Below are 53529 nucleotides of genomic sequence, written 5' to 3'. Positions count from 1 at the left end.
CACGCTCAGCCGATCCTCGGCGAACCGCACCGGCACGTCGAAATCGAAGCGCGCGGTCACCGCCGCTCCCGCGTCCGGCGGCGCGTCGAGCGTCACCACCCCGCCCGGCCCGAGCGTAAATCCCGTGGTCTCCAGCCCGTCCACCGCCACCCGCACGCTGCCATTCACCGGCCGGGTGATCCGCCGCACCACCTCGCCATAGCGCTTGACCAACTGGAAGCGCGCCTCGGTCCCGTCGCCCACCCCGAGCACTTCGTCCTCGCCCGAGGCGTCGAACGGATCGCGCAGCCGGAATCCCCGCGCCGGCCCCATCCGCGCCCGGAAAAAGCCGATCAGCGCGGCGATGTCCGCCTCGGATCGCACCCCGGGGCCGACATCGTAGCGCAACCGCGCCTCGGCCCATTCGGCATTGCGGCTCTCGCGCCCGCCCGCGCTGGTCACGATCGCCGTCGAGACCTCGGGCGCCACTTCGGCCTCGCGCCCCAGCGCGAGCGGGAACAGCACGTCGTCGAACGCGTCCATCTCGTCCTCCTGCTCGAAATGCACGAAGCCGTCGCGCAACACTTGGGGCAGCGCCCAGACGAAGGTCGCCGCCACGCCCCGCGCGCGTCCCCGCGCCGCTGCCGCGGCGATCGGCGCCCATTGCGCTTTGTCCTCGGGCTTGAGCACGAACCCCGCGAGATAATGCTGATCCGCGGGGTCATAGCCGAGCCGCGCCTCGGCAAGCGCCACGCCCTTGGCGCTCGCCGCCGCGTTGCCCGCCGCTGCCCAGTCATAATCTTCGAGCTGGAGTATATCGAACGCCGGCGCCGCCCAGCCGATCGGCAGGTTGGCGCGCTGAAGCTCGGGCATTGCGCGATCGAGCACCGTCGGCAGATAGGCGAGCAGCAACACCTGGGCCCCCGGCGCCCAACGCACCACGTCGCGCAGCGCCAGTGTCGAGGCGGCGAGCAACGCGCCGGCGGCATCGAGTACCGCAGCGTCGACCGCGCCCCGGACATTCTGCTCCGCCGGATCGTCGAGCTCGGCCTTCGCGGCGGCGTCGTGGATGCACAGCCGCCCGTCGGGCATCACCCACCACCATGGCTCGCCGATCTGGAACTTGACCGCGAGTCCTGCGGTCTGCGCGATCCCGACGAACGCCAGCGCCACCACCCGCAGATAATACATTGCCCCCGCATGCGCCGGCGACAGCAAGGCCGAAGGTGGGCTCCACCCGGTCAGGCCGGGCGAACCGTCGGCCGCGCGTTGCTTCCAGTCGTTCCAGCAATGCTGATCGAGCAGCTCGTAGGAGAGCGACCAGATCACGTCATAGTCGAGCGCTTTCGCACGCGCCGCGAAATCCGCATGCCATGCCGCGCACGCCACGTTGAGCGTGCCCCCGGTCAGGCTGGCATAATAGCCGCCCGAATTGGGCTCGAGCCGGAAATAATGGCTCATCCCGACATAATGCAGGATGTTCCCGCGATAGCCGAGATGGAGCGCGTTGCGGAGCACGCGCGCCGGAGTCAGATGATAGCAATCGTCATAGCCGTTGGCGATCTGCAGGCAATGTTCGGGCACCACCACGTCGCCGGTCGTCAGCACCGATCCGGGTCCCTCACAGGCGATCTGGCTCAGCTCGACCCATGCCTCGGCCGGCACCGCCAGCGCTGCGTCCTCGCCCGAATAACCCTTGGCGACCAGCGACACGAACATCCGGTCGACATCGCCCGCGAACACCGGATCGGCCTCGCCGGGCAGCAGATAGCCGCCCTGCACGGTGGCGAAGTCGATCGAGACGATCGCGTCCTCGGCCGTGCCGCTGGCATAGTTCCACAGCCGCACATACCAGGCGCGCGGGATCCCCGCCGCGTCGCGCCCCTCGATCGTGAGCACCGGCCCGCTGACCTGATCGAGCGCGAGCACCCCCGACGAGCGCCAGCGAAACCGCAGTCGGCATCCGCGGAAGTCGCGATCGGTGTCGTAGCGCAACAGCGGGTGGTCGTGCCGGTCCTCGGCCTCCCAGATCAGCCCCGCGAGATCGTCCTGGCGATAGAACACCGCGTCCACACGCAGCGCATCGGACGCGATGGTCACGACGCTCGCCATCATCGGCCGCGGAAAATTGACCGTCCAGAACACGGGATCGAACCGCGAGATCACGCCCACCGCCTGCCCGCGCCGTCCGGAAGCCAGCCAATGCGCCATGATTCCCTCTCCCTGTTCGGCGGAACTCCCCTCCCTGCAAGGGATGGGGGGCTTTTGCGGCTATTCCATCCCCGCCAGAGCCGCTTTCACCGCGCGCGCCACTTGCCGGCTCGACTGCGCGAGCGCCCGCGGCGCCTCGCCCCCACCGGCGTTGATCGTGATCGCCACCCGCACCTCGCGCGACACGCCCGCGACGGGTGCCGCCACCGCGCCTGCGCTCGCCGGCACGAACAATTCGGGTCCGCGCTCACCGACCCAATAAGGCCGGCCGGGGCTCACCGGGCCGCCGGTCGCACGCCCCGGCGCCCCGCCGAGCAGCCCGACGAGCGCGCCCAGCAATCCCCCGCCGCCCGAACCGCCACCGCCGCCCAATGCCGCCAGTCCCTGGCGCAGCGCCGCCGCGGCGATCTCGTCCATCGCGGCCAGTGCGATCCTGCGCAGGTCCTCGAAGCCGAATTTGCCGGTGCGCACCGCGCGCAACAGCGCATTTTCGATCGCGCGTCCGGCACGCTCGGCGCCGGCCTCGAGCGGGCCCTCGATCTGCCCGCGCATCTCGGCGACGTCGCGCGCAAAGCCGCGGGTGTCGGCGCGCACGCCGATGATCAAGCGTTCGATCTCTTCATCCATCGGGAAATAGCTCCTTGAGCCGCGCGATCTCGCCCGCGCCGGGCGGCGGCACCGCGTCCCCCGCCAACGCCCGCACCAGCGCCGCCAGTTCGGCCGGAGTCGCGTTCCAGAAAATTTCGGGCGTCCAGCCGAACAAGACCCCCGCCATTCCGGCGAGCCGGACCGCGGCCTCCATAAATTCCTCCCCGGAACGGGGAGGGGGAGCAGCCGCAGGCTGGTGGAGGGGGCCCGCCATCCGCGAGCGCGAAGCCGGGCGGAAAGCGGGGTCCCCTCCACCATCGCCTTCGGCGACGGTCCCCCTCCCCGCTCCGGGGAGGAATTGCCCGCCCATCACCGCCCCGCCAATATCTGCCCGAGCAGGACCTTCAGCACCGGCGTGTTCGCCGCCAGCCCACACCCGGTCACCGCCTCGGCAAAACCGTCGCGGGTCAGCGCCTCGGGCCGTTCGCGCAGGCAATGCCAGAACAGCCCGACCATCTCGCTTAGCCCCAGCCGCCCTTCGGCGGCGCGCTCGACCAGGGCGAACAACGGCCCCAGCTCGCTCTCGGCCGCCACCAGCGCCGCAAAGCTCGGCCGCAGCACCAGCATCTCCCCGCCGACGCGCAACGCCGCCTCGCCCCGCGCCGGGTTAGAACTCCCCTCCCTTCCAGGGAGGGGTTGGGGGTGGGTCGGTGTCGCACCGAGACCATCCATCCCGCTCATGCCGAAACCACCGCGCCCGAGCTCTCGAGGCTCAGCGTGTAGCTGCGCTCGCCGTTGAAATCCCCGGCATAATCGAGCCGCGTCACCAGGAAGCGCCCGATCAGGCTCTCGCCACTCTCGAAGCTCAGCCGGTAATCGTCGATCACCCCGGCCAGCGCGTTGGCCTTCACCCGGTTCTCCGCCGCCGATCCGGTGAACACGCCGGCGCCCGACACGCTCACCGATCGCACCCCGGCGCCCGACAGCAATTCGCGCCAGCCGCCCGAGTCTTTCGAAGTGATCACCACCGCCTCGCCATTGACGCTCAGCTGCGTGGTCCTGAGCCCCGCCACCGTGATGAAGCTCACCGGCGATCCGCCATTGCCCACCTTGAGCAGGAACGCGCTACCCTTCTCCGCCGCCATCTTCTCTCTCCTAATTCGCCTGCAGCATCCGCACCCGGAACTCGATCACCGCCGCGCACAGCCCGGGGCCTTCCTCGAATATCCGGCTGCGCAAAAAGGCGAGGCTGGCGATCCGCCACCCCTCGCCCAGCTCGCGCGGCAATCCCGCGATCGCCGCGCCGATCTGGTCGGCGAGCGCGCGCAGCCGCTTGCGGTCCTCGCCGGCGAACAGCCCGACCGTCAGCCGGCCCTCGCGACCGATCATGTCCTTGGTGCTCCAGTCCACGAGCAACGCATCCTCGACCACGGCATAGGGCCGCACCGCGCGCCGCGGCACGCTGTCGAACACGCCGTTGAGGGCGATCCCCAGCCCGGGATGCGTGCCGAGCGCCGCTTCCACTGCCTCGGTCAGCACAGCATGCGCGCTCATCGGAGCCACCCTCCCGGCCAGCGGAGCACGGCGTCGCGCAGCCATCGCCGCCGCAATTCGCGCCCCGAAATCACCACCCGCCCGGCCTCGGCTTCCACCGAAAGTCCGGGCAATGCCGCGCGCGCGGCGTCGCGCAATCGCAACGCCGCCTGCGTCGCGGCATGTTCGCCGGCCTCTTCGGCGCGCGCCTGCAGGCCTTTCATGCCGATCGCCTTGCGGCCTCGAGCCGCACCCGCCGCCACGGCCGCCACAAGGCCGCCACCGCGGCCGGCGGCGCGCCGCCGCTCGCGCGCGCCTCGAACAGATGCGTCGCGAGCAACACCATGCCCTGCGCCAGCGGCGCCGGCAGCGCGGCCCAGTCCGCGGCGAGCCCGGCCGAATAGCCGATGCGGATGCGTCCGGCGGCGATCGCGGGGCTGCCGCGCACCCACCCGTCGCCCACCGCATCGATATCGATCGCATAGGCGTCGACCGGCAGCGCGAAGGCATTGCCCGACATGCCGAGTCCCTCGACGCTGTCGATCGTCGTCACCGGCGCGGCGGGAAGCCGTTGCCATGCGCCGTGCGCGGGCAGCACCGTCTGCCACGCGCGGACGATCAGCGCCCGGCCGGTGAACGCCTCGCACAGAGCGAGCGCCGTCGCGGCATGGGTTTCGAGCGACGCATCCTCGGCCGCGCCCGCGATCCGCAAATAAAGCCTGGCAGCATCGCGCGCAGCCGCGATCGCCGCCGCCGGAAAGGGCGGAGCAAGCATCGAAATCTCCTCGTCTGGGATCCTCCCTCGCGCAGCGGGGGAGAGGGATCACGAAGGGGTGGAGGGGCATTTCCACGCGCGAACGCTTGCGACCACGCCCCTTCCGTCACGCCTGGCGTGCCACCTCCCCCGCTTCGCGAGGGAGGATCGGCCAGGCTCAGGAAACCGCGAACTTGAGCAGCTTGATCGCCTCCGAATTGCTCACCATGCCCCCCACCCGCTTGGTCGCATAGAAATGCACGAACGGCTTGTTGCTGTACGGATCGCGCAGCACCTGCGTCTCGCCCCGCTCGGCGATCAGATAGCCCGCCTTGAAGTTGCCGAAGGCGATCGCCAGCGCATTGGCGGCGATGTCGGGCATGTCCTCGGCCTCGACCACCGGATAGCCGAGCAGGGTCGCCGGCTGCCCCGCGGCGAGGCTCGGCACCCACAGGAACGCCCCGTCGCTGGTCTTGAACTTGCGGATCCGCGCCAGCGTCGCGCTGTTCATCACCCAGCTCGCGCCCTGCCGGTACGGCGCGCGCAGGCTCTGGACCAGGTCGATCAGTTTCTCCTCGGGATTGGCCGCGAACGCTCCCGCCGCGCCGGTCGCCACGGTTTGCAGCGTCCCGAACGCGCGCGTCGCATCCCCGGTCGAGGCGGTCGGCGTGGCGAGGAAGCCCCTGGGCTTGTTGGTGCCGTTGCCGCTGACGAACGCCGCCCCCTCGGCCGCGGCGAACTCGCGCGCGACTTCGGCGGCCAGCCATTCCTCGACGTCGAACGCGGCGTCGTCGAGCATCGCCTGGCTCGCCGCCGGATTGGCATAGAGGTCGCCCATCGGCGGCGCGACTTCGTTGAACACCGGCGTGTCGGTTTCGGGCCGGGCCGCGGTCTCGGCCGCCTAGCCGCTCTCGAATCCGCCGCTGGTCACCAATTTGCGATACCCGCTCGATCCAACCTTCACGACATTGGCGATCGCGCGGATCGGCGAGACCGCCTTGAGCGTCGCGTCGATCCGGCCGTCGATCTCCTCGGGCACCGCATAGCCGCCCGCGGCGTCGCTGGCGCCCGACAGCGCCTTCATCTCGAACCCGCCGCCGGTGCGCAGGAAACCCTCGAACGCGGCGCTGCCCAGAGGCCGCCCGCCCGCCAGCATCGGCCGCACCGGCGGCAGCCCCGCCCTTTCCACTGCCTCGAAGCTCGCCTCGAGCGCGTCCGTCGTCACTTCGTCCATGCTTGTTCTCCCACAGAAAGGATCTCCCCGAGCACCGCTCCGGGAATGGTCGAAAACCCCTCGGCATTTTCACAAAGGCGATGCTATCGACGCGCGATGCCCGCCCATCCGATCCACTTCGCCGATCTCGGCCTCTCGCCGGTCGCGCTCGACCTTGGCGGCCCGTTCGTGCTGCGCTGGTACGCGCTCAGCTATCTCGCGATGCTGGCGCTCGGCTGGTGGTATCTCCGCCGCCTCGTCGCCCGGCCCGGCGCGCCGATGACTCCCGCGCAGGTCGACGATGCGCTGACCTGGGTCGGGCTCGGCGTGATCCTCGGCGGGCGGCTGGGCTATTGCCTGTTCTACCAGCCTGGCATCTGGCTCCGCCCCTGGAAGGTGCTCGAGCTCTGGCACGGCGGCATGTCGTTCCATGGCGGGCTGATCGGCGTACTCGTCGCCTTGTGGTGGTTCGCCCGCCGCAACCGCCTCGATCTCGTCCGCATCTATGATTATGTCGCCTGCGCCGCACCGTTCGGCATGATCCTCGTCCGTCTCGCCAATTTCGTGAACGGCGAGCTCTGGGGCCGCCCGTCGAGCCTCCCCTGGGCGATGATCTTCCCGGGCAGCCATGACGGCGTCCCGCGCCACCCCAGCCAGCTCTACGAGGCCGCACTCGAAGGCGGACTGATGATGCTCGTCCTGGTGTGGATGTTCTGGCGCACCGATGCGCGCAACCGCCCCGGCCGCCTCGCCGGCACCGCGCTGCTCCTCTACGGCACGGCCCGTTTCTTCCTCGAATTCACGCGCCAGCCCGATGCCGGGCTCGAACATCTCGCCTGGGGCCTGACCATGGGCCAGACCTTGTGCGTCCCGATGATCGCCGCAGGCGTCTGGCTGCTCATGCGTTCGGCGTCACTGCATGTACCCGCGCCAGCGGCTGCATCGGGCTCGCCACGAGGCTGATCTCGAGCAATTCGAGCCCCTTGATCTCGCGCCGTGTCGCGCCGCGCGCCTCGGTCACCCGATAGCCGAACGACAATCCGGTCACTGCGCCCTTCGCCACCGCCGCGGCGAGTTCGGGCGTCTCGACCCGCCCGATCACCCGCAGCCCGCGCCGATCCTCGGCCAAAGCCTCGATCATGCCGACCGCCGTCCCGCCATGCTGCCACAGCAGGGGCACCGGCCCCGCCGACCGGAAAGCCCCGCGCCGCACCACGTCGCCGCCGCGATCGGGCACGTCGAACACTGCGGCATAGCCGGCGAAGCGCACGCTCATTTGAGCCACCCCGGGAACCCGAGTTTCACGGCCAGCCCGACCAGCACGAGCGCGGCGAGCATCCGCCCCGCCCATGAGAAGGCCGCCTTGAACGCCGAGCGCTTGGCATCGCGCCATGCCCCCAGCAGCTCGCGCAACTCGGCCATGTCCTTCGCCGCGCCGACATCCTCGAGCCCCAGCCGCGCCAGCGCCCGCTGCGCGCTCAGCTCGCCCGATTCCTCGGCGATCGCGCGCAGCGTCGCCACGTCGGCACCATCCTCCTTCGCCTGCTCGATCAGTTGCGCGAGCACCGTTTCGTTACGCATCACACTCTCCTGAAAACCCCGCCCGAACCCCCGTCCGAACTTCGATTTGCCCGCCCGCGCGGCAGCGCCTAGTCAGCGTACATGCGCCCCCGGCTCTTTCCGCTGCTCGTTCTGCTCGTCGTCATGCTCGGCGCATTGCTCGTCTGGGCATGGTCGACCGACGCCGTGCTCAAGGCCAAATGCAGCAATGCCCGCGGCACCTGGAATGCCGGGGAACGCAGCTGCATGCTCGCCGTCACGCCAGCCCGACCATAGCTCGTTTCTCGTCGTCGCTCAGAAAGCTCGCCGCGCTCGCCTGCAGCCATAGCCGCTCGCGATCTTCCGCCAGCGCCGGCACCCGATCGAGATCGATCGACAGCGCCGCCTCGGGAAACCAGCCCCGCAGCGCTTGCGAAAGCCCCGCAAGGATGGTGTCCGCAATCGGCAGGATCGCCAGCCGCCACAGCGCCCGATTGGCCTCGCGGTAATTGGCGTAGGCGGTGTCGCCCGGCAGTCCCATCAGCATCGGCGGCACCCCGAAGGCGAGCGCGATCTCGCGCGCCGCCGCCGCCTTCAGCCCGACGAAATCCATATCGGCCGGCGTCATGCTCATCGCCTGCCATTTGAGCCCGCCTTCGAGCAGCATCGGCCGCCCCGCATTGGCGGCGCCGGCAAACCCCGCCTCGAGCTCGCCTTTGACCCGCGCGAACTGGTCGGGGCTCAGCACCCCGCCGTCGCCGACGTCATAGACCAAAGCTCCCGAGGGCCGCGCCGCATTGTCGAGCAGCGCCTTGTTCCAGCGCGTCGCGGCATTGTGGATCGCCACCGCCCCCGCCGCGGCGCCGAGGCAGCCGAGCCCATAATGATCGTCGACCGGGTTGAACGTCCGGATATGCGCAACCGCCGGCCGCCCCGCCGCGTCTTCGGCCGCCAGCCGGCTGACATTCGCGCCGACCCGATAGCGATACGCCACCGGCCAGCCGCCGGCATCGGCCTCGACCGTCATCCGCTCGGGCCGGAGCGCGAACAATTCGCGCACCGCGCCATGGCTGTCGGTCAGGATCTGCACCCAGGCATTGCCGTGGAGCAGCAATTGCGCCGCCAGCGTCTCGATCAGCACCTGTCCGCTCGATCGCGCGATCGCCAGCGCCGCCAATGCGGGGTCGCTCGCCTTGAGCGGCGCCGATCCGACACTCTCGCTGATCAGTTTGACGGCGCGCTGCGCCACCGGATTGTGGCAATAGCCTTCGCGCACCTGCGCCTCGTAGCTGCGCGGCCAGTCGCCGAAGCCGGCGATGCCGCCGCCGCCCGCCAGCGCCGGCCGCGCGCCCTCGCGCCCGGCCGACTTACGTCCGAACCATTTCATGCCTGTCTCCTGAAACATCTCCCTCTCCCATCGGGAGAGGGAAGGGGCCCACCGCCGAAGGCGGAGGGAAGGGTGAGGGCGAGAGGACCACCCTCACCCTTCCGCCGACTGGGTCGGCTCCCTCCTCTCCCAAAGGGAGAGGGACTCAATCTACCGCCGCGTCGCGAACCAGATCACGTGGCGCGGCCCCTTGCCGTTGCTGCGCGCCTTGACGCCGACTTCCTCGACACTGAAATCGGCCTCGCGCAGCCGCCGCGCGAACGCCGCATCGGGCGCCGCCGACCACACCGCCAATATCCCGCCGGTGCGCAACGCCGCGCGCGCCGCGGCCAGCCCGCGATCCGAATAGAGCCCGTCATTGCCCGGCCGAGTCAGCCCGTCCGGACCATTGTCGACATCGAGCAGGATCGCATCATAGCCGCCGCGCCCGTGCCGGATCATCGCTCCGACATCGTCGAGCACCACCTCCACGCGCCGGTCGTCGAGGCACCCCGCCGCCAGCTCGGACATCGGTCCGCGCGCCCAGTCGATGATCTTCGGCACCAATTCGCTCACCGTCACCCGCGCATCCGCATCGAGCCGCTTCAACGCCGCGCGCAAGGTGAACCCCATGCCGTATCCGCCGATCAGCAGATGCGGCGCCGGCACGCGCAGTCGATCGATCGTCATTTCGGCGAGCGCTTCTTCCGATCCGCTCATCCGGCTGTTCATCAATTCGTTGCGATCGAGCACGATCATGAAGTCGGCACCCCGCCGGAACAGCCGCAGCGGCTCGCCGCCGGGCACTTCAGCCGTATCGATCAGTTCGCGCGGTACCATCGGCCGCCTATCCGCTTTGCCGCGCGCCGGCACAAGCTCGATCGGCCCTTGGGAGCGATCGACTCCGTGCCTTCGCAAACGTAACGACTGCGCAACCATTCTGCTGCACCGTGCGACGTGCCGTGGTCAATCGGTCTCACGGACTGCCCAGATTGCCGTTTCGAAGCCATTGCCCGCCCGTCGTTCAAACAAAAGGCATCTCGTCCAATGCCCCGCAAGTCCGCCGATCCCGTCCAGTCTCTTTTCGACGCTGATCGGCGCGAGGCTCTCGAATATATCTTGCTCGCCGCCCTTCTGGCAGGTCTCGCGCTCGTTGCATTCGTGATGAGCCTCTACGCAGACTTGTCCGATGTCGGCATCACCATCGGGGCGGCATTGATCACGATGTTCGCCTGTCTCTACCGCGCCGGCAGAGCGCGCAGACATTCGCGGCTCTCCGCACCTCAGCGCAAGCATATCGAGGAGCAGCGCCTCGCTCGCCTCGAACAGCAGATGGGCGAGGATGCTTCGCTCAAGCCTTCCTGGGCGAAACGCATGCAGAATCCCTGACGCGGCCGCAGCGACCGGGAGGCAGACGCCGCCTGTCAGCCTAAGTCCGCCGACCCACACCGAACGTCACCTCGGCGCTTCCCCGGTCCGCTCATCCGTCTGTTCGTCAGTTCGTTGCGATCGAGCCTAATCATAAAACGGCACCGCGCCGAAACGGATATCGCTAGAAATACTATGGCCTTGTGTCCGGAAGCGGCGCCCAATGGATGAATCCGGAAATCCTTGGAGAGCGCCGGCAATGAAGTCTGTAGCAAAACTGGTCGCTGCCGGAGCGCTTGGTATCGCACTCGCCTTGCCGGGTGCGGCTCGGGCAGCCGCCTATTGCACCGGCGTCCCCGCCGAGATCAATACCCATAGCGACGGGCGGGTGATGCTGTTTGCGACCTGGCGCAACGACTGGATCTCCATCTGCAATATCGACAGGACACGAGAGGGCGTATCTCCCACTCTATGCATGACATGGGCCGCCCAATTGGTTACCGCCGCGTCGCAAGGCAAAACGGTCGGCTTCTATTACGCCGACGCCAGCAATTGCGCGTCCATCGCGAATTTCGATAACTCGCCTGCCCCAACTTATATTCGGTTCGTTGGATACTAGCGCCCCTGATGCGCCGGCGTAATGCAATGCTTCGCCGGCTGCACCGCTCGGCCATTGACGCCGGTCGCGCACGCGGGGGCGCTACATCACCGTGACCCGCGCCGCCCCGCGCTTGCCCAGCATCAATTCGGTCATCGCCCATACCAACGCATCGGCGCGGTCGGGCGAGCGGCCCGGTCCTTCATAGCCGCCGCCTGCCTGCAGCCCGCACAATTGATCCTCGAGCTCGGGGAACGTGCCGGCGTGCCGCGCTTTCCCGGCCTCGTAGAGCAAGGCGATCGGCTCGGCCCGCGCGCTCTTGCCGCGCGACGCATGGACCAGCCGCACCGGCAGTCCGGTGTCGGCGCCGCGCAAGACGCTCGCCACCATGTCGCCGCCCTGATTCTTCTCGGCGACGACGCGCTCGGCATGATGCCGCGCCGCGCACCCCGCCACCGCGCGCGCCCAGCCCTCGGGCGAGGCGCCGGCGATCGTCGCATCCTCGATCACATAGCCGCGACCATCGCGCCCCAGCCCGACCGCGACGATTCCGCAGGCGTCGCCCTCGGCGCTCGCCGGCGGATCGACCCCCACCACCGCGCGTACCAGCTCGGGCGCCGCGCGGACCCGGCTGCGCTCGATCGCTTCGCGCGTCCACAGCGCTCCCGCGACATCCTCGATCAGCTCGCCCTCGAGTTCCTGCCGTCCCAGCCGCGTCCCCGCATAGATTCGCATCGAATCGAGGAAGCTCTCCGCCAGATTGTGCCGATTGTCCCGCGTCGCGCCGCGCGTCTTCGCCACCATGGGGTCGGCGAACAGCCGGCGTACCAGCGGCACGCCCCGCGGCGTCGTCGTCGCCACCACCCGCGGCTTGCCCGCGCGCAACGTCATCATCAGATTGTCCCACGTCTCCTCGCCATTGGACCATTTGCCGATCTCGTCGCCCCAGGCGATGTGGTGCTGCGGGCCGCGCAGCTTGTCCGGCTCGCTCGCCGAGAAGACTTCCGCGCGCGCCCCGCCGGGCCAGGTCAACCGGCCGATCGACGGCTCCCAGCGCGGCCGCATCCGGCAGCCCGCGATCGCCAGCAATCCGCTCTCGCCCTCGATCATTACCCGCCGCACATCCTCCACGGTGGCGCCCACCAGAGCGATGCGCAGACGGTGATTGCGCTCGGCCGCCGCGCGCACCCATTCGGCGCCCATCCGGGTCTTGCCGAAACCGCGCCCGGCCATGACCAGCCATATGCGCCAATCGCCGTCGGGCGGCGTCTGACCCTGCCGCCGCCACCAGCACCACAATTTCTCCAGCCGCACTGCGTCGGCATCTTCGAGCTGCGCCACCCATGCCGTGCGCGCGGGGGACTGCGCGGCGTGCTCCGCCCGCGAGCGCCATGGCACGGATCTCGCGGCATCACGCGTCATCTTCGGCCGCCAGCCGCATCTCGATCTCGGCGAGCTTCGCCACCAGCCGGTCGCGCGCGCCGAGCTCCTCTTCCAGTGCGCTGCTCCCCTCGACCTTTTCGGTGGCCGCACGCAGACCGCGCGCATTCGGCCGATGCTGGTGGACCAATGCGAGCAAAGCGCGCTCGCTGAGCGTGTCGAGATGGCGCGCACCTTCCGTCGCACGCACCCTGCCCCCACCCAGCAGCGCCCGTTCGAGCAGCAGCATCTCCAGCCTGCCATAGGCTTCGGCGATGGTCTGATCCCATGCGGCGGCAAAGGCCGGGTCGCGCCGCCGGAGCTTGTAGAGCCCCGCTTCGGAGAGATTCACCGAGCGGACCGACGCGCGGACGTTCAATGTCTCCGCCAGCCGCGCCAGAAAGCGATTCCGCTTCGCCGGCGTCCAGCCTGCCCTGGGCGCGCGCAGCGGCGCACCACCGCCCTTGCGGACGACCAAAGTTCCGGATGCCATGTAGTTCTCCTCGAACGCGAAAAGGCCCGGCGCAGCAGCGTCGTTTCCGGCCCGGCGAGCGCTCAAAGGCCCGACTCGCAATTCTTCAGCGTTCGGTATTAGTACCTGATCAGCGTAACGATGTCAAGTGTTTTGTACCAATAAGGTTATTTGACACTTTCGCCCGCCTGCCGCGGAGACGACATCGCCTCGCTCGGACGACCAGCCCTGCCTGCGCCGTCTTGACTTTTGCGCGGGACTCGCGCATCCGCCGCGGCCTGACAGCGGTGCGCCCGTGCGCGCCGCTATTTCTTTTCGCACGATTCAAGGGTTTCGGGTCATGGCCAAGCCGACCACTGTCAAGATCAAGCTCGTCAGCACGGCGGACACGGGTTTCTTCTACGTCACGAAGAAGAATCCGCGCACCCAGACCGAGAAGTTCTCCTTCCGCAAGTACGATCCCGTCGTGCGCAAGCATGTCGAGTTCAAGGAAGCCAAGATCAAGTAATCCGCGCCCGGGCGGCCTCCCCCGTCCGTGCCTGTCGGAACCCTGCGCGGTTTCGGCGATTGGTGCGCGAGGCCGGATTCTGCCGGCCCGCGAAACCATAAAGGGGAGATCCCATGAAGTTCATGCTCAAGGCTGCCGCTGCGGCGGGCCTGCTCGCGCTCGGTGCGTGCGGCGGCAATGCCGATGATCGTGCTGCCGAGAATATCGAAGCTGCGGCCGAGAATCAGTCGGACGCGCTCGAGAACCAGGCCGATGCCGCCGCCGCGGCAGGCAACGATCAGCTCCACGATTCGCTCGAGGCCCAGGCCGACAATGTCGAGGACAGGGGCGAAGCGATGGCCGACAAGGCCGACGACGATGACGACGCCCGCGTCGAGCAGCAGGCCGCCAACCATATGTGATCCGCCGGCAAGGCACCAAAGGGCGCCGGCCGCGCGGCCGGCGCCCTTTTTCGTTTCCCCTCTCGCCCGCTTCGGCCTAAGATCCCTGCATCCCCGGGGGACCGCTATCGCTGCGGTTGAGAGGGAGGCCGCAGCCTCCGACCCGCTGAACCTGATCCGGCTGACACCGGCGTAGGGAGGGAGCGGCGCTCACCCGAGGTCCGTTTTCTCCCAAGATGGAGAAGACATATGGCCGACATTCCCGCCCGCACCGAACTCGCCGTCACCACCGGCCCGATCCGCGGCTCGCGCAAAGTCCATGTCGGCCCCTTGAAGGTCGCGATGCGCGAGATCGATCTCGAGCCTTCCTCGGGCGAACCGTCGATCCGCGTCTACGACACGTCGGGCCCCTACACCGACGCCAATGCCCGCATCGACATCATGGCCGGCCTGCCCGAGCTTCGCGGGGACTGGATCCGCGCCCGCGGCGACGTCGAGGCGGTCGCCCAGCGCGAGGTCCGCCCCGAGGATAACGGCCAGCTCGGCCCCGATCGCAGCGGCGGCGTCCAGCCCTTCCCCAATGTGCGGAAACAGGTGTTGCGCGCGAAGCCGGGCGCGAACGTCAGCCAGATGCATTATGCGCGGCAGGGCATCATCACCCGCGAGATGGAATATGTCGCCGAGCGCGAGAATCTCGGCCGCGCCCGCCTCGCCGAATATATCCGCGACGGCGAGGATTTCGGCGCCTCGATCCCCGATTACGTCACTCCCGAATTCGTCCGCGACGAAGTCGCCCGCGGCCGCGCGATCATCCCCAACAACATCAACCATCCCGAATCCGAACCGATGGCGATCGGCCGCAATTTCCTCGTCAAGATCAACGCCAATATCGGCAATTCGGCCGTCGCCTCGAACGTCGCCTCCGAAGTCGACAAGATGGTCTGGTCGATCCGCTGGGGCGCCGACACGGTGATGGACCTGTCGACCGGGCGCAACATCCACGACACCCGCGAGTGGATCATCCGCAATTCGCCCGTGCCGATCGGCACCGTGCCGATCTATCAGGCGCTCGAAAAGGTCGGCGGGATCGCTGAGGAACTGACGTGGGAGATCTTCCGCGACACGCTGATCGAGCAGGCCGAGCAGGGCGTCGACTATTTCACCATCCATGCCGGCGTCCGCCTGCCCTATATCCCGATGACCGCGAAGCGCGTCACCGGCATCGTCAGCCGCGGCGGATCGATCATGGCGAAATGGTGCCTCAGCCACCACAAGGAGAGCTTCCTCTACGAGCGTTTCGACGAGATCACCGAGATCATGAAGGCGTACGACATCGCCTACAGCCTCGGCGACGGCCTCCGCCCCGGCTCGATCGCCGACGCCAATGACGAAGCCCAGTTCGCCGAGCTCTACACCTTGGGTGAGCTGACCAAACGCGCCTGGGCGCAGGACGTCCAGGTGATGATCGAGGGCCCGGGCCATGTCCCGATGCACAAGATCAAGCAGAACATGGACAAGCAGCTCGAGGCGTGCGGCGAGGCGCCCTTCTACACGCTCGGGCCGCTCACCACCGACATCGCGCCGGGCTATGACCATATCACCAGCGGCATCGGCGCCGCGATGATCGGCTGGTACGGCACCGCGATGCTCTGTTACGTCACCCCCAAGGAGCATCTCGGCCTCCCCGACCGCGACGACGTCAAGGTCGGCGTGGTGACCTACAAGCTCGCCGCCCACGCCGCCGATCTCGCCAAGGGCCATCCCGCCGCCAAGGTCCGCGACGACGCGCTCAGCCGCGCTCGTTTCGAATTCCGTTGGCGCGACCAGTTCAACCTGTCGCTCGACCCCGACACCGCCGAGCAATATCACGATCAGACCCTGCCCGCCGAAGGCGCCAAGACCGCGCATTTCTGCTCGATGTGCGGCCCCAAATTCTGCTCGATGAAAATCACGCAAGAAGTCCGCGACTTCGCCGCGAAGCAGAATCAGCCGAGCGACCAATTCCTCGCGGCCGCCACAAACGCTCCCCTTCCGCTTGCGGGAGGGGTCGGGGGAGGGGTCGATCTCATCGCGGAAGACGCCGAAGCCGGCATGGCCGAAATGAGCAAGATGTTCCGCGAAACCGGCAGCGAGCTCTATATGGGCGCCGGCGGCCGCGAGCACGACTGACGCCCTTCGGTGAGTCTTCTCCGAAACGGATAGAATTCCCCCCATCCCGGATGCCGGCGCCGCTATTTTGGCCGCGTTCGCATCAGGAGGTGGGGGCATCCGTGGAGAACAGAAGCACGACTGCGCGCCGGCTCGAATGCGGGGTTACGCTGCCCTTCGCATTGGCGCTGATCTGCCCGTTTCCGGGCGCGACCGCCGCGCCTGCGCAGACAATGGTGGTTCCCGCCCCGCCGCTCGCGCCCGATTTTTCCGCGGTCACCTCGCGCAAGGAGGCCGCGAAGCTGGTCCGCAAGCGCCTTCTGGTGAAGATCCACTTCTTCCCGGTCGAGCTGGGCGGCCAGAAAATCCGGATCAACACCGGCTATGTCACGCCCGAGGCCGCCATGTCGCACGCGCTGCTCACCCGGATGCTGGCCGCCTATCGCGAACGCGACCTGCTCGATCAGCTCGAGATCACCGCCGATTACAAGGGCGATAGCATCATCCCCACCCGCCTGCTGGTGAAGGCGTCGCACAGCCAGGGCGGCAAACGCTACGAGCGCGTAATCGAGGTGTGGGATTGCGGCTTCTGCGCACCGCTCGAGCCGCTGCCCGATCCCGACGCACCGGGAGCGATTACCGCCTGACCGCGCCGGCGGATGCAAACAGCAGCGCGCCAGTTCCGCATATGTTCTATTTGTACCGGTACTGCTATGCTAGCCTCCCTGTGGGGAGAAGACGCATGCACCAGCCGCAACATTGCTCCGATTTCGACTTCCAGCAGGGCCGCTGGCGCGTGAAGCACCGCCGCCTCAAGGCCCGCCTCGCCGATTGCCACGACTGGGAGGAGTTCGACGGCACCTGCGAACAGCGCCCGATCCTCGGCGGCAACGGCAATCTTGAGGACAATCTCCTCCATCTCCCCGCCAGCGACTATCGTGCGGTGGCGCTGCGCTCGTACGATCCGGCGAGCGCCACCTGGGCGATCTGGTGGCTCGACAACCGCGCCCCGCACAGCCTCGAGGTGCCCGTCATCGGCCGCTTCGAGAACGGCGTCGGCACCTTCTATGCCGAAGATCTTCACGAAGGCCGCCTCGTCCGCTTGCGCTTCCTGTGGCTGGGAACCGACACCGAAACGCCGCGCTGGGAACAGGCGCTGTCCACCGATGGCGGGCAGACGTGGGAGACCAACTGGGTGATGGATTTCGAGCGGGAGTGAGCTGATCGGCCGAGCGCGCTAACCCGCCTCCCGATTTACCCGCACAACCGCCAGGCTATACTTCCCGTTGCCCACCGAGGGGAACTGCCATGAACCCGCACAAGCTCCTGCAGGCCGCCCTCCTCCTGTTTGGCACCGTCTGCCTCCTCGTCTATCCCCTCGCGATACTCTGGCCCTCGGGCTGGGCGTGGCATCACGGCCCGCCCGCCGCCTCGAACTATTTCATGATGATCGTCGGCATCTATGCCACGCTCGGCATCTTCCTGATCCGCGCTGCCGCCGATCCGCAGGCGCACCGGTCGCTGATCCTGTTCGCGATCTGGTCGAGCCTCGTCCATGCCGCGATCATGGCGGTCCAGTCGCTGCACGCGCCCATGCATCTCGGCCATCTCGCCGGCGACGTCCCCGCCTTGCTGCTCGTCGCGCTCGTGCTCGGCTGGCTGCTCCACGCCGATCGCAGACCGGGTATCGGGCAGCCTTCACAGGACGGGATGTGATTCACGCCCATCTCGTCGGATAGCGGCGCAGTCGATCCCGCCTCTCCCGCCGGCGCGCCGTGCTGCGCTTGACAAGCACGCCCCGCTCCCCGGATCATGAAGGCATGAAAGTCGGGGGGTGGCTTCGCAAGGCGATCGCGCGCGTGCGTGCGCAAGTGGAGGGAATGCACGCGAACTGGTGGGCGGTTATCGGCATCGCAGTGACGATCCTCCTCCTGCCGCTCGGCATTTACTTGAGCGGCAACACGTCCCCGGAACGCTCCGCTCCATCCGCGATACCGGCAACTCCCAGCCCCACCTCGATATCGCCCCCGACGCCGAGCCCAACGCCGTCGCCGACGGAAATCTCGGCCATCGCGGTCGAGCCATGTACGGAGCATCAAGCGACCGTCTGGTTGCAGATGACCGAGTTGATCGACAGCAACATCCGATCGTGCGTGAGCTACATCAAAAACCCGCTCAATCTCTATCAGAGTTGCCGCCGGGCAGGCGATGGATACCAGGTCGAGGTCAAGCGGCAGGTCAGCGGTACCTTCAACGACGAAACGATTGCATTCAGCGCCAGCTATCGGGGCGCCGATCTGGCCGACATAGATTATTCCCGCGTCAAGCTTCGGTCCCTGAGTCCGGTATTTGCCCGTCTCTGCGAACAGAAGCGCGGTCGCGAGCAAGCCACGCGCGCCGTGTTCGGCCCCTGATGCCGCGCTCCTTTCAAAATAGGATTTGATCTGCTCCATCCTGTTCGATGGAAAACCGGCCGACTCGCAATCCGCCGCCCGCGCGCCACGCCGCGCCGCCGGCGTCCGTCCAACCCCGCGCGCAGTGGAACCCTGCACGCCAGCGCATCTTCCTCGCCGCGTTGCTCGAGACCGGCAGCGTCGCGCATGCCGCGCGCGCCGCGGGGATGTCGCGATCGAGCGCGCACCGGCTGCGCCAGCGCCTCGCCGGCACTGCCTTCGACCGCATCTGGGATCAGGCGCGCGCCCATTACGCGCGCCGCATGGCCGATCCGTTCATGGCCGACGCCCCGCGCCAGCCCGCCGCATCCGCGCCGCGCCAGTGACGCATCGGCGCCGCCTGTCCGTCGCGATCGCGTCGCGTCGGCGTCGCCTGCCTGTCGCGGTCGCGCCGCGCTGGTGTCGCTTTGGCGGTGCGTCCCCGTCGCTTCGCCGCCGCCATTCCCCGCCTGCCTCTCCGCGCGGCTGGGTCAAACAGCGTTGGGCTGTCAATTGCGACAACTTCGAACGACATTTGCTGCCGCACGCCATTCGCGCCAAACTTCCCTGAAACGCTTGCCAGAGGCCCAAACCGATGACCTACGCCGCCGACGCCACCCCGCCTTTCTATCACGGAACGCGCGCCGACCTGCAGCTAGGCGATATGCTCGCGCCCGGCTTCGCTTCCAATTTTCGCGCAGAGAAATTGTCGTGGATCTATTTCTCCGCGAGCCTCGAATCGGCGATCTGGGGTTGCGAGCTCGCGCGGGGCGAAGGCCGCGAGCGGATTTATGTCGTCGAGCCGACCGGCGCCTTCGAAGACGATCCCAATCTCACCGATCAGAAGTTTCCCGGCAATCCCACCCAATCCTATCGCTCGCGCGCGCCGCTTCGCGTGATCGGCGAAGTCGAGACATGGCAGGCGCATTCGCCCGAGCAGCTTCAGGCGATGAAGGACGGCCTTGCGCGGCTGACCGCCGAGGGCCGCAATCACATCATCGACTAGGACCAGGCCGCGCATGCCGCATCTCGCCCATATCGCCCTGATCGTCCGCGATTATGACGAGGCGCTCGCATTCTACATCGGCAAGCTCGGCTTCACCCTGGTCGAGGACATTGCCGTTCCCGAACAGGGCAAGCGCTGGGTCACCATCCGTCCGCCCGGCGCGCCCGACCGCGCCACCACGATCCTGCTCGCCCGCGCCGCCACGCCCGAACAGGCGCGCTTTATCGGCGATCAGGCCGGCGGGCGCGTCTTCCTGTTCCTCGCCACCGAGGATTTCGACCGCGACTTCGCCGCCTGGACCGCGGCCGGAATCGCCTTCATCCGCCCACCCGCGGTCATGCCCTATGGCAAGGTCGCGGTGTTCGAGGATCTCTACGGCAATCGCTGGGATCTGGTCGAGTTCACTGCAAAGAGCGGCTGATCGCTGTGCCCACCCGGCGGCCGCACGGGCCCGACCGCACCGGTCCAGCCGGCGATCAGAGCAGATAGCGCATCCGCACCTGCTGGCTGCCGCCGCCCGCCGCCACGGTGAACTGCGCCGCGGCGAAGCGTGGCGGGCCGAAGCGGATCGCCGGATCGCGCGAGAAGCCGAAGCCCTCGCGCGGGATGCCCAGCATGGTGTCGAGCTTCGCATTGGCATTGGCGTCGTGGATCACCGCCACGGCATAATCGCCCGGCGGAAGGCCTTCGAAGCGAATCCGCGGCGCGGCGGCGGACAGCGTGCGCCTGATGCCGCCGGCGCGCTTGCAATCGGGAAAGGCAGCGGCATCGGCAGTCAGGCAGAGCTGGATCAATCCTCTGGCCGAACGCAGCCCGGTGATCTCGACGTCAAGGCTGGCGAGCGGCGTCGCTCCGGGCAGCAGCGCGAGGCACAGCGCCGCCGCGGTCATGCGCGAAATCGCCGAGCCCTTTGTCGGTGCCGCACAGCCGGTCCCAGAAGCGAAAATAGAGGCCATAATTGCATCCGTAGAGTTGGTGGTGGCGCTGATGATGGCGCGCGGTGATCAGCCAGCGCCCGAGCGGGCCGCTATGCACGAAGCGCGGGAAGATTTCCCAGCCCATGTGATTGGTCACTCCCATCACGGTCATGATGGTCAGCACCAGCCCCAGAGCGGCGACATGGATCGGGATCAGGAAGACGAGCAGGGGGATGACGATGGCCCCGGTGAGCGCCTCGACCGGATGGAAGCTCATCGCCGCCCAGGCGGTGGGCGGGCGGCTGGCATGGTGCACCGCATGCGCGATGCGGAACCAGCGCGGCCGGTGCATCCAGCGATGCGTCCAATAGAACCACGCGTCGTGCGCGAGCAGATAGAGCAAAACCGACACCGGCAGATACCAGAGCGGCCACGCGGCGGCGTCGGTGTAGATCCGGGTCCATCCGCGATTCTGCCAGCCCCACGCGACCACGCCGGCGGGAAAGCCGTAGATCGCCGCCGAGGCGAGGCTCCAGCCGATCTCGCGGCGCATCTGCCGGTCGCGGCCGGCATAGAGGCCGGGATGCCGCAGCCTTGTGGCGAGCGCGAACCCGCCCGACGCGGCGAGATAGCGCAGCCCGACGATCAGCGTCATCGCGCATGCGGAGAGAAAGACGGCGAGAGCCATGGCTCCCGCCTACACCCGGCATCACCCGCCTTGCCAGACCTTGATCGCGTCGACCGGCCAGACCAGCATCAGTATGTTGAGCGTCAGATTGTCGCGGATCAACGCGAGCGTCATCAGCTCGAACCCGACCGCCAGCGCGATCGTCGCCCATGCCGGCAGCCGCGACGCGAGCAGGAAGCCGAACGCCATCCAGCCCATATCGGCCATGGAATTGACGATGCTGTCGCCCGAATAGCCGAGCGCGATCGTCGCCTCGCGATAGCGGTTGATGATGGTCGGCGAATTCTCGAGCAATTCCCAGAACCCCTCGACCGCAACCGCAAGCGGCAGCGCCCAGTTCCGCGCGCGCCCACGCAGCGCGAAATGCGCGGCGGCGTAGAACAGGAAGCCGTGGATCACGTGGCTGAAGCTGTACCAGTCGGCGAGATGCTGGCTGTTCTCGCTCGAATTGACCACGCCATGCCACAGCTTGATCGTCCCGCACGTGCAGATCGGCGGCCGTTCCATCGCGAACAGCACGCCCACCACTGCGAGCCCGATCAGCAACGCTGCGATCGCCGCGCTCCGCGGCACCCGCAGCGCGCTCAGTTCCCGTCTCCCGCGATCAGATCGATGCAGTCGCGTGCCACCTGCTCGAGCTCCTCGCGCGGCGCGCCTGCGCGGGCGCGAACGCTGAGCGAATGGAGCACCGAGGCGACCAGCCGTCCCTGGGCTTCGGGCGCAGGGCTGCCCGCTGCGGCGAGCAATTCGGCGATTCGCTTATCCTCGACCGCGAGGAACGCGCCGACCTTCTCGCGAACCTCGGGGTCCGACGCGGCCTGCGTCGCCGCGGTATTGATGATCAGACATCCCTCGGGGCCTTCGCTGCCGGTCAGGTACAGGTTGATCCCGCCGATCAGGATGCGCTCGACCAGTTCGCCCAGCGGCAGCTTCGCTTCGCCGAGCCGGATCAGCTGGCGTTCGACCCGCGCCATCAGCTTCTCGATCGCCGCGATGTACAAGGCGCGCTTGTCGCCGAACGCGGCGGCGAGGCTGGGCCGCTTCAGCCCCGTCGCTTCGGAAAGCTCGTCGAGCGACGTCCCTGCAAATCCATATGTCCGAAACCGCTCGGCGGCGCGCTGGAGCGCCTCGCCCGGATCGAAGCTGCGCGGGCGTCCCCGCACTTTTCCTGACATTTTATGCGAACTCGCAAATAATCTCTTGACCCGGACATTTCTATGCGAGATCGTACAGAAATCAAGGGAGGTCCGTCATGAAGCTCTATTTTCGCCCCTTCGCCTGCTCGCTCGCAGCGCGAATCGCACTCGAGGAAGCCGAGCTCGATGCCGAATTCGTCGCCGTTCCGGCGGACGGTCGGTTGCCCGACGGCCGGCATTTCAGCCAGCTGAACCCGATGGGCACGGTCCCCACGATCGAGACCCGTGGCGGCTTCGTGCTCACCGAAGGCCCGGCGGTGCTCACCTATATCGCCGAGCTCGCCCCCGAAGGCGCGTTGAGCTTCACCGGCTTTTCCGACGCGCATTACCGGATGCTCGCCTGGCTCAACTTCATCAGCACCGAGCTGCACAAGGCGGTGTTCACGCCGTTGCTCGGCAAGTCCGCCGGCCCGGAGGAGCGCGCCGCGGCACTGGCGCGCGTCGCCAGGCCTTTCGACGTTCTTTCCCGCCAGCTCGCGGGCGGCGAATTTCTCGAAGACCGGTTCACCGTCGCCGACGCCTATCTGGTGAGCGTGCTCAACTGGTGCGAGCATTCGGGCGTGGCGATCGCCGACTGGCCGGTGCTGCTCGACTATCGCACCCGGTTGCGCAAGCGGCCGTCGGTCGCACGGGCGATGGCCGAGGAATGGCCGTTGCTCAAAGCCGCCTGACACCAGCTCTCGGGGGCGAGCCGCATCGCTCCGCTCCCGCCACGCCTGCCCTCCCCGGCCGCGCGCCGGGGAGGGTTTTTGTTGGAACGCTCGCCCGCGCTGGGCTAGGCCGAAGCGATGTCGGCCACGATCAGCTGCGATCTCGCCATCGTCGGCGGCGGTCTTGCCGGGGGATTGATCGCGCGCGCAGTGCATCAGCGGCACCCCGCGGCGGAGATCCGCCTGATCGAAGGTGGCACGCATCTCGGCGGCAACCATCTCTGGTCGTTCTTCGCGAGCGACGTGGCGCCCGTCGATCGCTGGCTGATCTCCCCACTGATCAGCCATGGCTGGACACGCTACGACGTGGCGTTTCCGGATCACGCCCGCACGTTGAAGTCGCCTTATTATTCGGTCGAATCGCGCCAGTTCGAGCGCGCGACGCGCGACGCTTTGCCCGCGCGGGCAGTGATGCTCGAACGCAAGGCGATCGAAGTGAGCGCCACGCAGGTGCTGCTCGCCGATGGCGACCGCGTCGAGGCGAAGGGCGTGATCGACTGCCGCGGAACGGGCGATCTCGCGACGCTGGAGCTCGGCTGGCAGAAGTTCCTCGGCCGCGAGCTGGCTCTCTCCGCGCCGCACGATCTCGAACGCCCGATGGTGATGGATGCGACGGTCGCGCAAAAAGACGGCTATCGCTTCGTCTATTGCCTCCCCTTCGCGCCCGACCGGATCTTCATCGAGGACACCTATTACAGCGACGATCCCGCAGTGGATGCGGGTACGCTAGGCAACCGGATCGACGCATATGCCGCCGCGCGCGGCTGGCCGGTGGCGTCGATCGCGCGCGAAGAGAGCGGCGTGCTGCCGGTGGCGATCGGCGGCGATTTCCAGGCCTATTGGCACTCGGGTGGACCTGGCGTCGCCAAAGCCGGGATGCGTGCGGGCCTCTTCCATCCGCTCACCAGCTATTCGCTTCCCGATGCGGTGCGCACCGCATCGCACGTCGCCCAAGCGGATATTTTCGAGGGCGAGGCCCTGCACGATCTGCTCCATCGATACGCCGCGCACATGTGGCGCAGCCGACGCTTTTACCGGCTGCTCGCGGCAATGCTGTTCAAAGCCGCCGAACCCGAGGAACGCTATCGCGTCCTCGCGCGCTTCTATCGGCTGGACGAGGGGCTCATCCGCCGCTTCTATGCGGCCAATTCGAACCTGGGCGACAAGATCCGGGTGATGACGGGCAAGCCGCCGGTGCCGATCGGCCGGGCGGTACGCGCGATAACGGGGGTCCAATGAAGAGAGCGGCAGTGATCGGTGCGGGGATTGGCGGGCTGGCGCTCGCGATCCGGCTGCAATCGGCGGGGGTGGACACCACCATCGTGGAAGCGCGCGACAAGCCGGGCGGACGCGCTTATTTCTGGGAGCGCGACGGCTTTGTCTTCGATGCCGGCCCCACCGTGATCACAGCGCCCGAAGCGCTGCAGGAGCTGTGGCGGATTTCGGGTCACGACATCGCCGAAGACGTCAAACTGGTGCCGGTCGCGCCCTTCTATCGGCTGTCCTGGCCCGACGGCACGGCGTTCGATTACGGCAATGACGATGCCCAGCTCGGCGCCGAGATCGCCCGGCTCAATCCCGAGGACGTCGCCGGATATCGCCGCTTCCTCAAATATTCCGAAGGCGTCTATCGCGAGGGCTATCTGAAGCTCGGCCATGTCGCGTTCCTCGACTTCGGTTCGATGGTCCGCGCGGCGCCGGCGCTGATGAAATATCAGGCGTGGCGTTCGGTCTATTCGATGGTGTCGCGCTTCGTGAAGAACGAGAAATTGCGCCAGGCGCTGAGCTTCCACACCCTTTTGGTCGGCGGCAATCCGACCACGACGAGCGCAATCTACGCGCTGATCCACAAGCTCGAACGCGATGGCGGTGTTTGGTTCGCCGAGGGCGGCACCAACAAATTGGTCGCCGGCATGGTCCGCCATTTCGAGCGGTTGGGCGGCGTCGTTCGGCTCGGCGATCCGGTCGCAGCGATCGACACGCTCGGCGATCGAGCGACGGGGGTTCGCACCGAAAGCGGGTTCGAGCTGCAGGTCGATGCGGTCGCCAGCAACGCCGACGTGGTCCACAGCTATCGCGATTTGCTGAAGGGTTCGCGCAGCGCCCAGCGCGCGGCTTCGAAGCTCGAGCAAAAGCGCTTCTCGCCCTCGCTCTTCCTCGTCCATTTCGGCGTGCGCGGTACCTTCCCCGAGATCCCGCACCATTCGATCCTGTTCGGGCCGCGTTACCAGGGGCTGCTCGCCGACATCTATGATCACGGCGTGCTGAGCGAGGATTTCTCGCTCTATCTCCACCACCCGACCGCGACCGACCCGGCAATGGCGCCGGACGGTCATTCGACCTTCTATGCGCTTGCGCCGGTGCCGCATCTGGGCAAGTTCCCCGCCGACTGGAGCGAAGTCGGCCCGGTGCTCGAAGCGCGCATCCTCGCCGAAGTCGCCCGCCGGCTGATTCCCGACCTCAAGGACCGTATCGTGACCAAATTCTCTTATGCGCCGCCCGATTTCGCCACCGACCTGCGCGCGCATCTCGGCTCCGCCTTCAGCCTCGAGCCGATCCTCACCCAGAGTGCGTGGTTCCGCGTTCATAATCGCGACGAAGCGATCTCGAATCTCTATTTCGTCGGCGCGGGCACGCATCCCGGCGCCGGCATCCCCGGCGTGGTCGGCAGCGCCAAGGCGACCGCCGCATTGATGCTGGGGGACGCCCGATGAAGCGCGTCGCGGTCTATTGCGGTTCAGCGACGCCGGCCGATCCGGTCTATATCGAATCCGCCCGCGCGATCGGGCGCAGCCTCGCCGGGCAAGGTATCGGCCTGGTCTATGGCGGCGGCAAATTGGGGCTGATGGGCGCAGTCGCCGATTCGGCGCTCGAAGCGGGCGGCGAGGTCATCGGCGTGATCCCGCAGGCTTTGGTCAATGCCGAAGTCGCGCATCGCGGGCTCACCGAACTCCACGTCGTCGAGACCATGCACGAGCGCAAGGCGCGCTTCACCGAGCTTTCGGACGGCTTCCTCACCATCCCCGGCGGCACCGGCACGATGGACGAGCTTTGGGAGGCGATGAGCTGGGCGCAGCTCGGTTATCATGCCAAGCCGGTCGGCCTGCTCAACGTCGCCGGCTTCTATGACGGGCTGCTCGAATTCGTCGGCAAGATGAGCGAGGTCGGCTTCCTGCGGCCGCAGCACCAGAACATCCTGCTCGCCGACGACGATCTCGATCGGCTGCTCGACAAGATGCGGCGCTTCGAGCCGACCGTACCGATCATCCGCATGACCCGCGACGAATTGTGACTCCGGGTCGCGACGCGATCGTCGCGACCGCGGGCGAGTCGATCGGCCGCGGCTCGAAGAGCTTCGCGCTGGCGAGCCGGCTGTTCGATCGCAAAACCCGCGAGCGGGCATGGCTCCTCTATGCGTGGTGCCGCGCCTGCGACGATCTCGCCGACGGGCAGGATCATGGCGAGACGCGGCATCCGCTCTCTGATGCCGAGGCCGAGGCGCAGCTGGCGGTGATCCGCCGGCGCACCGCGACCGCGCTGGAAGGGCATTGGGTCGGCGATGCCGCCTTCGATGCGTTGCGCATCGTCGTCGCGGAAACCGCGATGCCGCATCGCTTCGTCTGGGACGTGGTCGAAGGGTTCGCGCTCGATGCGGCGGGCTGGCGGCCGCGCAGCGAGGCCGACATGCTGCGCTATTGCTATCACGTCGCCGGCGCGGTGGGCTGCATGATGGCGGTGGTGATGGGCGTGCGCCCGGACGACGACGCGGTGCTCGATCGCGCCTGCGACCTCGGCATGGCGTTCCAGCTCGCCAACATCGCCCGCGACGTCGAGGCCGACGACCGGATCGGGCGGTGCTATCTGCCCGAGCAATGGCTGGTCGAAATGGATATCCCCCCCGGCCAGCACATGAAACCGCCGTTCCGCCCGCGGCTCACCGTGCTCGCGCGCCGGCTGGCAAAATGCGCCGCCGGATATGAGGCGCGCGCCCGTGCCGGCACGCCGGCGCTCTCGTTCCGCTCGGCGTGGGCGGTGCTGGCTGCGGCAGGGATCTATGGCGACATCGCGCGGAAAGTCGCGGCGATCGGCGACCATGCCTGGGACCATCGGGTGAAGATCGGCGCCCTCGCGAAGATCGGCTGGATCGCGCGCGCCGCGGCGCAGGCCTTTGGCAGGAAACGGCGCTACGCGAACAGGAAGTTGGAAGACCATATTTGGGAAAGACCGCGGTAACCGCGTCGGGCAAGACCGCGTCAAGCGGCTGACGTCCAAGCCGTGGAAATGACGATGCTTTCGCTCAGATTGTCGCGCGCGGTGGCGCAGGGGCGTGCCGTTCCCGATCACCCCGAAAACCGCGCCGCGCTGCTGGTGACCTTGCTGCGCAAACGCGCCGCCGCCTACAATGCCGGCGCGCACGATCTGGAGGCGCTGCTGCGCGACCAGATTCGCTGGGCGTTGCCGATCGAGCGCTAGCTCAGCCGCCGCGACGCCCCGGCTGGCGCGCATCGGCGGTGCGCGCCGAGCGGCGCTGGCAGGCGACGCTGATCACCGGGAAATCCACATCGGTATTGCGCTGGAGCGCGGCGGGCATCGCCTGCTGGCAGGCCTCGATCGACGTGTAGCGCGCCGGCTCGACGCGTGCCTGCTGACACTGCGTGGAATCGTCGCCGCAGCCCATGATCGCCAGCACGTAGAGCACCTGATCCATCGCTCGTCCTTCCGCGCTTCAAAACGAAGCGCGGCGGGCGACGTTCCGCCAAAGTGTTGCAAGCATGCGCCCGGCGCCCCAAATCGCGACTTGATGCCTCCGCAAAATTCTGAATCCGCCCCCGAGCGCCCGTTGCTCGGCACGATGAAGCGCTTCCTGCCCTATCTCTGGCCGAAGCACGCGCCCGGGCTGCGCGCGCGCATCGTCATCGCGCTGATCCTCGTGGTGTTTTCGAAGCTCGTGCAGGTCTATGGCGCGCCATTCGCGCTGCAGGGCGCGATCGACCGGATGGCGAGCGGATCGCGCGATGCGGTATGGCTCGTGACGGCGCTGGTCCTCGGCTATGCCGCGGCGCGGCTGGGCAGCGTGCTGTTCGACAATCTGCGCAACGCCGTGTTCGAGAAGGTCGGGCAGGACGCGACCCGCCGCCTCGCCTCGGACGTGTTCCGCCATCTCCATGGCCTGTCGCTGCGCTTCCATCTGGAGCGCCGCACCGGCGCGATCACCAAGGTGGTCGAGCGCGGCACCAAGAGCATCGACACGATGCTCTATTTCCTGCTGTTCAACATCGCCCCGACGATCCTCGAACTCGCGCTCGTCCTCGGCATCTTCTGGACGCGCTTCGGGGCGTGGCTGGTGGCGGGCACTCTCGTGATGGTGGTGGCGTACATCGCCTTCACCCGCTGGGTGACCGACTGGCGCTCGAAGCTGCGCGAGCAGATGAACGATCTCGATACCGGCGCGGTGGCGCACGCCGTCGACTCGCTGCTCAACTTCGAAACGGTCAAATATTTCAACGCCGAGGCGCGCGAGTCGGCGCGCTACGACAAGGCGATGGCCTCGTACATGAAGGCCGCCGTCACCAGCGAGAACTCGCTCGCCTGGCTCAATATCGGCCAGGCCCTGATCACCAATCTGATGCTTGCCGCCGGAATGACGCTGATCGTGTTCGGCTGGAGCTCGGGCCGGTTCACCGCGGGCGACGTGGTTCTCGTCTCGACACTGCTCAGCCAATTGTTCCGGCCGCTCGACATGCTCGGCTGGGTCTATCGCACGATCCGCCAGGGCGTGATCGACATGGGCAGCATGTTCGACCTGATCGACACCAACGCCGAGATCGTCGACGCGTCGGGCGCGCAGCCGCTGGCCATCGGCCAGGGCCATGTCCGCTTCGAGAAGGTCGAGTTCGGCTACGATGCCGACCGCCAGATCCTCAAGGGCATCGATCTCGACATCCCGGCCGGCGCGACGGTGGCGGTGGTCGGGCCCTCGGGCGCGGGCAAGTCGACGCTCGCCCGGCTGATCTATCGCTTTTACGACGTCACCGGCGGGCGGATCACGATCGACGGCCAGGACATTCGCGAGGTGACCCAGAGTTCGCTGCGCGGCGCGATCGGAATCGTCCCGCAGGATACGGTGCTGTTCAACGACACGATCGGCTACAATATCGCTTATGGTCGCGAAGGCGCGACGCCCGACGAAGTCGCGTCGGCAGCGCGCGGCGCCGCGATCGCCGGCTTCATCCAGTCGCTTCCCGAAGGCTTCGACACCCGTGTCGGCGAACGCGGGCTCAAGCTTTCGGGCGGCGAGAAGCAGCGCGTCGCGATCGCGCGCACCTTGGTCAAGAACCCGCCGATCCTGATCCTCGACGAAGCGACCAGCGCGCTCGACAGCCGCACCGAGGCCGATATCCAGGCGACCCTGGAGGCGATCGAGCGCGGCCGCACCACGATCGTCATCGCGCACCGTCTGTCGACGGTGGTCCATGCCGACCGGATCATCGTGCTCGAGGCGGGCCGCGTCGCCGAGCAGGGCACGCACGCCGATCTGCTTCGCCAGGACGGCATCTATGCCGAGATGTGGGCGCGTCAGGCGCAGGAGCGCGAGGCGGGCGATGAACTCGCCGCCGGGTGATCAGACCTTCAGATCCTGCCATTCGGGATGCTTGGCGAGATAGGCCGCGACGAAGGTGCATTGCGCCCGCACCTTGAGCCCGCGGCTGCGGACCTCGGTCAGCGCGCCATGGATCAACCGGCTGCCCACACCCATCCCCTGCAGCGCCGAGGGCACGACCGTATGGGTAAAGGTGATCACGTCGCCCTCGACGGTATATTCCGCGAAGGCGGTGTGCCCCTGTTCGACCAGTTCGAACCGGCTGCGTTCGTGATTGTTGTGCACATCGGACATGCCTAGGCTTCTAGCCGCGCGGAACAGGGGAGGGAAGCGATGCTGATACCATTGGGGCTGCTGGGCGTATTGGGGCTCGGGCTCGCAGGCTGGTCGGCCTATGTCGGGCGCAAGGCCGAGGAAATGGTCCCCGCCGAGGGCAAGTTTGCCGAGGTGCCGGGCGCCCACCTCCATTATGTCGAGCTGAACCCCGAGGCCGAGGGCCCCGCGATCGTGATGGTCCACGGGCTGATGGGCCAGCTGCGCAACTTCTCGCATTCGCTTGCCGGTCTGCTCGCCGCGGATCACCGCGTGATCCTGATCGACCGCCCCGGTTGGGGGCATTCGCAGCTCGTCGGGCCGCGTCCCGGGATTGCCGCGCAGGCCGGGATGATCGCTGTCCTGATCGAGCAGCTCGGGCTCGAGAAACCGCTGCTCGTCGGCCATTCGATGGGCGGCGCGGTGAGCCTCGCGCTGGCGCTCGACCGGCCCCAACTGGTCCGCGGACTCGCGCTGATCGCGCCCTTGACCCAAATCGTCGAGACCGTCCCCGCGCCCTTCAAAGGGCTGCTCGCGCCGCTGGCGCTACGCCCGCTGCTCGCCTGGACCGTCGCGGTGCCGGTGGGAGTGCGCACGGGGCCCGCGACCGCCGCCGCGATCTTCGCGCCCGATCCGGTCCCCGCCGATTTCGCGCTGGCCGGCGGCGGCGCGCTCGCGGTGCGCCCGAAAAGCTACATGGCCGGATCGTTCGAGATCCGCGCCGCGCCGGCCGAGATGGCGGGGCTGGTTGCGCGCTATGGCGAGATCAAGGTGCCGGTGGCGATCCTCTACGGCCGGGAGGACGCCGTGCTCGACCCGCAACTCAACGGCGAGAAGACCGCCGCCGAGATTCCTGGCGCGACGCTGGAGCTGATCGACGGCGGCCACATGCTACCCGTCACCCATCCGGAAGCGACCGAAGCATGGCTGCGCCGCCTGCTCACGCCACCGGCGGCGCGCTGACCGCCACCGTCTGGCCGCCGGGCAATTTCACCGAACCGCCGGCCCCTGCCTGCTTCTGCACGAACGACCCGATGAACGCGCCGAGCGTCAGCTTGGCGAGATCCATGAATGCGGGAAAGCGGATCGCGAGGAACGAGAAGAACAAGGTCAGCCCGATCGTCGCGAGGGGCAGCCCGGTCAGGCCCAGTTTGGTGAAGGCCCCGGTGAACCCGCTCAAGCTGGTCAAACGGATATATTGGGTGACCGCATCCTCCTGCCCCGACTTCACCTGATCGCAGATCGCCGCCCATTCCTCGCTGTTGATCACCCGGCCCGGCTGCTGGCCGCGCGAGAGCCCGACCGATCGCAGCAGCTGGATGCCGAGAATCGCGCCGACGAAGCCGATCGTGCTGAGGATGAGCTCGGGCGTGAAATCGGCGAGCGTGGTCGCGCGCTCGCTCGCCTTGCTGTCGTCCTGCACCAGCAGATAGCAGACGAACCCGAACAGCGCGACGGCGCCGTAGATCAATCCGATCCCCGCCAAGGCCAGCGAACTGCGTCCCAAATTGAATCCGCGCGGCTCGTCCGAATCGTCAAAGTTGTCCATGTTTCTTCTCCCCGTTTGTCGGGAGGCTAACATGGAGCGACGCGGCTTTAGAAGCGGGTCAGCTCACCTCGGCAGGCTGGGTGGTCCAGCCGAGCCGGGGGATGGTGATCGAGCGCTTGCCCGCGAGATCGACCCGCGTGACGAACAGCTCCTTGCTCTCGATATAGGTGAGCAGGCGCCGCACCCGGCCGAGCGAGCTGGTGCCATAGGTCGCGGCGAGTTCGGTATCGCTCGGGCAGGGCAGCCCTTCGCGCGCGGCACGGGCGACGAGCAGGAACGGCCCGAGCATGTCGTCGGGAAGCGCGCGCGCCGCGTCGAGCGCCTGCGCCCAATCCTCGTCCGGATCGCCATGGATGCCAGCCCGCGCGGCGGAGAGCCGGCGAACGAAGCCCGACAGGTCGAGCGGCGGGCGCGCCAGCCCGACCATGCGGCAGCGGACGAGAAAGTCCTGATAGAGCACCGAAGGCGAACGATAGGTCGATTCGGGATCCTCGACGATGTCGCGCAACACCTCGGCGATGCGCCCCGCCGCCTCTCCCGCGTCGATCTCGGGTACATCCTCCGCCGGCGCCGGCGTAGAGCGCGCGAGCGCCTCGATCAGCCGTTCCGACGGCATCTGGGTCGGCACCGGCGACGGCGCCGGCGGCGTCCATTCGGGCTCGACCGGCGCGAGCAGCAGTTCCTTCATGTCCTCGGCCTGCGCCTGTGGCAGGGGAGTCAGCTTGGGGCTCGAGCTGCGCGCGCTGGTCTCGACCGCACCGATCTGGATCGCCACCGGCCGCCGCGCCACCGCCGGCCCCAATGCGAGGAAATGGCCGCGCGCCAGATCGCGAATCGCTTCGGCCTGACGGCGCTCCATGCCGAGCAGGTCGGCGGCGCGCGCCATGTCGATGTCGAGGAAGGTGCGTCCCATCAGGAAATTCGACGCCTCGGCGGCGACGTTCTTGGCCAGCTTGGCGAGCCGTTGGGTGGCGATGACGCCGGCGAGGCCGCGCTTGCGCCCGCGGCACATCAGATTGGTCATCGCGCTCAGCGACGCGCGGCGCACTTCCTCGGCGACCTCGCCGCCGCCCGCCGGCGCGAAGAGCTGCGCCTCGTCGACCACCACCAGGGCCGGATACCAATGGTCGCGCGGCGCATCGAACATCCCGTTGAGGAACGCCGCGGCGCATTTCATCTGCCCCTCGGCCTCGAGCCCCTCGAGGCTGAGCACCACCGAGGCGCGATGCTCGCGGATCCGCGCGGCGAAGCGCGCCACGTCGCGTTCGCTATGTTCCGAGGCTTCGATCGCGATATGGCCATAGCGATCGCCCAAGGTGACGAAATCGCCCTCGGGATCGATCACCACCTGCTGGACCTGCCCGGCCGATTGCTCGAGCAGCCGGCGCAGCAGATGCGACTTGCCCGACCCCGAATTGCCCTGGACGAGCAGACGCGTGGCGAGGAGCTCCTCGAGATCCATCGACACGGGCGCCCCGCCCGTATCCTTCCCCATTTCCACGCGAACCGTCATTCGCTGCATGCTTTGGCGGATTCGGCCGCGAGGGAACAGGCGTAACGATCGGTTGTCCACAGGTTGATATACCCCAACCGTCACCCCGGACTTGTTCCGGGGTCCACCGGGAGGCTCGCTCCGCACAAGAGAGTCGAGGCATTCGCGCGAGGCGGGGTGGACCCCGGAACAAGTCCGGGGTGACGGGAAGGGGCTCGACACCCGGCCCTCCCGGCTTCTAACCCGCGCTCGTGACCGATCCGCTCGACATTCTCCGCACCACCTTCGGCTTTCCCGATTTTCGCGGCGTCCAGCGGCAAGTGGTCGATCGCGTGCTCGCCGGGCAGAACACGCTCGCGGTGATGCCCACCGGCGCCGGCAAGTCGCTTTGCTATCAGGTGCCGAGCCTCGCGCTCGACGGCACCTGCGTCGTCGTTTCGCCCTTGATCGCGCTGATGCACGATCAGCTCCGCGCCGCCGAGGCGGTCGGCATCCGCGCCGCGACGCTGACTTCGGTCGACGACAATCGCGAGGAGACGATCGCGCGCTTCCGCGCCGGCGATCTCGACTTGCTCTACATCGCGCCCGAACGCGCGTCGGGCGAGGGCTTCCGCAACCTGCTCGGTCAGGCGAAGCTTAGCCTGTTCGCGATCGACGAGGCCCATTGCGTTTCCGAATGGGGCCATGATTTCCGCCCCGATTACCGGCTGCTCCGGCCTTTGCTCGATCGCTTCGGCCATGTCCCGCGTCTCGCGCTCACCGCCACCGCCGACGCGCATACCCGTGCCGACATTCTCGAGCAGCTGGGCATCCCGCAGGACGGCCTGATCGTCGCGGGGTTCGACCGGCCGAACATCCGCTACACGATCACGCCCAAGGAAAACACGACGCGGCAGATCGTCGATCTGATCGCCGAGCAGCCCGGGCCGGGAATCGTCTATGCCCAGACCCGCGCCGCGGTCGAGAAGCTCGCCGACAAGCTCGCCGAGACGGGTCGCAGCGTGCTGCCTTATCATGCCGGCCTCGATCCCGCGATCCGCCGCCGCAACCAGGCGGCGTTCGTGGCGTCCGAGGATATGGTCGTGGTCGCCACCGTCGCGTTCGGCATGGGGATCGACAAGCCCGACGTCCGCTTCGTCGCGCATGCCGGGCTGCCCAAATCGATCGAGGCCTATTATCAGGAGACCGGCCGCGCCGGGCGCGACGGCGATCCCGCGGTCGCGCATCTGTTCTGGGGTGCCGAGGATTTCGCCAAGGCGCGCCAGCGCATCGGCGAAGTCGAGGCCGGGCGGCAGGCGGGCGAACGTACGCGCCTTTCCGCGCTGGGCGCCCTGGTCGAGACCGGGGGATGCCGCCGCCGCATCCTGCTCAGGCATTTCGGCGAGGATGCGCCCGAGACCTGCGGCAATTGCGACAATTGCCTGAGCCCGCCCGCGGCGATCGACGCCACCGTCACCGCGCAGAAGTTCCTGTCGGCAGTGTTCCGCACCGGGATGATGTTCGGCGCCGGCTATATCGAGAGCGTGCTGCTCGGCCAGTCGAGCGAGCGCAGCCTGATGAACGGGCACGAGCAGCTCTCGGTGTTCGGCATCGTCGACGGCGAGGAAGCGGCGCTGCTCCGGCCGGTGGCACGCGCGCTGCTGCTACGCGACGCGCTGCGCACCAATGCCCATGGCGGGCTCGAATTCGGGCCCGGCGCCAAGCCGATCCTCAAGGGCGGAGCCGATCTCAAACTCGGCCTGCCGCCGAAGCGCGAGCGGCGCTCGAAGCGCGGACGCGCGGCCAGCGGCGCCAACCCGGTCGGAAACCCGCTGTTCGAGGCGCTCCGCGCCAAGCGCCGCGAGATCGCAATGGAAGCCGGGCTGCCGCCTTATGTCATCTTCCACGATTCGGTGCTGCGCGACATGGCGCTGACCCGTCCCGACACGCTGTCCCGACTCGGCGAAATCTCGGGCGTTGGCGCGCGCAAGCTCGAAGCTTATGGTGATGCCTTCCTGCAAGTGATCCGCGAAGCGGCATGATGCAAAGGCAGTTCAGGCTCGAGGATAGAGAGGGACATTCATGAATTTGCGCCGGATCGACGACAGCATCTCGGTCGCCCCCCAGATCCTGCCCGCGGAAGTTGCCAATATTGCCGCGGCGGGTTTCACTGCGATCGTCAACAATCGACCCGAAGGCGAGGAGATCGGCCAGCCGTCGGGCGCGGAAGTCCGCGCCGCCGCCGAGGCCGCGGGGCTGTCCTATGCCGAGATCCCGGTGACGCATGCCGGCTTCTCGGCGACGCAGGTCGAGGCGATGGCCAAGGCGCTCGAAGCCTCGGAGGGCCCCGTGCTGGCCTATTGCCGCTCGGGCACCCGTTCGTGCAACCTCTGGGCGCTCGCCGAGGCCAGCCGCGGCGGCGATCCCGCCGCGCTCACCGTCAAGGCGGCGGGCGCCGGCTATGACATTTCGGGAATCCGGCCGCTGCTCGACGCGCTCGCCGGACGCGCATGAACTGGGCCCAGCTCGCCGGCTCGCTCGCCGCCGTCCTCGTGCTGGCCTGGGTGGCCCGCCTGCTCAAGCTGGGCGAGAGCCGCATCGCCGACGGCGATACCGCCCGCCGCATGGCCGAAGAGGCACTCAGCGGATTCGTCGCGCGCGCCGCATTGGTCGGCACCAACGGCGCGGCGGCGCTGGTGCTCGGCAATGACGGTATCGCGCTCCTCAAACGCCACGGCGCCAAGGTCGCCGCGCGCCGGCTCGGCCGGCCGCTATGGCGTCGCCCCTCGCCCGAAGGCGTGACGATCGAGACCGGCGAGCGCATGTTCGGCCCGGTGCTGTTGTACGGGGTGCTCCCCGAAGATGTCGACAGGCTGGAAGCGCAACTGACAATCATGTAAGTACGTCGGCATGAAGCTCGCCGATCCCGTGACGCTGGCAATTCCCGCCTTCGTGCTGCTGGTACTGGCGGAGATGATCGTCGCGCGGATCAAGGATCGGACGCGCTACGAGCCGCGCGACACGCTGACTTCGCTGGCGCTCGGTACGGGCAGCACCGTCGCCGGCGTGCTGTCGGGCGGAGCGGTGTTCGCGCTGGCGACCTGGGTATCGCAATTCCGGCTCTTCGACCTGAGCTACGCCTGGTATTGGTTCGTCCTCGCCTTCGTGCTCGACGACTTTGCCTATTACCTGTTCCACCGCTCGGCGCACCGCGTCCGCTGGTTCTGGGCGAGCCACGTCATCCATCATTCGAGCCAGCATTATAATCTGTCGACCGCGCTGCGGCAGACCTGGACCGGTTTTTTCAGCCTCGCCTTCCTGTTCCGCCTGCCTTTGTTCCTGATCGGCTTCCCGCCGGCGATGGTCTTCTTCGTCGCGGGGCTCAACCTGATCTACCAGTTCTGGATCCACACCGAAGCGATCGGGCGGATGCCGCGCTGGTTCGAGGCAGTGATGAACACGCCCTCGCACCACCGCGTCCATCACGCGACCAATCCGCGTTATCTCGACCGCAATTATGCCGGGGTGTTCATCGTCTGGGACCGTTGGCTCGGCACCTTCGAGCCCGAGCGCGACGACGACAAGCCGCGCTACGGCATCGTCAAGAATCTCGGCAGCTTCAATATCGTCTGGGCGGCCACCCACGAATGGGTCGGGATCGCGAAGGACGTCTGGCAGGCGCCCGGCTGGAAAGCGCGGCTCAATTATATGATCCGGCCGCCGGGATGGAGCCATGACGGCAGCCGGGATACGTCGGAAACGATAAAGGCGCGCTGGGAAGCAGCCCGCCACGAGGGGGGACAGGCGTGGAAGAAGCCGATATCGTCGTCATCGGATGCGGATCGGGCGGGAGCGCCGTCGCAGGCCGCCTGAGCGAAGGCGGCAAATACAAGGTCGCGGTGCTCGAGGCGGGCGGGCGCAACACCAGCCTCAAGACGATCATGCCCGGCATGATGCCGTTCCAGACCGACAAGACCAACTGGCGCTTCGAAACCGTGCCGCAGCCCGGACTCGACGGCCGCCGCGGCTATCAGCCGCGCGGCAAGGGTCTCGGCGGATCGAGCGCGATCAATGCGATGCTCTACATCCGCGGCCACCGAAGCGATTACGACGAGTGGCGCGATCTCGGCTGCACCGGCTGGGGCTGGGACGACGTGCTGCCCTGGTTCCGCAAGAGCGAGCACAATGTGCGCGGCGCCGACTCCCTTCACGGTGATGACGGACCGCTCTGGGTAAGCGACCAGGATTTCGCGCATCCCGGCAGCCGCGCGTTCGTCGAGGCTGCGTCGCGGCTGCAGATCCCGGTCAACCCCGACTTCAACGGCGCGCGGCAGGACGGCGTCGGCCTTTATCAAGTGACCCAGCGGAAAGGCGAGCGCTGGACCGCGGCGCGCGCCTATCTGCCCCCCGCTGGCCGCGACAATCTCGAGATCATTTGCGATGCGCTGGTCGAGCGCATCCTGTTCACCGAGGGCAAGGCATCGGGCGTCGCCTATCGGCAGGCCGGGCAGCAGCGCGAGATCCGGGCGCGGCGCGCGGTCGTGCTCGCCGCCGGCGCCTTCCAGACGCCGCAATTGCTGATGCTGTCGGGGATCGGGCCGGGAGCGCACCTCGCCGAAATGGGGCTCGACGTGCAGGTCGATCGGGCCGCGGTCGGCGCCGACCTGCAGGATCATATCGACTATACCGCCGCGTTCGAGACCGACGGCAGCTTCTTCCTCGGCCGCTCGGGCTGGGGCACGCTCAAGTCGCTCGGCGCGATGGTCCAGTGGCTGTTCACGCGCCGCGGCGGGATGACCTCGCCCTTTGCCGAGGCGGGCGGCTTCCTCCGCACCGAGCTTGCCGGCGAACGCCCCGACGTCCAGCTCCATTTCCTGATCGCGATCGTCGAGGATCATGGTCGCACCAAGGTGAAAGGGCATGGCTATAGCTGCCACGCCTGCGTGCTCCGTCCCGAAAGCCGGGGCACCGTGCGGCTCCAGTCTGCCGACGCCGCCACCGCGCCGCTGATCGATCCCAACTTCCTGTCGGACCCACGCGATATGGCGGTGCTCAAGGCGGGGGTACGCGCAATGTATCGCATCCTCGATACCCCGCCGCTCGCCGGCTACAAGGGACGCGATCGCTATCCGGTCGACCTTGCCGACGATGCGGCGCTCGAAGCACTGATCCGCGCACGCGCCGACACCGTCTATCACCCGGTCGGCACCGCGCGGATGGGCTCCGACGCAGCCGCCGTGGTCGATCCGCGGCTCAGGGTGCGCGGCGTCGACGGGCTCCATATCGCCGATGCCTCGGTGATGCCGCGGCTGATCGGCGGCAACACCAACGCGCCGAGCATCATGATCGGCGAACGTTGCGCGGCGTTCTTGCGCGAAGACCTGGGCTAATGCATCCGATTCAGGACGAGCAGGTACCGGAAGGCCCATTCGGTGCTTTTATGGCGCTGCTCGATATATCGGAGGAATGCAGCCAGCGACAGTCCGAGCGATAGCCATACCGCATAGGATGCTTCGGGTAACAGCGGCGGCACGGCAAGCGGCAGCGTCACGACGAGCGAACGAAAGAATTTCGAATCGGCTTCATATCGCTCGACATCTGCGAGCATCGCGGGCGCCTTCAATCGCAGCACGGATTTGGCGAAGGCAAAATTGTTCATCGGCTCGTTCTTCGCGGTTTCCCCGAACAACTTCCGCTTCTCGTCGGTGACCAGCGAGAAGCACAGGTCCCGATACACGTCCGCCGCCGGTTTCCCGCGGTCGAGACCCCAGTCCTTGCGCAGCCTGCCGATCCACCATTTGCGCCGAGACCGGAGGCTGAAGCCCCGGCTGCCGAGCCATGCCCACAGCGCGCCACGGTCGTAGAGCAAGTCGAGCAGCGAGCCGGCGAGGAAGAGGAAATGGCCGGCGACATAGGATGCAAGCGCGAACGCCACCCACGCCGCGCCGGCCGGCGCCAGCAGGCTCCGTGCGGGGCCCCCGATATCGGGACCGAAGTGCAGCCACAGCGCCGCCGTGAGCAGGGCACCCGGCAGAAGGATCGAGAAGAATTCGATCACCCCGATATGGAATTCGCTCGGCTTCGGCATGGCTGCCCCCGGGTTCGTCCGGCGCGACTATAGCCCGCGGCGGCGCGCACGCAAAAAGAGGGCCGGCGGTTCGAAAACCACCGGCCCAGTCGTCCGCAGGAGGAACCTCGGTTGGGCGCCGCGCGGGCGGCGCCCGATCTCGTCAATAATTGTAGGCGCGCTCGCCATGCTCGTTGATGTCGAGCCCTTCGAGCTCGACCTCGACGCTCGGGCGAAGCCCGACCGTGTGCTTGAGCGCGAGGAACAGGACCGCCGACACGCCGCCCGAGAGCAGCAGGGTCACGCCGACCGCCTTGGCCTGGGTGAGCAATTGCGCGCCCATGTCGTACGTGCCGGCGACCGCCGGGATCACGTTGAAGTCCATGAAGCCCTGCCCGCCCAGCGAAGGCGCCACAACGATCGCGGTGCCGATCGCGCCGACGATGCCGCCGACGCAGTGGACGCCGAACACGTCGAGCGTGTCGTCGTACTTGAACTTGTTCTTCACCGTGGTGACGAAGAAGAAGCACACGCCCGAGGCCACCGCGCCGAGCACGATCGCAGTCATCGGATGCGCGAAGCCCGCGGCCGGGGTGATCGCCACCAGGCCGGCGACGACGCCCGATGCCGCGCCGAGGAGCGACGGCTTCTTGTGGATGATCTGCTCGATGATCGCCCAGGCGGCGCCCGCGGCGGCAGTAGCCACCATGGTGTTGACGAAGGCCAATGCGGCGAACTTGTTGGCTTCGAGGTTCGAGCCCGCGTTGAAGCCGAACCAGCCCACCCACAGCAAGGCCGCGCCGATCATCGTCATGGTCAGCGAGTGCGGCGGCATCGGATCGCTCTTGTAGCCGGTACGCTTGCCGATCACGAGGCAGCCGACGAGGCCGGCAATGCCCGCATTGATGTGGACGACGGTGCCACCGGCGAAATCGAGCGCGCCGAGGCCCCAGAGATAGCCATGATCGTCGGGCAGGCCCGGCTGGAAGTCCGGACCCGGCCAATACCAGACCATGTGGGCCATCGGGAAATAGACCAGCGTCAGCCACGCCACCACGAACAGGATCAGCGGGGTGAACTTGATGCGCTCGGCGAACGCACCGACGATCAGCGCCGGGGTGATCATCGCGAAGGTCATCTGGAAGACGACGAACACGGTCTCGGGCAAATAGACGCCGTTCGAGAAGGTCGCCGCAAAGGTGTTCGCGTCGACGCCCTTGAGCAGCACCTTGGAGAAGCCGCCGACGAAACTGTTGAGGCTGCCGCCATTGGTGAAGGCCATCGAATAGCCCCAGGCGCACCACACCAGGCCCGCGACGCAGACGATCGTCAGCACCTGCATCAGCACCGACAGCATGTTCTTGGTGCGGACGAGGCCGCCATAGAAGAGCGCGAGCCCGGGAACCGACATCATCAGCACGAACGCCGCCGAGACGAGCATCCAGGCGACGTCGCCCTTGTTGACCATCGTATCGTCGGGGACGACCGTCGCCACGGCAGGCGCGGCGTCCTGCGCCCAGGCGGGCAATGCCGCGAACAGGGCGAGCCCCGCCCCTGCGGCCAGTTTCATTCCTGTGTTCATCTGGACCCCCTTCATCACAGCGCCGTCTCGTCGGTCTCGCCGGTGCGGATGCGCACCGCCTGGCCGAGATCGAGGACGAAAATCTTGCCGTCGCCGATCGCGCCGGTGCTGGCCGCGGCCTGAATCGCCTCGACGGCGCGGTCGACGATGTCGGCGCCGCAGGCGATCTCGAGCTTGATCTTGGGCACCATGTTGGTGCTGTACTCGGCGCCGCGGTAGATCTCGGTCTGGCCCTTTTGCCGGCCGAACCCCTTGACCTCGGTGACGGTCATGCCGGCGATGCCCACCTGGGTGAGCGCTTCACGCACCTCGTCGAGCTTGAACGGTTTTATGATGGCGATGATGAGCTTCATGTCGCCCCCTCTTGGCGGTTAACCCGGGGAACGCCTCAGCAAGCGCCGTGCCAGCCGCCAATTCGCGCGTTTTTGCGGCGTCGCAGCACAGCTGGAGATCTTCGGAGGATAAATTTTCGTGCAGATGACAAGCGCTGCTCAATAATTGGGCAGATCAGCCTCCGATCAACACAGCCATCTGTGCCGCCCCAATGCCGCGTGGAGCGCGTCGTCGAGCGGTCCGGGCGTGAGAGCCTGCAGATTGGCCTCCAGATGCGCACGCCGGTGCATGCCCACTGCCACGGTCGACACCGCCGGATGCGACAGGCTGAAGCGCAGCGCCATATCGGTCACCGAACGATCGGGCGGCGCGACCAGAGCCTGCAGCGCGCCGACCCGCTCCATGGTCTCGCGCCGATGTGCGTCGAAGAAGTAACCGCGACGCCAGTCATCGTCGGCAAAGGCGGCAGGATCGAACGCGGGAGCGAGCGCCCCGTAATAAAGCGGGGAACGCACGACGACACCGACCCGATGCGCATCGCACAAAGGAAGCAGCCTCGCCGCTGCGGCCGGATCGAAGACATTGTACATCAGCTGCACCGCATCGATCGCGCCGCCGGCAACCACCTCCAGCGCCGCGTCCACATCATGATCGAACAGCGAAACGCCGAAACCGGCGATCTTTCCCTCGCACCGCAGCCGGTCGAGCGTCTCGAGCCAATCGCCTTCGCCCAGCCATTCGGGACACCAGGCATGCAGTTGCAGCAGCGCCAGACGCTCGACGCCGAGCTTGCCCAACAGATTCTCGACCTCGGCGCGAAGATGGTAGCCGGGATAGGCCTGCCACGCGGGCACATGCGGCGAGGGCAGGTCGAACGGCACCAGCGACGACGCACGGGCGACGACGAGCATTTCCCGGCGCCCGCCTCCCCGTGCCAGAGCGCCGCCAAGCTCCGCGGCGGCGTCGCCGGCTTCGATCGTCACCGTGTTCACGCCCCGATCGAGCGCCAGCGCGATAATATCGGCGGTCTCGTGCGGGTCCTTTCCTGCCGAGACATGGATGCTCAATTCCGAGACGCTCAGCCCCGTGCGTCCGAGGGGGCGAAACCGCATCAAGCCGTATCCGACGCCGCGGTGATCACGATCTGGAGCCCCGGGGATCGGCGGTTGTCCCAGGAGGAGCGGTGCCAGGCGCCCGGCTGCATCGGTGTCTGGACGCGGTGGATACTCGCCGCGCCGGGCGCGACTTCGCACGCGCGCCCGGGCTCGAGAAGGAAGGGGAACTGGCCCGAGACCATCGCGGCGAGCTGTGCCGGGCGGTGTGCCCAGAGCGTTTCCACCGCGGCGCCGGTGCGCAGGACCCGGGTGTCGAGGCGGCACAGCAGCGGAAATTCGCGCTGCATGAACCCGCGATAGACATCTGGATCGATAGTATCGGCCGATGTGACGCGCATCCCCGCCGGTCGTCCGAGCGGCCATAACAGGCGGAACGCGCGCGCCTCGTTCACGCGATCGACATGCCACACCGTGTCGCCGGGCGCGAAATAGCTGCGCATCGATACCGAGGCGCGCGCGCCGACCAGGGCTCCCGCAAACGCGGCAAGCGCAGCGATATCCTCGGCGAGGCGCACCCGCTCGCCGGCAAAGCTACCGGGCCCGAGCAACGGATCGCAGACCAATGCCAGCGCAGCCTCGGGATCGAGCCGATTGAAGTCGAGCTTGAACCCCGGCCGGGCCAGCAGCGCACGTACCAGCGCGCGATAAGGGAGTTCGTCCAGCGGCGGTCGCGGTATCTCGATCGCCCCGATTGCCGAACGATCGAGCAGATGCCGCGCCGCTTCCGGCCCCGCATCGAACGCGACGCGTTCAAGTCCGCGCGCCGGGCCATCTCCCGCTGTCGTCGCCATCACGAGGGTCTAGCACAAAGCGAGCCCGGAGCCGCGCCTGGCGCGGCTCCGGCCGGGATCAATTGCCGAACTGGATGCGCATGCCGCCGAGGATGCGGCGGCCGCCATAGTTCATCCGCATCACCCGCGGCGTGCCGTCGCCGAAGGGCACATAATCGCCGGTCGACACGGTCTGCACCTGACGCGTCATGTTGCGGCCTTCGACATAGACCTGGAAGTTGCGGTTGATGTTGTACGAGATCTTGGCGTCGATGAAGGTCGTCCCGTCGTTGAACCGCGGCACGCCGGGATTATAGCCCGGCGCGACGAGACGGACGTTGGTCCATTGCTCGCCCGGATAATTGATGTCGTTGGTGTTGCCGCCGCACGGCGTGATGCACGAGAAGCGGGCGCTGCGCTTCTGATAGGCGACGCGCATGTTGAGCTTGCCGTCGTCATACCAGAGCGAGGCGTTGGTGTAATATTTGGACTCGTCCGGCGGCAGCATCACATCCCCGGTCAGCGGATCCTGCTGGCCGGATGTCACCGCAGAAGTGAGGATCGAGAAATTGGCGTCGGCGCCGGTATATTTCAGGAACCAGGGCAGGAAGGTGAATGCGGTCTTGGCCGAGAACTCCCAGATATCGCGCTTGTAGCCGGGGCCGTTCGCCCAGGTCGGCACCTGGAACTCGATATCGGAGAGCGGCGTGCCGGTGATCGGATCGAGCTGATCGCTGTCGGCGAAGGGCCGCTCGAGCACAGTCACCTGGATCGGATTGCCGACCTTGACGTCGAGCTTGCCATAGGTCGCCGAGAACATCGTGTCGGCATTCGGATACCATTCGAGGCTGGCATTGTAGCTCCACGCCTTGAACGGCGAGAGCGCCGGATTGCCGACGCGCCCGCTGCAGCCATAATCGTCGTCGTCCGCGGTGAGATCGACACGCTGGTCGATGATGCAGGTGCCGCCGGGGATCAGATTGTTGATGTTCGGCGCGGCCACCGTCTTGCCGCCGTAGAGGCGCAGGACGAGCTTCTCGTCGAATGCCCACAGGTTGAGGTTGACGCTGGGCAGCCAGTCGGTCGTGCTGCTCTTGAAGTCGATGTTCTGGCTGTAGGTATAGGTGGCGATGCCGCCGGCATTGTTGGGATCGGCGGGATTGAAGGTGCCGGTCGTCCGGATCGTCGAGATCGTCTGCAGGCCGGTCGATTTGACGCTTCTGAAAACGCCGCGCAGGCCGACATTGCCGTTGAACAGCAGGCCGAGCGGCAGACGCTGCTCGAACTCGAACATACCGTAGATGTTCTTGATCGTCTCGTTCGCACGGGTGACGGGCTGGTCGTGCATCTCCCCGTCGCTGCCCATGCACTGCTTCATGCAATCGAAGTTCATGAAGTCCGACGCGCCGAGCGCAGCGAACAGTTCGTCGGTGCGGATGCCTTGCCATGCCGGCGGCAAATTGCCCCGGTTCGGCACGTCGCCGAAATAGGCCGAATCGCTCTTCTCGAGCGTTCGCGTGAACAGGTCGAGCAGTTCCTGCCGGGTCAGCGTGTCGACGCCCGAACGGATATTCGAAGGATTGGTGCTGGGGACGAAACCATAGTTGCACGAGAGCCCGCCCGCCGCCGCCGATCCCGCGGTGGGTTCGCACGCGCGCAGCGTGCCGCGAACCTGCGCGATCGGCACGACGACCGCGGGAACATAGCCCGGCTGGCCGAAGACCCCGACCTGCGGCCTGGCGACATAGCCGCCGGCGCCCCAGCGCTTGATGTCGTTGTCGCGATACATCGCGCCGACCTTGAAGCGGGTGATGAACGGCAGCGCGTCCCTGGTGTCATAGGTCAGGTCGAGCTTGGCGATCTTCTCGGTCGATTCGCCGATGCGCGGCGAATATTGGATGGCGTAGCTGGGCGTGGTCAGCGGCATCTGCGACACGAGATAGGCCGGCGTCGCCGGCCCGTTGGGGCCCGCGGCCACCGCGTTCTGGCCGGTGCAGGTCGCGGGATTGCTCCCGCCCGAGACGCAGGTTGCCGGCCGCAGCTGGACGAAGTTCGCCGGGTTGGTCTCGTCATAGTCGCTCGGCAAGTCGATGTCCCACAGCCCGTTGGGCTGGAGCGTCAGCGTCGCATCGCCATAGGCGTAGGAACGCGAGGTCCGCATGTCGCCGCGCGTCGTCTCCGCCGTGGTCAGCCCGGCCATCGCCTCGACCAGCAGGCGCTCGCCGCGATATTCGGCACCGACCTGCGCATATTTGGTCTTGGTGTCGATGCGGTTCTCGATCTGGTCGATGCTCACCGAATTGTTGGTCAACGTCATCCCGGTGACGTTGTGCGCATCGTCGACCACGACGCTGCCCGGGATCACGTTTAGGACGTTGCCCAGCACGGCATTGTTGCCGACATTGTTGATGCCGTAGCTGGGGTCGAACAGATAATAGCCCGCCGGGGCGTTCGGCGAGACGGTGCGCGACCGCGGATTGGTGTTCGCGGTGGGGATGTCGAAGGTGCCGTTGACGTTCTGGTTGAACAGGGTCACCGGATTGCGGCTGCGATTCTGGTCGTGCACCTTGCGGTTGGCGATCGTGCCCTTGGCGAAGACCGTGAACTGGTCGCTGAAGCGATAATCGAGCCGCCCGTCGAACGAATAGCGCTCGTCGGTCTGGGTGTTCATGAAGTTGCGGATCAGCGACGGCGTATAGTCGTTCCACTGGTTGAGGCAGGTCTGCTGCTCGAGGATGCGCTGCGACTTCGCGTTGGCCGCGGCGCCGACCGGCAGATGCGGAAAGAGCTGGAGACACTGCGCCTTGCTGGTGGCGCCGGCCGAGAGCGTGATCAGCTCGCGCGGCGTGAGCCTCGAGCCGTCGGGCGCGGTGCTGTTGGCGAACTCGACGTCGGCAGCGTCGGTGCCGACCGTCGCGGGGTTGAAGGCGAAGGTCTTCTCGGCCGACTGGTCGAAGTCGAACAGGCGCGCATAGCCGCGATTGTTGCTGGTGGTCGTCTCGAAGCCATGGCCGTTATTCTGGATCTTGGAATAATTGCCGCTGACGATCACCCCGAGCCGGTCGCCGAAGAACTTGCTGGCGGCGACGCCGTTGAAATCGGGAGTCCAGTCGCGGCCCAGCGAATTCTGCTGCGCGCCCGCCCGCAGCGAGAAATAAGGCTTGGCGAAATCGAGCCCGGTGCGCGTCTTGATCTGGACGCTGCCGCCCAGCGAGCCCTCGGTCATGTCGGCGGTCGAGCCCTTGACCACGTCGACGCTCTTGATCATCTCGGCGGGCAGCTCGCGCAGATCGGCGCCGCGGCTGCTGCCGCCGTCGATCGCCAGCGAATTGGTCGCCTGGACGCCGATCCCGTCCAGCTCGACGCGAGTCAGATCGGGACCGTTGCCGCGCACCGCGACGCTGTCGCCCTCGCCAAACTCGTTGCGGCTCAGCGCGACGCCCGGAATGCGCGAGATCGCTTCGTTGACGTTTCGATCGGGGAAGGAGCCGATATCGTCGGCGACGATCGAGTCGGTCGCGGTCCGCGCATTCTTCTTGCGCCCGATCGCCGATTGCTGGCTGGCGCGCGAACCGACGACGATGATCGCGTCTGACTGGTCGTCGTCGCCGACGCCCGCAGCCTGCTGACCGTCGGATGCAGCCTGCGCATTTTCGGGTGCCGTCTGCGCCATTGCCTCGCCGCCACAGGCGAGCAGCAGCCCCAATACCATCCACGAGGCGGTGGCCCCGATCCGGACGCGCGACGTCGAGCGATTATGCATGATTTTCCCCTCTCCCAACCGTGTTCGTGCACGCACTCGTCCGGGGCGGGTCCAGGTTTTCCTGTCTTCTCCCGCCACGGACACTCTGACGTGAGAGTGGGGCGTTTCCCCAATTCTCTCACAATATGAGACGTATATTCAGCTTTTAGAATTATCAGCTTTTTTGAGCGGCGCAACCCATTTGTCAGACCAAGGGTAATCGAGAAGAATCAGCGGTACCCCCCGCTGCACCGCAGCAAAAAATGGCAGTGCGGGAGCCAGTCACTGCGCGCAGTATCGATGCCAAACTCGGAATCAGGACTGTTACGGCGCGCGGTGGTAAGGCCAATATAAAGAATGCTTGGGAATGGCTTGACCATTATAGTCCATATGTCATAGGCATATATCAAAATGTGGAACATGTCGTGAAAGACCCGATGTGAGAACTCGCCCCGATATTGGGAGGTTTGGTTGAGAGAAGGTCTGATCCGGCTCGCTGCCGCGCTGGTCGCAGGAATGGCCAGCCCCGCCATCGCGCAGGACGCATCCACTGCGGTCGCTTCCCCGCGCACTACCTGGAACCTCAACCCGGGCTGGCGCATGGCGACCGGCGAGCAGGCGGGCGCGGCACAGCAAGACTTTGACGATCGCGGATGGCGCGACGTGACGCTGCCGCACGCCTTCAACGAGAAGGAAGCGTTCGCGCGCGACATCAAGAAGCTGTCGACGGGCATCATCTGGTACCGCAAGCGCATCGTCTTGCCGGCCCGGCCCGAGGGCGGACGCGCATTTCTCGAGTTCGAAGGCGTGCGGCAGGCGGCTGAAATATGGGTCAACGGGCGATCGGTGGCCTTGTCCGAGAACGGCGTGAGCGCGTTCGGCGCGGACATCAGCGCGGTGCTGGAGCCCGGCGAGAACCTGATCGCGGTGCGCGTCGACAATGACTGGAAGTATAAGGAGCGCGCGAGCGGCAGCGGCTTCCAGTGGAACAATGACAATTTCAACGTCAATTACGGCGGCATCACGCGCAACGTGCGGCTGCACCTGACCGGGCCTGTCCATCAGACCCTGCCGCTCCAGCCCGGGTTGGGGACCAGCGGCCAATATGTCTGGGCCGACCGATTCGATCTCGCACGCCGCGCCGCGACCATCCATGCCCAGACCGAGATCCGCAACGACGGCGCCGCACCGCGCGAGATCGGCTATCGCGTCGAGATCCGCGACCGCGACGGCCGCGTCGTACGCCGGCTCGACGGCGGCAGCACGACGCTGGCGCCGGGCGAAACGCGGCTGCTCACCGCCGCGGGCACCACGCAGGGGCTCCATTTCTGGAGCTGGGGCTATGGCTATCTCTATACCGTCACCACGATCCTGACCGAGAAGGGCAAGGTGATCGACAGCGTCGATACCCGCACCGGCTTTCGCCAGACCGGATTCGCCGACGGCATGGTGACGCTCAACGGCCGCGTGATCCAGATGCACGGCTATGCCCAGCGCACCTCGAACGAATGGCCGGCGGTCGGGGTGTCGATCCCGCCCTGGCTCAGCGACTTCTCGAACGCGCTGATGGTCGAAAGCGGGGGCAACCTCGTGCGCTGGATGCACATCGCCCCTTCGAAGCAGGACGTCGCATCGGCCGACCGGGTCGGCCTGCTCCAGGCGATGCCCGCCGGCGACGCCGAGAGCGACGTGACCGGTCGCCGCTGGGAGCAGCGCAAGGAGGCGATGCAGGCGGCGATCGTCTACAACCGCAACAACCCGTCGATCCTGTTCTACGAGGGCGGCAACGAGAATATCAGCGAAGCGCACATGGCCGAGTTGAAGGCGATCCGCGACCGCTTCGATCCGCATGGCGGCCGCGCGATCGGATCGCGCGAGATGCTCGACAGCAAGACCGCCGAATATGGCGGCGAGATGCTCTACATCAACAAGAGTGCCGGCAAGCCGGTCTGGGCAATGGAATATTCGCGCGACGAGGGCGCGCGGCTCTATCAGGATGCGCTGACTCCGCCCTTCCACGCGGATTCGCCCGATTACAACCGCAACCAGGACAGCCACGCGATCGAGGACGTCCGGCGCTGGTGGGACTATTATCGGGTGCGGCCGGGCACCGGAAAGCGGGTGAGCGCAGGCGGGGTCAACATCGTCTTCTCGGATTCGAACACCCATTATCGCGGCGACAATAATTATCGCCGCTCGGGCGAAGTCGACGCGGTGCGGCTGCCGAAAGAGGGGTATTTCGCGCACAAGGTGATGTGGAGCGACTGGGTCGACAGCGTCACCCCGGCAACGCACATCATCGGGCATTGGAACTATGCGCCGGGCACGCGCAAGGACGTGACCGTGGTCTCGAACGGCGCGAGCGTCGAACTGTTCGTCAATGGCCGCTCGCTCGGCAAGGGCGCGCGGAGCAGCGGCTTCCTGTTCGCCTGGAAGCAAGTGGCCTGGGCGCCGGGGACGCTTCGGGCGGTGACGACGCATGCAGACGGGCGGACCTCCGAACATCGCCTCGAGACCGTCGGCGCCCCGGTCGCGCTGCGATTGACGCCCCATGTCTCGCCGCGCGGCTTCGTGACGGACGGCGCCGATATCGCGCTGGTCGATGTCGAGGTGGTCGACGCGAAGGGGCGGCGGGTGCCGACCGCCAATGACGAGGTGCAGTTCACGCTCGACGGGCCGGCCGAATGGCGCGGCGGCATCGCGCAAGGCGACTCGTCGGGCCGCCAGCGGTCGGACGTCGCCACCGGGCCCGCCGAGCCGGTCAAACCCGCCGGCGCCGATCAGACCACGCATTATGCCGGCACCGCGCGCGAAGAGGACAATTATATCCTCTCGCAAACCTTGCCGGTCGAAGCCGGCGTGAACCGCGTGCTGCTCCGCGCCGGGACGCAAAGCGGGACCGTGCGGGTCACCGCGCGCGCGGCGGGTCTCAAAGGCGCGACGCTGACCATTCCCACGGTTCGCGTGAAGCCGCCGGCCGGCGGGCTCTCGCCCGATTTCCCCGAAGATCACCAGCCCGGATTGCTCGCCCGCGGACCCACGCCGGCGGGTGCTTCGTTCAGGCCGAGCCGTTCGACCGCGGTTCCGGCGTCGATCGCCGCGGGCTCGAACCAGCGCGAAGCGGCGAACAGCACCGACGACAACGAGCTGTCGCGCTGGACCAGCGACGGCCGCCCCGAAACCGCGTGGATCGAATATCGCTTCGCCGCGCCCGCTACGCTCAGCGAGATCGACCTCAAGCTCGTCGGCTGGCGCTCGCGCAGCTCTCGGCTGCGGATCACGCTCGACGGCAAGCCGATCTGGGAGGGTGAAACCGAACGGCAGCTGGGGTACGCCAACCTCCGCTTCGCCCCTGTGACGGGCGCCGTGCTACGGATCACCCAGATCGGCCCGGTCGAGGACCGCGACGCCTTCGGCAAGGTTGTCGAGCTCGATACCTCGCGGAAAGCGGGCGATACCGGCGCAGACGCGGTCCCGCCGGGCTGGCGGCTCGGCATCGTCGAGGCCGATTTCCACGGCCCGGCGCGTTAGCCCGAGGCTTCGAGCGCGGCGCGCGCCGTCTCGACATCCTCGTCGTCGACCATCACGCGGACGGGGATGAGCAGCCAGCTGCCGTCGGCGATGCTCGTCCCCGCATCGAAGACGAAGCTCATGATCCCTTCGGTCTCGAGGCGGGTCTGGACGATATAGGCCTCCTGCCGATCGAAGCGCCCGAGTTCCACCAGCGCCATCACCCACCTCCCTCGATAAAGCGCGCAGCCGCCGCGCGCGCCGCGGCAGCTTCGGCGCAGAGCCAGTCGCGGAACAGCCCGATCTTGCGGCTCTGTCGGCGCGCGACGGGGTAAGCGAGCCAGAAGGAGCGGCCCGCAGGCACTACCCGATCGTGCGCCGGCACCAGCCGGCCGGCATCGATCTCGCCGCCGAACAGGATCGGCGAGGCGATGACGACGCCATGCCCGGCGAGTGCCGCCGCGACGTCGAGATATTCGGTGGCGAGGCTGGTGCCGAAGCGCGTGGGCGGCGGGCCCTCTTGCTGGCCGAGCGCGCGGTACCAGAGCGCCCACCAGTCCGGCCGGCCGAGCAGAGGCACTGCGAGCGGCGTCCGCGGATCCTCGATCCCCGCAGTCGCCGACTTCAACTCGGGCACGCACAGAGGCATGAAGACGCTGGGGAACAATTCGATCGTGCGCAGCCCCGGCCAGCCGCCATCGCCGTTGCGGATCGCGAGGTCGAAGCGCCCCTCGGTGAGATCCTCGGCGGCATCCGAGACATCGAGCTGAACCTGGATGTCGGGATGCAGCGCCCGAAAGCGACCGAGCCGCGGCGCCAGCCAGCTCGTCCCGAAGGTCGGCAAGGCCGTCAGCGACAGCCGGTTCGCGTCGATCTCGACCGCGCGCGCAAAGCTGGCGCGAAGTCCCGCGAATGCCTTTTCCGCCTCGGCGGCGATCAGCGCGCCCGCCTCGCTCAATTCGACGCGGTGCGGGTGGCGCCGGAACAAGGTGACGCCCAATTGCGCCTCGAGCTGGCGGACATGGTAGCTGACCGACGCCGAGGAGGTGCCGAGCTCGGTGCCCGCCCGGGTGAAGCTGCCGTGCCGCGCCGCGGCCTCGAAGGCGCGAATGGCGGCGAGCGACGGAAGCGGCCGGTCGAGCATAAATATGACTTAGCCTCCTGCCCCAAGCTTCGCATAGCCAAAACCATCCGCACGCGATTTTCTGCAGCTACCAACGTGGCGAGGTGGCGGATGAAAATGCTGGTTACGCGGCGGCGGCTGATCGCCGGGATGACGACGGGCGCGCTCCTGCCGGCGCCCGCTCTCGCGCGGTCGCCGGCAAGCGATCCCGCCGCCCGCGCGCGCGACTGGGACTGGCTGGTCGGCAATTGGGACGTCTGGCACCGCCGCCTCAAGGAGCGGCTGGCGAACAATCACGACTGGCAGGAATTCGGCGGCAAGAGCGCGTTGTGGCTTGCGCTCGATGGGCTCGCCACGATCGACGACAATGGGGTCGACATCCCGAGCGGCACCTATCGCGGGCTCACCGTCCGCGCGTGGGACCCGAAAAGCGACCGCTGGGCGATCTGGTGGGTCGACGGCCGCAACCCGACCCGGATCGATCCGCCGGTGCGCGGCGGCTTTGCCGGCGATGCCGGGGTCTTTGCCGGGCCCGATATCTTCAAGGGCACGCCGGTCACCGTGCGCTTCCGCTGGCTCGACGTTCGCAGCGCGCGGCCCCATTGGGAACAGGCGATGTCGATCGACGGCGGCAAGACCTGGGAGATCAACTGGGAGAATTTCTTCACCCGCACCGCCCCGGTGGCGACACCGCTTCCGTTCGTCGCGGACCACCCGCGCGACTTCGATTTCCTCCATGGCAGCTGGTCGGTCCGGCATCGCCGGCTTCGGCAGCGGCTCGCCGGCAGCAGCGAGTGGGAGCGTTTCACCGGAACCTTCGTCAACCGTCCGGTGCTCGGCGGCCATGGCAATATCGGCGACAATCGCTTCGAGCGCAGCGGCGGGCCGCATAAAGGGATCGGGCTGCGCACCTTCGATCCGGCGCGCGGCGAATGGCTGAGCTGGTGGCTCGACGGCCGCGACCCGACCGGTTTCGCGGCCCCGGTGCGCGGCCGCTTCACCGGTGGCATCGGCACGTTCGAAGGCGACGATCTGCTCGGCACCCGGCCGGTCAGGACGCGTACGCGCTGGTCGGCGATCACCCCGCGCAGCGCGCGCTGGGAGCAGGCGATGTCGGGCGATGGCGGCGCCAGTTGGGAGACCAACTGGATCAGCGACTTCGTCCGCCGGTCATGATCGGTCCTCGCGCGTTCGGATGGCTGATGGCGCTGGGCCTGAGCGGCGCGTCGCCGCGACTCGAAATCGTCGGTGCAGCCGAGCCGTTCGCGCCGGGGATCGCGTCGACCCGCCACGCCGAAATCCGGCTGACGCTCAGCCCCGACGGCGACACCGCCTTGTGGTTCAGCCGCGATCGGCCGGGCGGCCCCGGCGGCTATGATATCTGGATCTCACGTCGCTCGGCCGCCGGATGGGGCCTCGCCAGGCCGGTTTCGTTCAACAGCCCCGGCCGCGACTTCGATCCCGCCTTTTCGGCCGACGGGCGGTTCGTCTATTTCTGCTCGGATCGCGCGGGCGGATCGGGCGGCGACGACCTGTATCGCGTAAAGGTCACCGCAGGCGGCTTCGGCCCGGCCGCCAATCTCGGGCCCGCAATCAACAGCGCCGGCAGCGAGTTCGCGCCGATGCTGTCGCCCGACGGACGGACATTGCTCTTCTCGAGCGACCGGAGCGGCCGCGCGGGCGGGCATGACCTGTACACCGCCCGCCGCAACCAGGGCGGTTTCGCCGCGGCCAGGCGGTTGCCCGGCGCCGTCAACACCGCAGCGAACGAGTTCGACGCCACGTTCCTGCGCGATGGCGCGACGATCCTGTTTGCCCGCGCGATGGACTTCCGCAAAGATCGGGTCGAACTGTTCCATGCCGCGCCGGGCGTCCACGGCTATGACATCGGGGTCCGGCTGCCGGCATCGGTCAACAACGGCGAGGACAATTATGGCGCGATGCTCGATTGGTCGGACCGCGACCGGCTGACCTTTTCCGGGCGACGCGGGAAAGAGGGCGGGATGGATCTCTATCGCATTCGCTATCGGATCATGTCTGCAGCGGGGGAATGACATGGGAAGCGTGGTGACCGGCTTGCTGTGGTTCGGCGCGATCGGCTGCGGGCTGATTGCGGGGCTCTATTTCGCTTTCTCGACCTTCATCCTGCAGGCATTCGACCGGTTGGGCCCGGGTCCGGCGGCGCAGGCGATGAATGCGATCAACGTCCAGATCGTGCAATCCTGGTTCATGCCCTTGTTTCTCGGCACGACTCTCGCCGGCCTCGCCCTCGCAGTGATCGGCGTGCTCACATGGGGCGAGACCGGCGCGACGGCGATGCTCGCCGGCG

The 53529-nt window shown here is 67.5% G+C and carries 61 protein-coding genes, 1 pseudogene and 1 riboswitch (1 of these 63 only partly in view); of the genes and pseudogenes, 31 read left to right on the top strand and 31 right to left on the bottom strand.

Features of this window, described 5'->3' with window-relative positions; genetic code table 11:
• The 9 genes and pseudogenes from Q9Q95_RS13800 to Q9Q95_RS13760 all read right to left on the bottom strand — a co-directional run.
• A protein-coding gene (locus Q9Q95_RS13800; RefSeq protein ID WP_306097716.1) for a DUF2460 domain-containing protein crosses the window boundary here: on the bottom strand, window positions 1-2190 show its 5' portion. It extends 63 nt beyond the left edge of the window; only the first 2190 of its 2253 coding nucleotides appear in the window; its start codon is at window positions 2188-2190; the stop codon falls past the left edge of the window.
• A gap of 60 nt (window positions 2191-2250) precedes the next feature.
• Entirely contained in the window at window positions 2251-2817 is a 567-nt protein-coding gene (locus Q9Q95_RS13795) for a tail tape measure protein (RefSeq protein WP_306097715.1), read from the bottom strand.
• Window positions 2810-2992, bottom strand: a complete 183-nt coding sequence (locus tag Q9Q95_RS13790) for a phage tail assembly chaperone (RefSeq protein WP_306097714.1) — start codon at window positions 2990-2992, stop codon at window positions 2810-2812. The genes Q9Q95_RS13795 and Q9Q95_RS13790 overlap by 8 nt, the downstream gene beginning before the upstream one ends.
• A 155-nt stretch (window positions 2993-3147) precedes the next feature.
• Window positions 3148-3510 (bottom strand): gene transfer agent family protein, encoded by a 363-nt coding sequence (locus Q9Q95_RS13785; RefSeq protein WP_306097880.1) that lies wholly within the window; start codon window positions 3508-3510, stop codon window positions 3148-3150.
• Between the two features lie 5 nt (window positions 3511-3515).
• Window positions 3516-3923: a phage major tail protein, TP901-1 family gene (locus Q9Q95_RS13780; RefSeq protein WP_306097713.1), complete on the bottom strand. Its 408-nt coding sequence runs from the start codon at window positions 3921-3923 to the stop codon at window positions 3516-3518.
• A gap of 10 nt (window positions 3924-3933) precedes the next feature.
• Window positions 3934-4332 carry a DUF3168 domain-containing protein gene (locus tag Q9Q95_RS13775; protein ID WP_306097712.1) on the bottom strand — a complete coding sequence of 133 codons (399 nt, stop codon included), beginning with the start codon at window positions 4330-4332 and terminating at the stop codon, window positions 3934-3936.
• On the bottom strand, window positions 4329-4535 hold the full coding sequence (locus Q9Q95_RS13770) for a hypothetical protein (protein ID WP_306097711.1): 207 nt from the start codon (window positions 4533-4535) through the stop codon (window positions 4329-4331). Before Q9Q95_RS13770 ends, Q9Q95_RS13775 begins: the two co-directional genes overlap by 4 nt.
• Window positions 4532-5086 carry a hypothetical protein gene (locus Q9Q95_RS13765; RefSeq protein ID WP_306097710.1) on the bottom strand — a complete coding sequence of 185 codons (555 nt, stop codon included), beginning with the start codon at window positions 5084-5086 and terminating at the stop codon, window positions 4532-4534. The genes Q9Q95_RS13770 and Q9Q95_RS13765 overlap by 4 nt, the downstream gene beginning before the upstream one ends.
• Window positions 5087-5243: 157 nt before the next feature.
• Window positions 5244-6299, bottom strand: a pseudogene (locus Q9Q95_RS13760) (phage major capsid protein).
• Window positions 6300-6395: 96 nt separating this feature from the next.
• Between Q9Q95_RS13760 and lgt the strand changes: the two are divergent.
• Window positions 6396-7241 (top strand): prolipoprotein diacylglyceryl transferase, encoded by an 846-nt coding sequence (gene lgt, locus Q9Q95_RS13755; RefSeq protein WP_306097709.1) that lies wholly within the window; start codon window positions 6396-6398, stop codon window positions 7239-7241.
• Here the strand turns inward: lgt and Q9Q95_RS13750 are convergent.
• Together Q9Q95_RS13750 and Q9Q95_RS13745 are read right to left on the bottom strand one after the other, a co-directional pair.
• Window positions 7177-7554 (bottom strand): HK97 family phage prohead protease, encoded by a 378-nt coding sequence (locus Q9Q95_RS13750; RefSeq protein ID WP_306097708.1) that lies wholly within the window; start codon window positions 7552-7554, stop codon window positions 7177-7179. The two genes, lgt and Q9Q95_RS13750, sit on opposite strands and share 65 nt — an antisense overlap.
• A complete protein-coding gene (locus Q9Q95_RS13745; RefSeq protein WP_306097707.1) occupies window positions 7551-7859 on the bottom strand; it encodes a DUF6127 family protein in 309 nt (102 codons plus the stop codon). The genes Q9Q95_RS13750 and Q9Q95_RS13745 overlap by 4 nt, the downstream gene beginning before the upstream one ends.
• A gap of 81 nt (window positions 7860-7940) precedes the next feature.
• Here Q9Q95_RS13745 and Q9Q95_RS13740 point away from each other — a divergent pair, with 81 nt between their 5' ends.
• Window positions 7941-8114, top strand: a complete 174-nt coding sequence (locus Q9Q95_RS13740; RefSeq protein ID WP_306097706.1) for a hypothetical protein — start codon at window positions 7941-7943, stop codon at window positions 8112-8114.
• On the opposite strand, the gene Q9Q95_RS13735 is transcribed toward Q9Q95_RS13740, so the two are convergent.
• Entirely contained in the window at window positions 8095-9204 is a 1110-nt protein-coding gene (locus Q9Q95_RS13735) for a phage portal protein (RefSeq protein WP_306097879.1), read from the bottom strand. The genes Q9Q95_RS13740 and Q9Q95_RS13735 overlap by 20 nt on opposite strands.
• Window positions 9205-9354: 150 nt before the next feature.
• Window positions 9355-10023 carry a spermidine synthase gene (locus tag Q9Q95_RS13730; RefSeq protein WP_306097705.1) on the bottom strand — a complete coding sequence of 223 codons (669 nt, stop codon included), beginning with the start codon at window positions 10021-10023 and terminating at the stop codon, window positions 9355-9357.
• Window positions 10024-10140: 117 nt separating this feature from the next.
• On the opposite strand from Q9Q95_RS13730, the gene Q9Q95_RS13725 reads away from it, so the two are divergent.
• Together Q9Q95_RS13725 and Q9Q95_RS13720 are read left to right on the top strand one after the other, a co-directional pair.
• Window positions 10141-10572, top strand: a complete 432-nt coding sequence (locus Q9Q95_RS13725; RefSeq protein ID WP_306097704.1) for a hypothetical protein — start codon at window positions 10141-10143, stop codon at window positions 10570-10572.
• 238 nt (window positions 10573-10810) lie between these two features.
• Window positions 10811-11170: a hypothetical protein gene (locus Q9Q95_RS13720; RefSeq protein ID WP_306097703.1), complete on the top strand. Its 360-nt coding sequence runs from the start codon at window positions 10811-10813 to the stop codon at window positions 11168-11170.
• Between the two features lie 81 nt (window positions 11171-11251).
• Here the strand turns inward: Q9Q95_RS13720 and Q9Q95_RS13715 are convergent, their stop codons facing one another.
• Both Q9Q95_RS13715 and Q9Q95_RS13710 read right to left on the bottom strand, forming a co-directional pair.
• Complete coding sequence (locus tag Q9Q95_RS13715) at window positions 11252-12571, bottom strand: DNA-packaging protein (RefSeq protein ID WP_306097702.1); 1320 nt, start codon at window positions 12569-12571, stop codon at window positions 11252-11254.
• A complete protein-coding gene (locus Q9Q95_RS13710) occupies window positions 12561-13061 on the bottom strand; it encodes a hypothetical protein (protein ID WP_306097701.1) in 501 nt (166 codons plus the stop codon). The genes Q9Q95_RS13715 and Q9Q95_RS13710 overlap by 11 nt, the downstream gene beginning before the upstream one ends.
• A gap of 319 nt (window positions 13062-13380) precedes the next feature.
• Between Q9Q95_RS13710 and rpmG the strand changes: the two genes are divergently transcribed.
• The 10 genes from rpmG to Q9Q95_RS13660 all read left to right on the top strand — a co-directional run bounded on the left by rpmG (window position 13381) and on the right by Q9Q95_RS13660 (window position 19935).
• Window positions 13381-13548 carry a 50S ribosomal protein L33 gene (gene rpmG / locus Q9Q95_RS13705; RefSeq protein ID WP_025560997.1) on the top strand — a complete coding sequence of 56 codons (168 nt, stop codon included), beginning with the start codon at window positions 13381-13383 and terminating at the stop codon, window positions 13546-13548.
• A gap of 113 nt (window positions 13549-13661) precedes the next feature.
• The gene (locus tag Q9Q95_RS13700) at window positions 13662-13949 is read left to right on the top strand and encodes a hypothetical protein (RefSeq protein WP_306097700.1); all 288 of its coding nucleotides are present in this window, start codon (window positions 13662-13664) and stop codon (window positions 13947-13949) included.
• Window positions 13950-14033: 84 nt separating this feature from the next.
• Window positions 14034-14144: riboswitch (TPP riboswitch) on the top strand.
• 33 nt (window positions 14145-14177) lie between these two features.
• Complete coding sequence (thiC, locus tag Q9Q95_RS13695) at window positions 14178-16097, top strand: phosphomethylpyrimidine synthase ThiC (protein ID WP_306097699.1); 1920 nt, start codon at window positions 14178-14180, stop codon at window positions 16095-16097.
• A 101-nt stretch (window positions 16098-16198) separates the two neighbouring features.
• Window positions 16199-16723: a hypothetical protein gene (locus Q9Q95_RS13690; protein WP_306097698.1), complete on the top strand. Its 525-nt coding sequence runs from the start codon at window positions 16199-16201 to the stop codon at window positions 16721-16723.
• Between the two features lie 95 nt (window positions 16724-16818).
• Window positions 16819-17295, top strand: a complete 477-nt coding sequence (locus Q9Q95_RS13685; RefSeq protein WP_306097697.1) for a DUF1579 domain-containing protein — start codon at window positions 16819-16821, stop codon at window positions 17293-17295.
• A gap of 89 nt (window positions 17296-17384) precedes the next feature.
• A complete protein-coding gene (locus tag Q9Q95_RS13680; protein ID WP_306097696.1) occupies window positions 17385-17792 on the top strand; it encodes a DUF6632 domain-containing protein in 408 nt (135 codons plus the stop codon).
• Between the two features lie 104 nt (window positions 17793-17896).
• The gene (locus tag Q9Q95_RS13675) at window positions 17897-18490 is read left to right on the top strand and encodes a hypothetical protein (RefSeq protein WP_306097695.1); all 594 of its coding nucleotides are present in this window, start codon (window positions 17897-17899) and stop codon (window positions 18488-18490) included.
• Window positions 18491-18537: 47 nt separating this feature from the next.
• A complete protein-coding gene (locus tag Q9Q95_RS13670; RefSeq protein ID WP_306097694.1) occupies window positions 18538-18855 on the top strand; it encodes a LysR family transcriptional regulator in 318 nt (105 codons plus the stop codon).
• A 248-nt stretch (window positions 18856-19103) separates the two neighbouring features.
• Entirely contained in the window at window positions 19104-19514 is a 411-nt protein-coding gene (gene arr, locus Q9Q95_RS13665; RefSeq protein WP_306097693.1) for an NAD(+)--rifampin ADP-ribosyltransferase, read from the top strand.
• A 13-nt stretch (window positions 19515-19527) separates the two neighbouring features.
• A complete protein-coding gene (locus tag Q9Q95_RS13660) occupies window positions 19528-19935 on the top strand; it encodes a VOC family protein (protein ID WP_306097692.1) in 408 nt (135 codons plus the stop codon).
• Window positions 19936-19990: 55 nt separating this feature from the next.
• Here the strand turns inward: Q9Q95_RS13660 and Q9Q95_RS13655 are convergent, their stop codons facing one another.
• Genes Q9Q95_RS13655 through Q9Q95_RS13640 form a run of 4 tightly spaced genes read right to left on the bottom strand, consistent with a single transcriptional unit; the run spans window position 19991 to window position 22282 of the window.
• Entirely contained in the window at window positions 19991-20404 is a 414-nt protein-coding gene (locus tag Q9Q95_RS13655; RefSeq protein ID WP_306097691.1) for a DUF2141 domain-containing protein, read from the bottom strand.
• The gene (locus Q9Q95_RS13650) at window positions 20343-21119 is read right to left on the bottom strand and encodes a sterol desaturase family protein (RefSeq protein ID WP_306097690.1); all 777 of its coding nucleotides are present in this window, start codon (window positions 21117-21119) and stop codon (window positions 20343-20345) included. Before Q9Q95_RS13650 ends, Q9Q95_RS13655 begins: the two co-directional genes overlap by 62 nt.
• 21 nt (window positions 21120-21140) lie before the next feature.
• Entirely contained in the window at window positions 21141-21692 is a 552-nt protein-coding gene (locus tag Q9Q95_RS13645) for a DUF2585 domain-containing protein (protein ID WP_306097689.1), read from the bottom strand.
• 11 nt (window positions 21693-21703) lie between these two features.
• A complete protein-coding gene (locus Q9Q95_RS13640) occupies window positions 21704-22282 on the bottom strand; it encodes a TetR/AcrR family transcriptional regulator (RefSeq protein ID WP_306097688.1) in 579 nt (192 codons plus the stop codon).
• An 89-nt stretch (window positions 22283-22371) separates the two neighbouring features.
• Here Q9Q95_RS13640 and Q9Q95_RS13635 point away from each other — a divergent pair, with 89 nt between their 5' ends.
• The 6 genes from Q9Q95_RS13635 to Q9Q95_RS13610 all read left to right on the top strand — a co-directional run bounded on the left by Q9Q95_RS13635 (window position 22372) and on the right by Q9Q95_RS13610 (window position 27498).
• Entirely contained in the window at window positions 22372-22986 is a 615-nt protein-coding gene (locus tag Q9Q95_RS13635; protein WP_306097687.1) for a glutathione binding-like protein, read from the top strand.
• Between the two features lie 117 nt (window positions 22987-23103).
• Complete coding sequence (crtY, locus tag Q9Q95_RS13630) at window positions 23104-24264, top strand: lycopene beta-cyclase CrtY (RefSeq protein WP_306097686.1); 1161 nt, start codon at window positions 23104-23106, stop codon at window positions 24262-24264.
• Window positions 24261-25739 (top strand): phytoene desaturase, encoded by a 1479-nt coding sequence (locus tag Q9Q95_RS13625; RefSeq protein WP_306097685.1) that lies wholly within the window; start codon window positions 24261-24263, stop codon window positions 25737-25739. The genes crtY and Q9Q95_RS13625 overlap by 4 nt, the downstream gene beginning before the upstream one ends.
• Window positions 25736-26317 carry a TIGR00730 family Rossman fold protein gene (locus Q9Q95_RS13620; RefSeq protein WP_306097684.1) on the top strand — a complete coding sequence of 194 codons (582 nt, stop codon included), beginning with the start codon at window positions 25736-25738 and terminating at the stop codon, window positions 26315-26317. Before Q9Q95_RS13625 ends, Q9Q95_RS13620 begins: the two co-directional genes overlap by 4 nt.
• Window positions 26314-27258: a phytoene/squalene synthase family protein gene (locus Q9Q95_RS13615; protein WP_371876763.1), complete on the top strand. Its 945-nt coding sequence runs from the start codon at window positions 26314-26316 to the stop codon at window positions 27256-27258. Before Q9Q95_RS13620 ends, Q9Q95_RS13615 begins: the two co-directional genes overlap by 4 nt.
• A 54-nt stretch (window positions 27259-27312) precedes the next feature.
• Complete coding sequence (locus Q9Q95_RS13610) at window positions 27313-27498, top strand: hypothetical protein (RefSeq protein WP_306097683.1); 186 nt, start codon at window positions 27313-27315, stop codon at window positions 27496-27498.
• 1 nt (window position 27499) lies between these two features.
• On the opposite strand, the gene Q9Q95_RS13605 is transcribed toward Q9Q95_RS13610, so the two are convergent.
• The gene (locus Q9Q95_RS13605) at window positions 27500-27733 is read right to left on the bottom strand and encodes a hypothetical protein (RefSeq protein WP_306097682.1); all 234 of its coding nucleotides are present in this window, start codon (window positions 27731-27733) and stop codon (window positions 27500-27502) included.
• Between the two features lie 93 nt (window positions 27734-27826).
• Here Q9Q95_RS13605 and Q9Q95_RS13600 point away from each other — a divergent pair, with 93 nt between their 5' ends.
• Window positions 27827-29647 (top strand): ABC transporter ATP-binding protein/permease, encoded by a 1821-nt coding sequence (locus tag Q9Q95_RS13600; RefSeq protein ID WP_306097681.1) that lies wholly within the window; start codon window positions 27827-27829, stop codon window positions 29645-29647.
• Here Q9Q95_RS13600 and Q9Q95_RS13595 read toward each other — a convergent pair whose 3' ends face one another.
• Window positions 29648-29920 carry a GNAT family N-acetyltransferase gene (locus Q9Q95_RS13595; protein WP_306097680.1) on the bottom strand — a complete coding sequence of 91 codons (273 nt, stop codon included), beginning with the start codon at window positions 29918-29920 and terminating at the stop codon, window positions 29648-29650. It abuts the gene before it with no gap.
• A 39-nt stretch (window positions 29921-29959) separates the two neighbouring features.
• Between Q9Q95_RS13595 and Q9Q95_RS13590 the strand changes: the two genes are divergently transcribed.
• Window positions 29960-30901 carry an alpha/beta fold hydrolase gene (locus Q9Q95_RS13590; RefSeq protein WP_306097679.1) on the top strand — a complete coding sequence of 314 codons (942 nt, stop codon included), beginning with the start codon at window positions 29960-29962 and terminating at the stop codon, window positions 30899-30901.
• On the opposite strand, the gene Q9Q95_RS13585 is transcribed toward Q9Q95_RS13590, so the two are convergent.
• Together Q9Q95_RS13585 and Q9Q95_RS13580 are read right to left on the bottom strand one after the other, a co-directional pair.
• Window positions 30879-31487 (bottom strand): hypothetical protein, encoded by a 609-nt coding sequence (locus Q9Q95_RS13585; RefSeq protein ID WP_306097678.1) that lies wholly within the window; start codon window positions 31485-31487, stop codon window positions 30879-30881. The genes Q9Q95_RS13590 and Q9Q95_RS13585 overlap by 23 nt on opposite strands.
• Before the next feature lie 58 nt (window positions 31488-31545).
• A complete protein-coding gene (locus tag Q9Q95_RS13580) occupies window positions 31546-33000 on the bottom strand; it encodes an ATP-binding protein (RefSeq protein ID WP_306097677.1) in 1455 nt (484 codons plus the stop codon).
• Window positions 33001-33230: 230 nt separating this feature from the next.
• Here Q9Q95_RS13580 and recQ point away from each other — a divergent pair, with 230 nt between their 5' ends.
• Genes recQ through Q9Q95_RS13555 form a run of 5 tightly spaced genes read left to right on the top strand, consistent with a single transcriptional unit; the run spans window position 33231 to window position 38348 of the window.
• Window positions 33231-35000, top strand: a complete 1770-nt coding sequence (gene recQ, locus Q9Q95_RS13575; protein ID WP_306097676.1) for a DNA helicase RecQ — start codon at window positions 33231-33233, stop codon at window positions 34998-35000.
• Window positions 35001-35040: 40 nt separating this feature from the next.
• The gene (locus Q9Q95_RS13570; protein ID WP_306097675.1) at window positions 35041-35472 is read left to right on the top strand and encodes a TIGR01244 family sulfur transferase; all 432 of its coding nucleotides are present in this window, start codon (window positions 35041-35043) and stop codon (window positions 35470-35472) included.
• Window positions 35469-35858, top strand: a complete 390-nt coding sequence (locus Q9Q95_RS13565; protein WP_306097674.1) for a hypothetical protein — start codon at window positions 35469-35471, stop codon at window positions 35856-35858. The genes Q9Q95_RS13570 and Q9Q95_RS13565 overlap by 4 nt, the downstream gene beginning before the upstream one ends.
• A 10-nt stretch (window positions 35859-35868) precedes the next feature.
• A complete protein-coding gene (locus Q9Q95_RS13560) occupies window positions 35869-36831 on the top strand; it encodes a sterol desaturase family protein (protein WP_306097673.1) in 963 nt (320 codons plus the stop codon).
• Window positions 36765-38348, top strand: a complete 1584-nt coding sequence (locus Q9Q95_RS13555; protein ID WP_306097672.1) for a GMC family oxidoreductase — start codon at window positions 36765-36767, stop codon at window positions 38346-38348. Before Q9Q95_RS13560 ends, Q9Q95_RS13555 begins: the two co-directional genes overlap by 67 nt.
• On the opposite strand, the gene Q9Q95_RS13550 is transcribed toward Q9Q95_RS13555, so the two are convergent.
• The 6 genes from Q9Q95_RS13550 to Q9Q95_RS13525 all read right to left on the bottom strand — a co-directional run bounded on the left by Q9Q95_RS13550 (window position 38345) and on the right by Q9Q95_RS13525 (window position 46588).
• Window positions 38345-39046, bottom strand: a complete 702-nt coding sequence (locus Q9Q95_RS13550) for a hypothetical protein (protein ID WP_306097671.1) — start codon at window positions 39044-39046, stop codon at window positions 38345-38347. The two genes, Q9Q95_RS13555 and Q9Q95_RS13550, sit on opposite strands and share 4 nt — an antisense overlap.
• Before the next feature lie 142 nt (window positions 39047-39188).
• Window positions 39189-40607 carry an ammonium transporter gene (locus Q9Q95_RS13545; RefSeq protein WP_306097670.1) on the bottom strand — a complete coding sequence of 473 codons (1419 nt, stop codon included), beginning with the start codon at window positions 40605-40607 and terminating at the stop codon, window positions 39189-39191.
• A gap of 14 nt (window positions 40608-40621) precedes the next feature.
• On the bottom strand, window positions 40622-40960 hold the full coding sequence (locus Q9Q95_RS13540; protein ID WP_077510834.1) for a P-II family nitrogen regulator: 339 nt from the start codon (window positions 40958-40960) through the stop codon (window positions 40622-40624).
• Between the two features lie 165 nt (window positions 40961-41125).
• Window positions 41126-42052, bottom strand: a complete 927-nt coding sequence (locus tag Q9Q95_RS13535; RefSeq protein WP_306097669.1) for an aldo/keto reductase — start codon at window positions 42050-42052, stop codon at window positions 41126-41128.
• A complete protein-coding gene (locus Q9Q95_RS13530; protein ID WP_306097668.1) occupies window positions 42052-42846 on the bottom strand; it encodes a hypothetical protein in 795 nt (264 codons plus the stop codon). Before Q9Q95_RS13530 ends, Q9Q95_RS13535 begins: the two co-directional genes overlap by 1 nt.
• 58 nt (window positions 42847-42904) lie before the next feature.
• Window positions 42905-46588, bottom strand: a complete 3684-nt coding sequence (locus Q9Q95_RS13525; RefSeq protein WP_306097667.1) for a TonB-dependent receptor — start codon at window positions 46586-46588, stop codon at window positions 42905-42907.
• A gap of 450 nt (window positions 46589-47038) precedes the next feature.
• Here Q9Q95_RS13525 and Q9Q95_RS13520 point away from each other — a divergent pair, with 450 nt between their 5' ends.
• A complete protein-coding gene (locus Q9Q95_RS13520; RefSeq protein ID WP_306097666.1) occupies window positions 47039-50098 on the top strand; it encodes a sugar-binding domain-containing protein in 3060 nt (1019 codons plus the stop codon).
• Here the strand turns inward: Q9Q95_RS13520 and Q9Q95_RS13515 are convergent.
• Entirely contained in the window at window positions 50095-50298 is a 204-nt protein-coding gene (locus Q9Q95_RS13515; protein WP_306097665.1) for a DUF2007 domain-containing protein, read from the bottom strand. The two genes, Q9Q95_RS13520 and Q9Q95_RS13515, sit on opposite strands and share 4 nt — an antisense overlap.
• Window positions 50298-51221, bottom strand: coding sequence for a LysR substrate-binding domain-containing protein (locus Q9Q95_RS13510; RefSeq protein ID WP_306097664.1), 924 nt, complete (start codon window positions 51219-51221; stop codon window positions 50298-50300). Before Q9Q95_RS13510 ends, Q9Q95_RS13515 begins: the two co-directional genes overlap by 1 nt.
• 90 nt (window positions 51222-51311) lie before the next feature.
• Between Q9Q95_RS13510 and Q9Q95_RS13505 the strand changes: the two genes are divergently transcribed.
• The 3 genes from Q9Q95_RS13505 to Q9Q95_RS13495 form a co-directional block, all read left to right on the top strand.
• Window positions 51312-52376, top strand: coding sequence for a hypothetical protein (locus tag Q9Q95_RS13505; protein ID WP_306097663.1), 1065 nt, complete (start codon window positions 51312-51314; stop codon window positions 52374-52376).
• Between the two features lie 26 nt (window positions 52377-52402).
• Window positions 52403-53254 (top strand): hypothetical protein, encoded by an 852-nt coding sequence (locus Q9Q95_RS13500; protein ID WP_306097662.1) that lies wholly within the window; start codon window positions 52403-52405, stop codon window positions 53252-53254.
• A gap of 13 nt (window positions 53255-53267) precedes the next feature.
• Window positions 53268-53529 (top strand): hypothetical protein (locus Q9Q95_RS13495; RefSeq protein ID WP_306097661.1); only part of this gene is annotated, 262 nt, incomplete at its 3' end.

This window comes from Sphingomonas sp. DG1-23 (genome assembly GCF_030730875.1).
Classification (GTDB): domain Bacteria; phylum Pseudomonadota; class Alphaproteobacteria; order Sphingomonadales; family Sphingomonadaceae; genus Sphingomonas.
This window is presented reverse-complemented; position numbering and strand designations above follow the sequence as displayed.

What these genes read in the sequence shown, in the direction of transcription:
- Q9Q95_RS13680 (WP_306097696.1), top strand. Translation starts at nt 17,385, where the DNA reads ATGAACCCGCACAAGCTCCTGCAGGCCGCCCTCCTCCTGTTTGGCACC.
- Q9Q95_RS13545 (WP_306097670.1), bottom strand. Translation starts at nt 40,607, where the DNA reads ATGAACACAGGAATGAAACTGGCCGCAGGGGCGGGGCTCGCCCTGTTC.
- Q9Q95_RS13580 (WP_306097677.1), bottom strand. Translation starts at nt 33,000, where the DNA reads ATGACGGTTCGCGTGGAAATGGGGAAGGATACGGGCGGGGCGCCCGTG.
- Q9Q95_RS13785 (WP_306097880.1), bottom strand. Translation starts at nt 3,510, where the DNA reads ATGGATGGTCTCGGTGCGACACCGACCCACCCCCAACCCCTCCCTGGA.
- crtY (WP_306097686.1), top strand. Translation starts at nt 23,104, where the DNA reads ATGTCGGCCACGATCAGCTGCGATCTCGCCATCGTCGGCGGCGGTCTT.
- Q9Q95_RS13780 (WP_306097713.1), bottom strand. Translation starts at nt 3,923, where the DNA reads ATGGCGGCGGAGAAGGGTAGCGCGTTCCTGCTCAAGGTGGGCAATGGC.
- Q9Q95_RS13515 (WP_306097665.1), bottom strand. Translation starts at nt 50,298, where the DNA reads ATGGCGCTGGTGGAACTCGGGCGCTTCGATCGGCAGGAGGCCTATATC.
- Q9Q95_RS13590 (WP_306097679.1), top strand. Translation starts at nt 29,960, where the DNA reads ATGCTGATACCATTGGGGCTGCTGGGCGTATTGGGGCTCGGGCTCGCA.
- Q9Q95_RS13620 (WP_306097684.1), top strand. Translation starts at nt 25,736, where the DNA reads ATGAAGCGCGTCGCGGTCTATTGCGGTTCAGCGACGCCGGCCGATCCG.
- Q9Q95_RS13570 (WP_306097675.1), top strand. Translation starts at nt 35,041, where the DNA reads ATGAATTTGCGCCGGATCGACGACAGCATCTCGGTCGCCCCCCAGATC.
- Q9Q95_RS13510 (WP_306097664.1), bottom strand. Translation starts at nt 51,221, where the DNA reads ATGCTCGACCGGCCGCTTCCGTCGCTCGCCGCCATTCGCGCCTTCGAG.
- Q9Q95_RS13685 (WP_306097697.1), top strand. Translation starts at nt 16,819, where the DNA reads ATGCACCAGCCGCAACATTGCTCCGATTTCGACTTCCAGCAGGGCCGC.
- Q9Q95_RS13715 (WP_306097702.1), bottom strand. Translation starts at nt 12,571, where the DNA reads ATGACGCGTGATGCCGCGAGATCCGTGCCATGGCGCTCGCGGGCGGAG.
- rpmG (WP_025560997.1), top strand. Translation starts at nt 13,381, where the DNA reads ATGGCCAAGCCGACCACTGTCAAGATCAAGCTCGTCAGCACGGCGGAC.
- Q9Q95_RS13585 (WP_306097678.1), bottom strand. Translation starts at nt 31,487, where the DNA reads ATGGACAACTTTGACGATTCGGACGAGCCGCGCGGATTCAATTTGGGA.
- Q9Q95_RS13730 (WP_306097705.1), bottom strand. Translation starts at nt 10,023, where the DNA reads ATGGTACCGCGCGAACTGATCGATACGGCTGAAGTGCCCGGCGGCGAG.
- Q9Q95_RS13605 (WP_306097682.1), bottom strand. Translation starts at nt 27,733, where the DNA reads ATGGATCAGGTGCTCTACGTGCTGGCGATCATGGGCTGCGGCGACGAT.
- thiC (WP_306097699.1), top strand. Translation starts at nt 14,178, where the DNA reads ATGGCCGACATTCCCGCCCGCACCGAACTCGCCGTCACCACCGGCCCG.
- Q9Q95_RS13735 (WP_306097879.1), bottom strand. Translation starts at nt 9,204, where the DNA reads ATGAAATGGTTCGGACGTAAGTCGGCCGGGCGCGAGGGCGCGCGGCCG.
- Q9Q95_RS13625 (WP_306097685.1), top strand. Translation starts at nt 24,261, where the DNA reads ATGAAGAGAGCGGCAGTGATCGGTGCGGGGATTGGCGGGCTGGCGCTC.
- Q9Q95_RS13600 (WP_306097681.1), top strand. Translation starts at nt 27,827, where the DNA reads ATGCCTCCGCAAAATTCTGAATCCGCCCCCGAGCGCCCGTTGCTCGGC.
- Q9Q95_RS13740 (WP_306097706.1), top strand. Translation starts at nt 7,941, where the DNA reads ATGCGCCCCCGGCTCTTTCCGCTGCTCGTTCTGCTCGTCGTCATGCTC.
- Q9Q95_RS13530 (WP_306097668.1), bottom strand. Translation starts at nt 42,846, where the DNA reads ATGGCGACGACAGCGGGAGATGGCCCGGCGCGCGGACTTGAACGCGTC.
- Q9Q95_RS13710 (WP_306097701.1), bottom strand. Translation starts at nt 13,061, where the DNA reads ATGGCATCCGGAACTTTGGTCGTCCGCAAGGGCGGTGGTGCGCCGCTG.
- Q9Q95_RS13635 (WP_306097687.1), top strand. Translation starts at nt 22,372, where the DNA reads ATGAAGCTCTATTTTCGCCCCTTCGCCTGCTCGCTCGCAGCGCGAATC.
- Q9Q95_RS13500 (WP_306097662.1), top strand. Translation starts at nt 52,403, where the DNA reads ATGGCGCTGGGCCTGAGCGGCGCGTCGCCGCGACTCGAAATCGTCGGT.
- Q9Q95_RS13535 (WP_306097669.1), bottom strand. Translation starts at nt 42,052, where the DNA reads ATGCGGTTTCGCCCCCTCGGACGCACGGGGCTGAGCGTCTCGGAATTG.
- Q9Q95_RS13700 (WP_306097700.1), top strand. Translation starts at nt 13,662, where the DNA reads ATGAAGTTCATGCTCAAGGCTGCCGCTGCGGCGGGCCTGCTCGCGCTC.
- Q9Q95_RS13670 (WP_306097694.1), top strand. Translation starts at nt 18,538, where the DNA reads ATGGAAAACCGGCCGACTCGCAATCCGCCGCCCGCGCGCCACGCCGCG.
- Q9Q95_RS13650 (WP_306097690.1), bottom strand. Translation starts at nt 21,119, where the DNA reads ATGGCTCTCGCCGTCTTTCTCTCCGCATGCGCGATGACGCTGATCGTC.
- Q9Q95_RS13675 (WP_306097695.1), top strand. Translation starts at nt 17,897, where the DNA reads ATGAAAGTCGGGGGGTGGCTTCGCAAGGCGATCGCGCGCGTGCGTGCG.
- Q9Q95_RS13525 (WP_306097667.1), bottom strand. Translation starts at nt 46,588, where the DNA reads ATGCATAATCGCTCGACGTCGCGCGTCCGGATCGGGGCCACCGCCTCG.
- Q9Q95_RS13790 (WP_306097714.1), bottom strand. Translation starts at nt 2,992, where the DNA reads ATGGAGGCCGCGGTCCGGCTCGCCGGAATGGCGGGGGTCTTGTTCGGC.
- Q9Q95_RS13550 (WP_306097671.1), bottom strand. Translation starts at nt 39,046, where the DNA reads ATGCCGAAGCCGAGCGAATTCCATATCGGGGTGATCGAATTCTTCTCG.
- Q9Q95_RS13775 (WP_306097712.1), bottom strand. Translation starts at nt 4,332, where the DNA reads ATGAGCGCGCATGCTGTGCTGACCGAGGCAGTGGAAGCGGCGCTCGGC.
- Q9Q95_RS13655 (WP_306097691.1), bottom strand. Translation starts at nt 20,404, where the DNA reads ATGACCGCGGCGGCGCTGTGCCTCGCGCTGCTGCCCGGAGCGACGCCG.
- Q9Q95_RS13720 (WP_306097703.1), top strand. Translation starts at nt 10,811, where the DNA reads ATGAAGTCTGTAGCAAAACTGGTCGCTGCCGGAGCGCTTGGTATCGCA.
- Q9Q95_RS13540 (WP_077510834.1), bottom strand. Translation starts at nt 40,960, where the DNA reads ATGAAGCTCATCATCGCCATCATAAAACCGTTCAAGCTCGACGAGGTG.
- arr (WP_306097693.1), top strand. Translation starts at nt 19,104, where the DNA reads ATGACCTACGCCGCCGACGCCACCCCGCCTTTCTATCACGGAACGCGC.
- Q9Q95_RS13565 (WP_306097674.1), top strand. Translation starts at nt 35,469, where the DNA reads ATGAACTGGGCCCAGCTCGCCGGCTCGCTCGCCGCCGTCCTCGTGCTG.
- Q9Q95_RS13750 (WP_306097708.1), bottom strand. Translation starts at nt 7,554, where the DNA reads ATGAGCGTGCGCTTCGCCGGCTATGCCGCAGTGTTCGACGTGCCCGAT.
- Q9Q95_RS13765 (WP_306097710.1), bottom strand. Translation starts at nt 5,086, where the DNA reads ATGCTTGCTCCGCCCTTTCCGGCGGCGGCGATCGCGGCTGCGCGCGAT.
- Q9Q95_RS13560 (WP_306097673.1), top strand. Translation starts at nt 35,869, where the DNA reads ATGAAGCTCGCCGATCCCGTGACGCTGGCAATTCCCGCCTTCGTGCTG.
- Q9Q95_RS13595 (WP_306097680.1), bottom strand. Translation starts at nt 29,920, where the DNA reads ATGTCCGATGTGCACAACAATCACGAACGCAGCCGGTTCGAACTGGTC.
- Q9Q95_RS13610 (WP_306097683.1), top strand. Translation starts at nt 27,313, where the DNA reads ATGCTTTCGCTCAGATTGTCGCGCGCGGTGGCGCAGGGGCGTGCCGTT.
- lgt (WP_306097709.1), top strand. Translation starts at nt 6,396, where the DNA reads ATGCCCGCCCATCCGATCCACTTCGCCGATCTCGGCCTCTCGCCGGTC.
- Q9Q95_RS13795 (WP_306097715.1), bottom strand. Translation starts at nt 2,817, where the DNA reads ATGGATGAAGAGATCGAACGCTTGATCATCGGCGTGCGCGCCGACACC.
- Q9Q95_RS13505 (WP_306097663.1), top strand. Translation starts at nt 51,312, where the DNA reads ATGAAAATGCTGGTTACGCGGCGGCGGCTGATCGCCGGGATGACGACG.
- Q9Q95_RS13745 (WP_306097707.1), bottom strand. Translation starts at nt 7,859, where the DNA reads ATGCGTAACGAAACGGTGCTCGCGCAACTGATCGAGCAGGCGAAGGAG.
- Q9Q95_RS13660 (WP_306097692.1), top strand. Translation starts at nt 19,528, where the DNA reads ATGCCGCATCTCGCCCATATCGCCCTGATCGTCCGCGATTATGACGAG.
- Q9Q95_RS13770 (WP_306097711.1), bottom strand. Translation starts at nt 4,535, where the DNA reads ATGAAAGGCCTGCAGGCGCGCGCCGAAGAGGCCGGCGAACATGCCGCG.